47 protein-coding genes and 1 pseudogene (2 of these 48 running past the window's edge) are annotated in these 57,671 nt (G+C 72.6%); 11 read left to right on the top strand and 37 right to left on the bottom strand.

Translation table 11 applies throughout. The annotated features are described in order from the left end of the window. The 3 genes from hisD to ACNTMW_RS12555 all read right to left on the bottom strand — a co-directional run. Positions 1 to 1,243: the 5' portion of a histidinol dehydrogenase gene (hisD, locus tag ACNTMW_RS12565; RefSeq protein WP_426633644.1), read on the bottom strand. Its footprint begins 95 nt before the window's first position; only the first 1,243 of its 1,338 coding nucleotides appear in the window; it begins with the start codon at positions 1,241 to 1,243; the stop codon falls past the left edge of the window. A 115-nt stretch (positions 1,244 to 1,358) separates the two neighbouring features. Continuing rightward, positions 1,359 to 1,601: a hypothetical protein gene (locus tag ACNTMW_RS12560; RefSeq protein WP_426633643.1), complete on the bottom strand. Its 243-nt coding sequence runs from the start codon at positions 1,599 to 1,601 to the stop codon at positions 1,359 to 1,361. Positions 1,602 to 1,635: 34 nt separating this feature from the next. Continuing rightward, positions 1,636 to 1,995 carry a hypothetical protein gene (locus tag ACNTMW_RS12555; RefSeq protein ID WP_426633642.1) on the bottom strand — a complete coding sequence of 120 codons (360 nt, stop codon included), beginning with the start codon at positions 1,993 to 1,995 and terminating at the stop codon, positions 1,636 to 1,638. A 142-nt stretch (positions 1,996 to 2,137) separates the two neighbouring features. Here ACNTMW_RS12555 and ACNTMW_RS12550 point away from each other — a divergent pair, with 142 nt between their 5' ends. The 3 genes from ACNTMW_RS12550 to ACNTMW_RS12540 are packed head-to-tail and all read left to right on the top strand — an operon-like array spanning position 2,138 to position 5,522. Continuing rightward, on the top strand, positions 2,138 to 4,138 hold the full coding sequence (locus tag ACNTMW_RS12550; protein WP_426633641.1) for a sensor histidine kinase: 2,001 nt from the start codon (positions 2,138 to 2,140) through the stop codon (positions 4,136 to 4,138). After that, the gene (locus ACNTMW_RS12545; protein ID WP_426633640.1) at positions 4,126 to 4,770 is read left to right on the top strand and encodes a LuxR C-terminal-related transcriptional regulator; all 645 of its coding nucleotides are present in this window, start codon (positions 4,126 to 4,128) and stop codon (positions 4,768 to 4,770) included. The genes ACNTMW_RS12550 and ACNTMW_RS12545 overlap by 13 nt, the downstream gene beginning before the upstream one ends. A 41-nt stretch (positions 4,771 to 4,811) precedes the next feature. Then, positions 4,812 to 5,522 (top strand): LON peptidase substrate-binding domain-containing protein, encoded by a 711-nt coding sequence (locus ACNTMW_RS12540; RefSeq protein ID WP_426633639.1) that lies wholly within the window; start codon positions 4,812 to 4,814, stop codon positions 5,520 to 5,522. On the opposite strand, the gene ACNTMW_RS12535 is transcribed toward ACNTMW_RS12540, so the two are convergent. From ACNTMW_RS12535 to ACNTMW_RS12500, 8 genes and pseudogenes are all read right to left on the bottom strand, one after another. After that, positions 5,437 to 6,141 carry a DUF2567 domain-containing protein gene (locus tag ACNTMW_RS12535; RefSeq protein ID WP_426633638.1) on the bottom strand — a complete coding sequence of 235 codons (705 nt, stop codon included), beginning with the start codon at positions 6,139 to 6,141 and terminating at the stop codon, positions 5,437 to 5,439. The two genes, ACNTMW_RS12540 and ACNTMW_RS12535, sit on opposite strands and share 86 nt — an antisense overlap. A 93-nt stretch (positions 6,142 to 6,234) precedes the next feature. Next, positions 6,235 to 7,032, bottom strand: a pseudogene (locus ACNTMW_RS12530) (MinD/ParA family ATP-binding protein); the annotation flags it as partial. 322 nt (positions 7,033 to 7,354) lie between these two features. After that, positions 7,355 to 8,197 carry a hypothetical protein gene (locus ACNTMW_RS12525; protein ID WP_426633636.1) on the bottom strand — a complete coding sequence of 281 codons (843 nt, stop codon included), beginning with the start codon at positions 8,195 to 8,197 and terminating at the stop codon, positions 7,355 to 7,357. After that, the gene (locus ACNTMW_RS12520) at positions 8,194 to 9,123 is read right to left on the bottom strand and encodes an RluA family pseudouridine synthase (protein ID WP_426633635.1); all 930 of its coding nucleotides are present in this window, start codon (positions 9,121 to 9,123) and stop codon (positions 8,194 to 8,196) included. Before ACNTMW_RS12520 ends, ACNTMW_RS12525 begins: the two co-directional genes overlap by 4 nt. Beyond that, the gene (gene lspA / locus ACNTMW_RS12515; RefSeq protein ID WP_426633738.1) at positions 9,116 to 9,805 is read right to left on the bottom strand and encodes a signal peptidase II; all 690 of its coding nucleotides are present in this window, start codon (positions 9,803 to 9,805) and stop codon (positions 9,116 to 9,118) included. Before lspA ends, ACNTMW_RS12520 begins: the two co-directional genes overlap by 8 nt. Next, positions 9,769 to 10,209: a TraR/DksA family transcriptional regulator gene (locus ACNTMW_RS12510; RefSeq protein WP_426633634.1), complete on the bottom strand. Its 441-nt coding sequence runs from the start codon at positions 10,207 to 10,209 to the stop codon at positions 9,769 to 9,771. Before ACNTMW_RS12510 ends, lspA begins: the two co-directional genes overlap by 37 nt. A 519-nt stretch (positions 10,210 to 10,728) precedes the next feature. Then, the gene (locus ACNTMW_RS12505; protein ID WP_426633633.1) at positions 10,729 to 11,073 is read right to left on the bottom strand and encodes a DUF167 domain-containing protein; all 345 of its coding nucleotides are present in this window, start codon (positions 11,071 to 11,073) and stop codon (positions 10,729 to 10,731) included. 172 nt (positions 11,074 to 11,245) lie between these two features. Next, the gene (locus ACNTMW_RS12500) at positions 11,246 to 11,935 is read right to left on the bottom strand and encodes a DUF6518 family protein (protein ID WP_426633632.1); all 690 of its coding nucleotides are present in this window, start codon (positions 11,933 to 11,935) and stop codon (positions 11,246 to 11,248) included. A 668-nt stretch (positions 11,936 to 12,603) separates the two neighbouring features. Between ACNTMW_RS12500 and ACNTMW_RS12495 the strand changes: the two genes are divergently transcribed. Then, positions 12,604 to 12,906 (top strand): putative quinol monooxygenase, encoded by a 303-nt coding sequence (locus ACNTMW_RS12495; RefSeq protein ID WP_426633631.1) that lies wholly within the window; start codon positions 12,604 to 12,606, stop codon positions 12,904 to 12,906. A gap of 49 nt (positions 12,907 to 12,955) precedes the next feature. After that, positions 12,956 to 13,708, top strand: a complete 753-nt coding sequence (locus ACNTMW_RS12490; protein ID WP_426633630.1) for a helix-turn-helix domain-containing protein — start codon at positions 12,956 to 12,958, stop codon at positions 13,706 to 13,708. Between the two features lie 380 nt (positions 13,709 to 14,088). On the opposite strand, the gene ACNTMW_RS12485 is transcribed toward ACNTMW_RS12490, so the two are convergent. From ACNTMW_RS12485 to mraZ, 18 genes are all read right to left on the bottom strand, one after another. Beyond that, positions 14,089 to 14,895: a hypothetical protein gene (locus ACNTMW_RS12485; protein WP_426633629.1), complete on the bottom strand. Its 807-nt coding sequence runs from the start codon at positions 14,893 to 14,895 to the stop codon at positions 14,089 to 14,091. 116 nt (positions 14,896 to 15,011) lie between these two features. Next, positions 15,012 to 15,809 (bottom strand): DivIVA domain-containing protein, encoded by a 798-nt coding sequence (locus ACNTMW_RS12480; RefSeq protein ID WP_426633628.1) that lies wholly within the window; start codon positions 15,807 to 15,809, stop codon positions 15,012 to 15,014. 61 nt (positions 15,810 to 15,870) lie between these two features. Next, positions 15,871 to 16,152, bottom strand: a complete 282-nt coding sequence (locus ACNTMW_RS12475; protein WP_426633737.1) for a YggT family protein — start codon at positions 16,150 to 16,152, stop codon at positions 15,871 to 15,873. A gap of 33 nt (positions 16,153 to 16,185) precedes the next feature. Beyond that, positions 16,186 to 16,797, bottom strand: coding sequence for a cell division protein SepF (locus ACNTMW_RS12470; protein WP_426633626.1), 612 nt, complete (start codon positions 16,795 to 16,797; stop codon positions 16,186 to 16,188). 119 nt (positions 16,798 to 16,916) lie between these two features. Next, on the bottom strand, positions 16,917 to 17,663 hold the full coding sequence (locus ACNTMW_RS12465; protein ID WP_426633625.1) for a YggS family pyridoxal phosphate-dependent enzyme: 747 nt from the start codon (positions 17,661 to 17,663) through the stop codon (positions 16,917 to 16,919). A 13-nt stretch (positions 17,664 to 17,676) separates the two neighbouring features. Further along, the gene (gene ftsZ / locus ACNTMW_RS12460; protein ID WP_426633624.1) at positions 17,677 to 18,777 is read right to left on the bottom strand and encodes a cell division protein FtsZ; all 1,101 of its coding nucleotides are present in this window, start codon (positions 18,775 to 18,777) and stop codon (positions 17,677 to 17,679) included. 399 nt (positions 18,778 to 19,176) lie between these two features. Then, positions 19,177 to 19,932: a cell division protein FtsQ/DivIB gene (locus ACNTMW_RS12455; RefSeq protein ID WP_426633623.1), complete on the bottom strand. Its 756-nt coding sequence runs from the start codon at positions 19,930 to 19,932 to the stop codon at positions 19,177 to 19,179. A gap of 8 nt (positions 19,933 to 19,940) precedes the next feature. Further along, on the bottom strand, positions 19,941 to 21,407 hold the full coding sequence (murC, locus tag ACNTMW_RS12450) for a UDP-N-acetylmuramate--L-alanine ligase (RefSeq protein WP_426633622.1): 1,467 nt from the start codon (positions 21,405 to 21,407) through the stop codon (positions 19,941 to 19,943). Then, positions 21,404 to 22,525, bottom strand: a complete 1,122-nt coding sequence (murG, locus tag ACNTMW_RS12445; protein ID WP_426633621.1) for an undecaprenyldiphospho-muramoylpentapeptide beta-N-acetylglucosaminyltransferase — start codon at positions 22,523 to 22,525, stop codon at positions 21,404 to 21,406. The genes murC and murG overlap by 4 nt, the downstream gene beginning before the upstream one ends. A 19-nt stretch (positions 22,526 to 22,544) precedes the next feature. Continuing rightward, complete coding sequence (locus ACNTMW_RS12440; RefSeq protein WP_426633620.1) at positions 22,545 to 24,122, bottom strand: FtsW/RodA/SpoVE family cell cycle protein; 1,578 nt, start codon at positions 24,120 to 24,122, stop codon at positions 22,545 to 22,547. A gap of 23 nt (positions 24,123 to 24,145) precedes the next feature. Next, positions 24,146 to 25,558 (bottom strand): UDP-N-acetylmuramoyl-L-alanine--D-glutamate ligase, encoded by a 1,413-nt coding sequence (gene murD / locus ACNTMW_RS12435; protein ID WP_426633619.1) that lies wholly within the window; start codon positions 25,556 to 25,558, stop codon positions 24,146 to 24,148. A 2-nt stretch (positions 25,559 to 25,560) separates the two neighbouring features. Then, positions 25,561 to 26,706, bottom strand: a complete 1,146-nt coding sequence (gene mraY, locus ACNTMW_RS12430) for a phospho-N-acetylmuramoyl-pentapeptide-transferase (RefSeq protein ID WP_426633618.1) — start codon at positions 26,704 to 26,706, stop codon at positions 25,561 to 25,563. Continuing rightward, positions 26,703 to 28,103: a UDP-N-acetylmuramoyl-tripeptide--D-alanyl-D-alanine ligase gene (locus ACNTMW_RS12425; RefSeq protein ID WP_426633617.1), complete on the bottom strand. Its 1,401-nt coding sequence runs from the start codon at positions 28,101 to 28,103 to the stop codon at positions 26,703 to 26,705. Before ACNTMW_RS12425 ends, mraY begins: the two co-directional genes overlap by 4 nt. Continuing rightward, entirely contained in the window at positions 28,100 to 29,635 is a 1,536-nt protein-coding gene (locus ACNTMW_RS12420; protein ID WP_426633616.1) for a UDP-N-acetylmuramoyl-L-alanyl-D-glutamate--2,6-diaminopimelate ligase, read from the bottom strand. Before ACNTMW_RS12420 ends, ACNTMW_RS12425 begins: the two co-directional genes overlap by 4 nt. A 65-nt stretch (positions 29,636 to 29,700) precedes the next feature. Further along, the gene (locus ACNTMW_RS12415) at positions 29,701 to 31,983 is read right to left on the bottom strand and encodes a peptidoglycan D,D-transpeptidase FtsI family protein (RefSeq protein ID WP_426633615.1); all 2,283 of its coding nucleotides are present in this window, start codon (positions 31,981 to 31,983) and stop codon (positions 29,701 to 29,703) included. Positions 31,984 to 31,987: 4 nt separating this feature from the next. Further along, complete coding sequence (ftsL, locus tag ACNTMW_RS12410; RefSeq protein ID WP_426633614.1) at positions 31,988 to 32,596, bottom strand: cell division protein FtsL; 609 nt, start codon at positions 32,594 to 32,596, stop codon at positions 31,988 to 31,990. A 47-nt stretch (positions 32,597 to 32,643) separates the two neighbouring features. Further along, positions 32,644 to 33,777, bottom strand: a complete 1,134-nt coding sequence (rsmH, locus tag ACNTMW_RS12405) for a 16S rRNA (cytosine(1402)-N(4))-methyltransferase RsmH (RefSeq protein ID WP_426633613.1) — start codon at positions 33,775 to 33,777, stop codon at positions 32,644 to 32,646. Between the two features lie 213 nt (positions 33,778 to 33,990). Further along, positions 33,991 to 34,422: a division/cell wall cluster transcriptional repressor MraZ gene (gene mraZ, locus ACNTMW_RS12400; protein WP_426633736.1), complete on the bottom strand. Its 432-nt coding sequence runs from the start codon at positions 34,420 to 34,422 to the stop codon at positions 33,991 to 33,993. A 527-nt stretch (positions 34,423 to 34,949) separates the two neighbouring features. On the opposite strand from mraZ, the gene ACNTMW_RS12395 reads away from it, so the two are divergent. Together ACNTMW_RS12395 and ACNTMW_RS12390 are read left to right on the top strand one after the other, a co-directional pair. Further along, on the top strand, positions 34,950 to 36,182 hold the full coding sequence (locus ACNTMW_RS12395) for a MurT ligase domain-containing protein (RefSeq protein ID WP_426633612.1): 1,233 nt from the start codon (positions 34,950 to 34,952) through the stop codon (positions 36,180 to 36,182). Between the two features lie 18 nt (positions 36,183 to 36,200). Beyond that, positions 36,201 to 36,911, top strand: coding sequence for a type 1 glutamine amidotransferase (locus tag ACNTMW_RS12390; RefSeq protein ID WP_426633611.1), 711 nt, complete (start codon positions 36,201 to 36,203; stop codon positions 36,909 to 36,911). 105 nt (positions 36,912 to 37,016) lie between these two features. Here the strand turns inward: ACNTMW_RS12390 and ACNTMW_RS12385 are convergent, their stop codons facing one another. The 4 genes from ACNTMW_RS12385 to ACNTMW_RS12370 all read right to left on the bottom strand — a co-directional run bounded on the left by ACNTMW_RS12385 (position 37,017) and on the right by ACNTMW_RS12370 (position 45,975). After that, positions 37,017 to 38,981 (bottom strand): hypothetical protein, encoded by a 1,965-nt coding sequence (locus ACNTMW_RS12385; RefSeq protein WP_426633610.1) that lies wholly within the window; start codon positions 38,979 to 38,981, stop codon positions 37,017 to 37,019. A 239-nt stretch (positions 38,982 to 39,220) separates the two neighbouring features. Next, entirely contained in the window at positions 39,221 to 42,091 is a 2,871-nt protein-coding gene (leuS, locus tag ACNTMW_RS12380; protein WP_426633609.1) for a leucine--tRNA ligase, read from the bottom strand. A gap of 279 nt (positions 42,092 to 42,370) precedes the next feature. Then, positions 42,371 to 43,741, bottom strand: a complete 1,371-nt coding sequence (locus ACNTMW_RS12375; RefSeq protein WP_426633735.1) for a glycosyltransferase family 4 protein — start codon at positions 43,739 to 43,741, stop codon at positions 42,371 to 42,373. Positions 43,742 to 44,064: 323 nt separating this feature from the next. Then, the gene (locus ACNTMW_RS12370; protein WP_426633608.1) at positions 44,065 to 45,975 is read right to left on the bottom strand and encodes an amylo-alpha-1,6-glucosidase; all 1,911 of its coding nucleotides are present in this window, start codon (positions 45,973 to 45,975) and stop codon (positions 44,065 to 44,067) included. Between the two features lie 43 nt (positions 45,976 to 46,018). Between ACNTMW_RS12370 and ACNTMW_RS12365 the strand changes: the two genes are divergently transcribed. The 4 genes from ACNTMW_RS12365 to ACNTMW_RS12350 all read left to right on the top strand — a co-directional run bounded on the left by ACNTMW_RS12365 (position 46,019) and on the right by ACNTMW_RS12350 (position 53,797). Further along, positions 46,019 to 48,697, top strand: a complete 2,679-nt coding sequence (locus tag ACNTMW_RS12365) for an MGH1-like glycoside hydrolase domain-containing protein (RefSeq protein WP_426633607.1) — start codon at positions 46,019 to 46,021, stop codon at positions 48,695 to 48,697. Positions 48,698 to 48,980: 283 nt separating this feature from the next. Beyond that, the gene (locus ACNTMW_RS12360) at positions 48,981 to 49,976 is read left to right on the top strand and encodes an AAA family ATPase (RefSeq protein ID WP_426633734.1); all 996 of its coding nucleotides are present in this window, start codon (positions 48,981 to 48,983) and stop codon (positions 49,974 to 49,976) included. A gap of 1 nt (position 49,977) precedes the next feature. Further along, positions 49,978 to 51,276, top strand: coding sequence for a DUF58 domain-containing protein (locus tag ACNTMW_RS12355; RefSeq protein ID WP_426633606.1), 1,299 nt, complete (start codon positions 49,978 to 49,980; stop codon positions 51,274 to 51,276). Positions 51,277 to 51,328: 52 nt separating this feature from the next. Then, on the top strand, positions 51,329 to 53,797 hold the full coding sequence (locus tag ACNTMW_RS12350; protein WP_426633605.1) for a transglutaminase TgpA family protein: 2,469 nt from the start codon (positions 51,329 to 51,331) through the stop codon (positions 53,795 to 53,797). 242 nt (positions 53,798 to 54,039) lie between these two features. Here the strand turns inward: ACNTMW_RS12350 and ACNTMW_RS12345 are convergent, their stop codons facing one another. The 4 genes from ACNTMW_RS12345 to ACNTMW_RS12330 all read right to left on the bottom strand — a co-directional run. Further along, on the bottom strand, positions 54,040 to 54,423 hold the full coding sequence (locus ACNTMW_RS12345; protein ID WP_426633604.1) for a DUF3040 domain-containing protein: 384 nt from the start codon (positions 54,421 to 54,423) through the stop codon (positions 54,040 to 54,042). Positions 54,424 to 54,601: 178 nt separating this feature from the next. After that, positions 54,602 to 55,867: a DNA polymerase IV gene (locus ACNTMW_RS12340; protein WP_426633603.1), complete on the bottom strand. Its 1,266-nt coding sequence runs from the start codon at positions 55,865 to 55,867 to the stop codon at positions 54,602 to 54,604. A gap of 51 nt (positions 55,868 to 55,918) precedes the next feature. Next, entirely contained in the window at positions 55,919 to 57,145 is a 1,227-nt protein-coding gene (locus ACNTMW_RS12335) for an alkaline phosphatase family protein (RefSeq protein WP_426633602.1), read from the bottom strand. 1 nt (position 57,146) lies between these two features. Then, positions 57,147 to 57,671, bottom strand: the 3' portion of a protein-coding gene (locus ACNTMW_RS12330; protein WP_426633601.1) for a methyltransferase domain-containing protein. The gene runs 237 nt beyond the window's last position; 525 of the gene's 762 nt are visible here — the last part of the coding sequence; its start codon lies beyond the right edge, outside the window; the stop codon is at positions 57,147 to 57,149.

Below are 57,671 nucleotides of genomic sequence, written 5' to 3'. Positions count from 1 at the left end.
CCTCCTCGGAGTACTCGATGAGCTGGACCCCGCGCAGGAACGTCTGCACCGACAGCCCCGACGAGTGCCGGGCGCAGCCGCCGGTGGGCAGCACGTGGTTGGAGCCGGCGCAGTAGTCACCCAGCGACACCGGCGACCAGGCGCCGACGAAGATCGCCCCGGCGCTGTCGACCCGCTCGGCGACGGCCCGGGCGTCCGCGGTCTGGATCTCCAGGTGCTCGGCGCCGTACGCGTCGACCACCCGCAACCCCTGCTCGAGGTCGTCGACGAGGACGACGGCCGACTGCTCCCCGGTCAGCGCCTCGGTGATCCGCTCGGTGTGCTTGGTCGCGGCGACCTGCCTGGCCAGCTCCGCCTCGACGGCCGCCAGCAGGTCTTCCGACGCGGTCACCAGGACGCTCGCCGCCAGCGGGTCGTGCTCGGCCTGGCTGATCAGGTCGGCGGCGACGTGGCGGGGGTCGGCGGTGTCGTCGGCGAGGATCGCGATCTCGGTCGGGCCGGCCTCCGCGTCGATGCCGACCACGCCCTGTACGAGCCGCTTGCCTGCGGTCACCCAGATGTTGCCCGGCCCGGTGACCAGGTCGACCGGCTCGCAATGACCCGCCTCGACAGCCCCGCGCACTCCACCCGCGGGCGCGTCAGCGCCCGCCGTGCCATAGGCGAACATCGCCACGGCATGGGCGCCGCCCACCGCGTACACCTCGTCGACGCCGAGCAGTCCGCAGGCGGCCAGCACGAGCGGGTGCGGCCGACCGGTGTCGCGCTGCGGCGGGCTGGCGACCGCGAGCGAGGCCACCCCGGCGACCTGCGCCGGCACCACATTCATGATCACGCTCGACGGGTAGACCGCACGGCCACCCGGCACGTACAGCCCGACGCGCCGCACCGGCCGCCAGCGCTGGGTAACCGTGCCTCCCGGCACGACCTGGGTGGTGTGGTCGGTGCGCCGCTGGTCGGCGTGGACCGTCCGGGCCCGGACTATCGACTCGCGAAGCGCCGTGAGCAGCGCCGGATCCAGGGCGTCGACCGCCGCCTCGATCTCGGTCGCGGGTACCCGCAGCTGCTCCAGCCGGACCCCGTCGAAGCGCTCGGTCGCCTCGATCACCGCGCTCGCCCCATGCTCGCGCACCGCCTCGACGACCGGACGTATCCGCTCCATGGCGGCGGAGACGTCGAGGGCGGCCCGGGGCAGCAGTCGGCGCGGGTCGGCGATGGAGCCGCGCAGGTCGATGCGGTTCAGCACACCACGAAGTCTAGGCCGCTCTCATCAAGCGGACCTGACCCGTCCAACGGATGAGACCTACACGGCACTGCCCGGGTGCCCCGTCACCGGCGCACCCGGGCGGTGGGGGCAGGTGTCAGGTCGCCAGGGCCGGCGTGGCGGCCACCGCCTCGGACGACCGGCCCAGCAGCCGGCTGCCGGCGAGGGCGGCGGCGCCGAGGAGGGTCGGGTGTGCTGCGGCGAGGGTGAGGGCGTTCGCGCCGGTACTGTCGTCGCCGTCGCGGGTGGCCCAGGCGTACGAGGCGTTGGCGACGACGAATCCCCAGGGCGCCAGGAACAGGGCGGCCGCCAGCCCGGTGCGGCCGAGCGAGGTGCTCACGGTGGTGCTCCCCTTTCCGGGATCCGGACGGCGGTCAGGCCGCGGCGGGCTGGCGGCGCAGTTGCGGGGCGACGAGCACGACCGCGAGCAGCGTGATGACGATGCCGACAGCCGCGGCGATCTGCGCCGCGGCCGGCACGCCGTCGGCGATGAACGCCGGTACCGCGGTCACCGCCGCCAGCAGCCGGGTCACGATGACGGTCGTCACCCCGCCCCGGCGTCCACGCCAGGCGAACACGATGCCGACGACGGTCAGCAGTCCGAGGGCTGCGATGACGAGGCCGATCGCCAGCGGCGGGTGCTCCCCGTCGCTGGTGATCGGGGTGGTGATGTCTCCCAGGGCGAGCAGGCCGGCGAGGACGAGGCCGGTGACGAAGCCCTTCGAGCGGCTCATGGTGCGCTCCTTCGGTACGGGGTCGGGTGATGTACGCCGAAGTCTTCGCGCGGTGCCGGCCGCGGGCATCGAGGCTGTCGCGGGTCTGTTCTCCGTGCTGGCACGTATCCCCATCAGCGCCGATACCGCCTACCGTGAACGCATGCCGGGCACCCGAGGACTACCGCGCCTGATCGCGTACGCGACGGCGCTGCTCGCCGCGCTCCTCGCCGGGGCCGCGGTGGTACTCGCGGCCCTGTCCGGCAGCGTCTTCGCCGCCTGGTACGTGGGCGTGGGCGTCCTGCTCGGCCTGGTCTCGGTCGCGCTCGGGCTGGTGGTCGCCGCCCGCCGGCCGGACAACGCCGTCGCGCCGCTGCTCGTGCTGGTCGGCCTGGTCCCGATCTGGATGACCGGCAGCGATGTGTACGGAGACGCCGTCGCGCACCGGCCGGACCTGGTGGGAGTCTCGGCGCTGCTCGTCACCGTGCAGCCGGGTAGCTGGATGTTCCTGTACGTGCCGCCGGCGCTGCTGGCGCTGCTGTTCCCCACCGGCCGGCTGCCCGGGCGGCGCTGGCGCTGGGTGGTGGCCGGCCTCGTCGTGGTGCCGGTCGTGTTCACGGTCCTCACCGCGCTCGACCCGGCCCCGTTCCCGGCGCCGTTCGCGCACGTGCCGCACGCGTTCGGCACCGTGCACGGCATCGCGTACCAGATCGTCGGAGTCACCGCCATCGCGCTGCTGCCCGTCCTGTTGGGGCTGCTGGTCGCGACCGCCGCCGCCATGGTGGTGCGGTACCGGCGGGAGCCCGACGAGGTACGCCGCGCGCAGGTCAAGTGGTTCGCCCTCGGCGCGCTGTTCGTGCCCGGGACGCTGCTGCTGTGCTGGGGCAGCTACCTGTTCCTCGGCGGACCGGACCTGGTACTGGTCGGGCTCGCCGCCACGTTCGTCGCGATCCCGACGGCCACCGCGATCGCGATCCTGCGCCACGACCTGTACGACGTGGACCGGGCGATCAGCGCCGCCGTCACGTACGGCATCGTCACGGCAGGCCTGCTCGGCTTCTACACGGCCGCGACCTTCCTGGGCGGGCTCGCGGTCGGCCGGGAGTCGACGGTGGCCGCGGCGGCGGCCACCGCGGTGTGCGCCGCCGCGCTGGCGCCGCTGCGTACCCGGTTGCAGCGCTCGGTCGACCGACGGCTGTACCCGCGCCGGCAGGCGGCACTCGCCGCCGTGGAGGACCTGGTGCGGCGTACCCACGCCGGCACCGCCGAGCCCGAGCAGCTCGAGGCGGCCCTGCGGACGGCGCTGCGCGACCCGGGGCTTCGCGTCGGGTACCGACTGCCCGGCACGACCACGTACGTCGACGCGGACGGCGCACCACTGGAGCCGACCGGGCCGCAGCCGGTACCGGTCCGCCTCGGCGGCGCGGACATCGGCGTCCTAGTCCCCGGGCGGGTCGGCTCCCGGGAACTGCTGCGCGAGGTGGCCGGGGCGGGCGCGCTGCTGGTCGAGGTGGTCCGGCTGCGCGCCGAGTTGAGCCAGGCGCTGCGCGACGTCGAGTCCAGCCGGGCCCGGCTGCTGCACGTCGGGTACTCCGAGCGCAAGCGGCTGGAGCGCGACCTGCACGACGGCGCGCAGCAGCGGCTGGTCTCGCTCGGCATGGCGCTCCGGCTGGCCCAGCGCCACCTCGACGACGGCTCGGTCGACGTCGACGCGCTACTCGACCAGGCCGTCGCCGAACTGGGCACGGCCGTCGCGGAGCTACGCCAGATCGCGCACGGGCTGCGGCCCAGCAGCCTCGACGACGGGCTCGCGCACGCGTTGACGACGCTGGTCGGCACCGTGCCCGTACCGGTGTCGCTGGACGTGTGCGCCGACCCGGTACCCGACGACGTGGCGACCACCGCGTACTACGTGGCGAGCGAGGCCGTGGTCAACGCGGTCAAGCACGCCGACGCGGCGAGCATCGGGCTGCGGGTCGCCCGGATCGACGGCCGGCTCACCGTACAGGTCCGCGACGACGGAAAGGGGGGCGCCCGGCTGCTGCCCGGCGCCGGCCTGGCCGGGCTGGTCGACCGGGTCGCGGCGGCCGGCGGCGGGCTGCGCCTGACCAGCCCGCTCGGCCAGGGCACGCTGGTGGAGGCGCAGCTGCCATGCGGATCGTGATCGGCGAGGACTCGGCGCTCTTCCGCGAGGGGCTCGCCCGCCTGCTCGTCGACGCCGGACACGAGGTGGTCGCCAAGGCACCCGATGCGCCGTCCCTGGTCGCCGCGGTCGACGCGACCCGGCCCGACCTCGCGATCATCGACATCCGCATGCCGCCCGACCACACCGACGACGGGGCCCGCGCGGCGCGCGAGGTCCGGGCCCGCTGGCCCCAGCTCGGCATCGTGCTGCTGTCTCAGCACGTGGAGACCCGGCACTCGGTGGAGCTGGTCGCCGGCGGCCGGTTCGGTTACCTGCTCAAGGACCGGGTGTTCGACGTCGACGACTTCCTCGACGCGCTGCGCCGGGTGGCCGCGGGCGGCTCGGCCCTCGACCCGGAGGTGGTGGGGCGGCTCATCGGGGGCCTACGGGCCGACGATCCGCTCGCCTCGCTCACCGCCCGGGAGCGGGAGGTGCTGGCGCTGGTCGCGGAGGGCCGGACCAACGTGGGTATCGCCCGGCGGCTGTGGCTGACCGAACGCACCGTCGAAACCCACATCGCATCGATCATGAACAAGTTGGGGCTGGCGGCGAGCGACGAGGACCACCGGCGTGTCCTCGCGGTCCTCGTCTACCTCGGGCGGAGCCGATGACCCTCGGGGTGCCCGATGTTCCGTCAGATACGCTCAGCGGCGTGACCGCGGCGCTACCGCTGTTCCCGCTCGGCACCGTCCTGTTCCCGGGTCTGGTGCTGCCCCTGCACATCTTCGAGGAGCGATACCGCCAGCTCGTGCGCGATCTCGTCGCGCTCCCGGCCGACCAGGACCGCGAGTTCGGCGTCGTGGCGATCCGCAGCGGCTGGGAGGTCGAGCACGCCACCCCCGGCGGCGAGCCGGCCGTCGGGCTGACCACGAGCACCTCGCTGAGCCTGTACGACGTGGGGTGCAGCGCCCAGCTGCGCCAGGTGACCGAGCATCCGGACGGCCGCTTCGACATCGTGACCGTGGGCCGGCGCCGGTTCCGCATCCTCGACGTGGACACCACCACCGCCAGCTACCTCAACGCTCAGGTGGAGTGGCTGGACGAGGAGCCCGGCGAGCCGGGGCTGGCCGACGCGCTGGCACCGGGAGTGCTCGCGGTTTTCCAGCGCTACCTGCGGATGCTGCGCGGCGAGACGGCGACCGGCGAGCAGCTGCCCGACGACCCGAACGTGCTGTCGCACCTGATCGCGGCGACCGCCTCGCTGACCCTCGACGACCGGCAGAGCCTGCTCGCCCTGCCCGACACGGCCAGCCGCCTGCGGGCCGAGCGCACCCTGCTCAATCGCGAGGTGGCGCTGCTGGATCAGATCCGGGCGGTACCGGCGACCCTGGCGGAACTGTCGACGCCGTCGGCCCCGAACTGACCGCGTCGCCCGGCTGCTCCGGCCGGCGCAGGTCGGGCTCCACGTGGAAGGCCGCCAGCAGCACGTACACCATGGCCGCCGTGACCGCCTGCACCAGGACGGCGCCCTGTACCCGCGGCAGGAACCCGAACCACAGCCCGAAACTGCCCGAACGCACCGACGGCGGTCGCAGGATATGCGTACCGACCGGGGCGTGCGCGATCAGCTGCCGGTAGTGGGCGTACCCGATGTGGTGGCCCAGCCACGCGGTCAGTACCCCGCCCGCCACCGAGCCCACGACCAGGCCCAGCAGCATGAGCGGCCCGCGCCGGCGCCGGGCGAACGCCCAGACCGCGATCGCGGCGAGCAGCCCGACGGCGCAGGTGATCAGTACGTACCAGCCATCGGCGGCGACGAACCCCTCCGGCTCGGCCTGGACGGTCGTCGCTCCAGCCTCCGTCATCACGAACTCGACCTTCGGCGAGACCGCCCGCCACAGCAGGCCCAGCGGCAGCCCGAGCACGGTCAGCGCGATCGCGACGCCCGCCGCCAGGAGTCCCTCCCGCCGCAGCCCACGGTTGCGGGCCGGCGGGGGTGTCGGGTCCGGGAGCGGCTGCGGGGCGAGCAGTGGGGTCGTCACAGCGGCGATCCTGCCATGCCCGCTCCGCGTCGCCCAGCGGCGCTCCCCACCCGCCGACGGGCGGATCAGCCGACGGCCATGAGACGGCGTGGGTCAGCGGGCGAACGGCTCCACCATGGTGGCGACCGCGCGCAGCCAGGCGCGCTTCGTGGCCGGGTGCAGCATCCCGTACTCGATGTTGGAACCGGTCTCCAGCTGCGGGTCGTAGGGCACCACGGCGACCGCCCGGGTACGCCGCCCGAAGTGCTCGGTCAGGTCGTCGAGCAGCGGCGACTTGCCGGGCGTCGGGCACGACAGCAGCGTCACCGCGTTGCGGACCATGGATCCCAGACCGGCGTCCTCGAGCAGGTCGAGCATCCAGTCGGCGCTGAACGCGGCGTCCTCGCGTGGCACCGTGGTGACCACGAGCTGGTCGGACATCTGGATCACCGTGCGCCAGTTGGGGCTCTCCACGTTGTTGCCGGTGTCCACGCAGATCAGGTCGTGGGTACGGCACAGCAGCTCGAGCACCCGACGCACGGTGTACGGGTCGAGTTGCTGGGCGAAGCGCGGGTTCTCCTCGCCGGCCAGCACGTCGTAGGTGCCGTCGGAGGCGTGCCGCAGGTAGTCGTCGAGGCGGTCGGTCAGCTCGTACCCGCTGCACGCCTCGATCTCGACGAGGTCGGCGAGCAGGTGCCGGATGGTACGGGCGTGCCGGGCGCTGCCGGCGCGCAGGCCGAGCGTGCCGCGCAGCTCGTTGTCGTCCCAGGCGATCACGCCACGGCCGCGCACGCTGCCCGCGGTGGCGGCGGCGAGCACGGTCGCGGTGGTCTTGTGCACCCCGCCCTTGGGGTTGGCGAAGGCGAGCACCCGCGGGCCACCGAGGTCGGCGCGGAGCACCGTCGCCTGCCGGTCGACGTCGTCGGGGCTCGGCGCGGACTGCCACCGCAACGACGGCCGGCGGGCCGGGTCGACGCCGTCGGGTCGACGCACCGGTGCGGCGGACGGTGTGCGATCGACGTCGATGAGGACCTGCTCACCGGAGCGCCCGAGCAGCGCACGGTCGAGCAGTGACCGCCACCGCGGGGTCGGCTCGACGGACCGACCCCAGCCGGCCTCGGTGCGCTCCAACGCTCGCCCTCCTGCCACCTGCGTGTCGCCCCCATAGGCTACGGACTCGATCGATATCCGACCACACTCGAAATGTTCATACGGGCAATGTGACCCGGTGGGTTCAACGCCCCCCGACGGTCGGGGACGCTACCGGCGAGGCGGAGTTGTCCACCGGGCCGACCCGGTCGCGCTGTTCGGGCAGCGGCGGCAGGAACACCGCCCGGTCCAGCCGCCGCACCTCCGGTGCCGGATCCACCATTCGTACCTCGGCGCGGCCGGCCAGCCGGTCGAGTGCGGCCGGGGTGGCGCGCACCACGGCGGCGTACACGCAGGCGCAGTGCGCGCGGTACGCGGCGGCCTCCGTCGTGGCGATCTGCTGACCGGCCGTGTACACCGCCCGCAGGTCGTTCTCCTTCGTGCCGTTGCCGAGGCCGGTGACCAGCCGCCCGTAATCGGCCGCCTCGGACTCCTTGCGCGCGGCGACCCGGTCCATCCCGGCGACGACGTCGTCGGGTACCCGGTAGGCGTCCAGCCGCACGATCTGGGTCTGCAGCTGCGGCGCCGGTACCCGGGCGTACACCTGGGTCAGCGCGATCCCGTCGAGTACCGGGGAAAGCTGGTCGGGCGCCAGGTACCCGCGCAGGGTCACCAGCGCCACCACCTCGCCGGGCCCGCCGGGCTGGCCCGATCCGCCGGCCGCGACCAGCCGGGCCAGTTCGGCACGGCTGCGGTCGGCGTAGGCGGGCACCGAGTCGCCGTCGCCGACCCCGACGCGGACCACGTCACCACCGCCCGTGCCGCCGCCGGTGCCACCGGTCGTCCGCGACATCTGCCAGGCCGTCAGCGCGGTGACGGCGAGGGCGGCGAGCGCCGCCACCAGCACGAGGCCGCGTACCTGCCGGGCACCGCGGCGCAGCCGGGCCAGCACGCCGGCCGGCGACGGCCGCGGGTCACCAGCGCTCATGCCTGCCCGCGCAGCACCGACAGGGCGTGCGCCAGATCAGTCGGGTAGTCGCTGGTGAACTCGACGTACTCGTCGGTCGTCGGGTGCACGAACCCCAGCGACCGGGCGTGCAGCCACTGCCGGTCCAGCCCCACCCGGGCGGCGAGGGTCGGGTCGGCGCCGTACGTGAGGTCGCCGACGCACGGGTGGCGCAGCGCCGAGAAGTGCACCCGGATCTGGTGGGTACGCCCGGTCTCCAGGTGGATGTCGAGCAGGCTGGCCGCCGGGAACGCCTCGATCGTGTCGTAGTGGGTGACACTTGGGCGCCCGCCGGACACCACGGCCCACTTGTAGTCGTGGTGGGGGTGGCGGTCGATCGGCGCGTCGATGGTGCCGCGCAGCGGATCGGGGTGGCCCTGCACCACCGCGTGGTAGCGCTTGTCCACCTCGCGGGCCTTGAAGGCGCGCTTGAGCACGCTGTACGCCCGCTCGCTCTTGGCCACCGCCATCAGCCCGGTGGTGCCGACGTCGAGCCGGTGGACCACGCCCTGGCGCTCGGCGGCGCCGCTGGTCGCGATCGTGTGCCCCATCGCGGCGAGGCCGCCGATCACGGTCGGGCCGGTCCAGCCGGGGCTGGGGTGCGCGGCGACGCCGACCGGCTTGTCCACCACGACGATGTCGTTGTCGCTGTAGATCACGGAGAGGCCGGCCACCGGCGCGGGCTTGACCGGCGCGGGGGCTTCCGGCGACGGCAGGGTCACCTCCAGCCAGGCGCCGGCGGTGACCTTGTCCGACTTCGGCCGGGGCACCCCGTCGATCAGGGCGTCACCGGACTCGGCGATGGCGGCGGCCACCGTGCGGGACAACCCGAACAGCCGCGAGATCGCCTGGTCGAGCCGGAGGCCGTCGAGGCCGTCGGGCACGGGCAGGGAACGAACGTCAGCCACGGGCGGAGTCTGGCACAGTGACCTGGTCGCGTTCCCGGGCACGGGTACCGTCCATGCGCCGTCCGGTCAACTCGAGCAGCACGGCGAGCACCACGCCGACGCTCAGCGCCGAGTCCGCGACGTTGAACACCGGAAAGTACTGGGCGTTCGGGCCGAACACGCTGATCATGTCGACCACGTGCCCGACCATCGGGCCGGGTGCCCGGAAGATCCGGTCGGCCAGGTTGCCCAGCGCCCCGCCCAGGACCAGCCCGAGCGCGACCGCCCACGGCGCCGACCGCAGCCGCCGGGCCGTCCATCCGATCCAGCCCACCACGGCCAGCGTGATCATCGGGAAGACGAACGTGAACCGGGTGCCGAGGCTGAACGCGGCGCCGCTGTTGCGGATGAGGTCGAGGTAGACCACGCCGCCCAGCAGCCGCACCGGCTCCCGACCGGTCAGCGCGCTGACCGCCCACTGCTTGGTGAGCACGTCGAGCAGCAGCGCGACGGCGCCGGTCGCGGCGAGCACGGCGACCGCCCGGCGCGCGGCGACCGCCCGGCGCCCACTGGTGGTGCCGGCCACGGCCGTCTCGTCCGGCCGGTCGCCACTCGGCTCGTCCGCCCGCTGTGGGCTCCGGTCGGTGACCACCGTGTCCTCCCCGTTCAGCGCCGCTCCTCCAACTGCTTGCAGGTGACGCAGAGCGTAGCCGACGGGAACGCGGCGAGGCGCTCGACCGGGATGGTGTTGCCGCACCGCTCACAGAAGCCGTACGTACCGGCGTCCAGGCGCTCCAGCGCCCGCTCCACCTGGTTGATCCGCTCCAGGATGCTGTTGGCCAGCGAGATCTCCTGTTCGCGTTCGAACGTCTTGGTGCCGGTGTCGGCCTGGTCGTCACCGGCCGAGTCGGTCAACCGGTCGCGCTGCAACTCGGCGATCTCCGACAGGGTCTGCTCGTACTCCGTCTGCAGTTCGTCGCGGCGCTCGGACAGGGCGGCCCGGATCTTCTCGGTCTCCGCCGCCGAGCGCACACGCGGCGCCTTGCCCGTACCGGTCCTGGTCTCGCCCGTCTGGGTGGCGGTCTTGCTGTCGGCGGTCTTAGCCATAGTCGCTCCCTCGGCCGCGATGGTCGCGGCGGTTACCGGTGGCTGCGCAAGGGTTGGTGCGGATGTCCCGGCCGGCGCGGGGCGATGCCGTCGGGTCGTCGTGGTCGAGGACGCACCGGGGAGCGGCGCGACGCCCGGCGGGGAAGTCGTTTTGCTCACGCGTTCGGCCGTGGCTGTTCCGGTTCGGCGGCCGCCCGTCGTACCCTGCTCAGCAGGGCGGGTCCGCGCACCGACCCGCCGCGCCGAGTTCGCCTCAGCGGCCATGGCGTCCCCCCAGATGCAAAACGGGCGCGCGACGGGGGCCGCCGCGCACTCCAGAGAGTGGCAAGAATACGGAACGTGTGTACGTCCGACAAACGTGCCACGCGATAACGGCGGGTCGGGCTGCCACTTCCGGCAATGCCCGTGCACACCCCGCCTCAAGTTATCGGCGTTCCATACCCAACCGACCGCGCGTTCAATCCTTGACTGTCGGGAATCGGACTGCGCCGGGGGGAAACCTGGCCGTGCCGCGGCGGTTCACGGCCCACCCGCGGGTTCACGCAGCCGCCGTACCCGGTCCTCCAGGTCGGTAGGCGGCTCCGCCACGGTGAACAGCTTGTCCCGACTCGCCGCTCCGCTCCGCAGCGTCACCGCGGACGCGCGCAGGCCCAGCGCCTCGGCGAGGGCGCGCCGCGCCGCCTCGGTCGCCCGGCCGTCCACCGCGGGCGCGTGTACCGCCACGACCAACGCCGGACCGTACGGTCCGGCGTAGCCGCCGCCCACCCGGGTACGCGCGGAGCCGGGCTTGACCCGGACGGCGATCGTGACCACGTGCCTATTCTCACCCGGATCCGAAAAGTAGGGCCCTAGTCGCCTCACCATACTCAACGCGGCGCCTGGACCGTCGAGCATGCCGTCGTCGCCGGACTCGCCGCGGCGTGGATCGGCGGCCCCGCCCGCTGACGCTCGGCCTTGGCCAGGTACACGATCGGTAGTTGAGCAGTTGCCGATCGACGCGGTCGGCCTGCTCATCGTGGACGCCCGGAGCTGACGATCAGAGGCTCATCCGTACGGTCAGGAGCACATACCAGAGGATCACGGCGACGACGACGGAAGCGGCGGCGGCGAGCACGGTGAGGCGCCACATCGTCGGCCGGTCGCGTATGCGGGTCAGGACGGCGACCGTGGCGACGCCGAGGACCAGCTGTGCCAGCGACGGGACGAGCTTGGCCAGGCTGAACGGGTCCAGCGGCGCGTCCCAGACCGAGCTGTAGACGAGCGGGATGCTGATCGCCTCCCCGGACAGCAGGCCAAGGGTCGCGCCGATCGCGACCGAGCCCTGTGACGCCGGCGCGTGGCGGACGACGTGGCCCAGCCGTCCCAGCGTGCCGCCACCGATGAGCGCACCGGCGGTCCAGAATACGACCGACCGGCCGACCGATCGCAGCCCGGCCATCGTCGCCATCCCGTCCGCGCTGCTCAACGCGTCGACATACCAGCGTTGACCGGCGACGATGAGCAGGTAGTAGACGAACGTGGCGATCGTGAGCGCTGCCGCACCGGCCACGATCGAGGACCTCGGCCGCCGCGTCGTGTACCCGGCGACGAGGGCGACGAGCCCCCAGGCGAATCCTGAGCTGAACAGTGGGTTGACGTAGGGCGCCACCGAGTCGTCCAGCAGGTCGGGGAGGTACGCGGCGACGCCGAGGCCGGCACCGAGCGCCACGGGCACCCGGGCATTCACGCAGCGCTCTCCGCGTTCTCGGGGCAGTTCGGGTCGATGATCTGCCGGAAGCTTCCGGTGTCGCCGTTGCCGACGTCTGCGAGTACCTTGTCGCGCCGCTGCCGTTCGAGAGCATCACCCCGGCTAGGGCGGCGTCCCTGGACGGTGGATCGGTCGCGGCGAGATAGGTCCGTGCCCAGGTGCAGTGCCAGAACCAGGCCGCGTCCACCCGGCCCATGTTGATTTCGTACTTCATCGGGTGGCCGTCGACGGTGTCGGGGTAGCTCGGCGGCGCGGGCCAGTGCCAGCCCGGTGCGAGCTGAAGCGCCTCCGACTCCTCGCGATATTCGCTGACGGCGCGTTTGTCCGGGCCGTATCGCGGCTCCTCGGCCACGGCACATGCACTCGTCGACGCCAGCACACCGATGAGAACCGCGGCGGAACTCGGGCGGATAGCTTCTCGGCACGTCTCTCCTTACAAGTGACGAGCCTGACGAGTCAACCAACCTGGCTCCACTGAACCCGGGAAACATCAACCGCTCCGCGAAAGCGGGGGGATCTCAGTGGGAACGGGTCCGGCCGATGGAAGCGCGAACGCGTCCGTCTGACGGCGGCTGGCCAAGCAGGCGCCGCGCGAGGATCGGGGCATCCCATCCGCGGCAGTCGCCGTCCGATTCAGGAGATCTATCGTGCTTATCGCCATCGTCGACATCAGCACCGCTGCCACCGACCGCCCGGCCGCCCTCGCCCCGCTTGACCGCGAGCGCGACCGGGTGCGTGCCATGCCCGGCAACCTCGCCTTCCGGGTCTACGCCTCCCGCGAGGACGAAACCCGGATCACCATCGTCCACGAGTGGGACGACGAGGCGTCGTTCGAGGGCTATCTGAGGTCGGACTCCTTCGCGCGCTTCGGCGAGGTGCTCCGGCCGATCATGACCGGGGCGCCGGTGAGCCGGCGCTTCCGCGCCGAGTTGCTGGAGACGGCCGCCTGACCGGCATCGCAGTGGCGGACTCCTACGATCGCCTCGTGCGAGACCATCGATGACCCGCAAGGCGTACAGCTTCGTCCGCAGCTTCGCGGCGGAACCCGCTCGCGATCTCTGCGTGGACCGCCACTACCTGCTCTGCGCCTCCACCGGTGCCCTCCGGCTGGAGGCGCAGGGCCGGGCATGGTTGCTGCCACCGGCCCGGGCCGCTCTGATCGAGGCGGGCCGGCCGATCCGGGTGAGCATCCCGCAGCCGGCCACGACCGCGTCGGTGCTGTTCGACACCGGATTCGCGCCGGCACCGCCCGCACCGTTGACCGTGTTCGACCTCAGCCCTCTGGCGCGCGCCCTGGTGACCGAATGTGGCACGTGGGGCGACAGCGTCCAACCCCTCACGGCGTACGCCGAGACGCTGTTCGCCGCGCTCGCCGCGGTAACCTGGCGGCTCGCCGAGCAGCCGAGTCCGGTCGTCGTGCCGGTGGGGCGGTCACCGGAACTGCGCCGAGCCTTGGAACTGACCGAGGAGCGGCTCGGCGGTGAGGTCCACTTCGCGGACCTGGCGAACGAGGTCGGCCTCGCACCACGGTCGCTGGCCCGGCGGTTCTCGGACGAGACCGGCATGACCTGGCGGGCAGCCCTGCGCCGGATGCGGGTGCTGCGCGCGATCGAGGAACTCGCCGCGGGCGACACCCCGGTAACCACGATTGCGTTTCTGGTCGGCTACACCTCGCTGTCGGCGTTCAACGCCGCCTTCCAGGAGCTGACCGGCCGCACGCCCACCGAGTACCGGGCCAGCTTCCGGCCCTGACCGGACCAGGCCCGGCCGCCGCATAACCGCATCTGCCGCCGAGGGGGTGCCCGGTGCGGTTCAGGTCGCGTCTCCTGCAACGCGTACGTCTACGAGGCTGGTGGGTCGACCCACCTGCCGGGTCACCTCAGCCGAACCTTCAGCTGAGACCGCGGTGGGCGGCCCACAGCGCGCCGGCGCGGATGGCAACTTGGTCGACCAGAGCCACCAGCTCGGGCCTGTCGGGCACGGGGAACGAGACGTACGTGCCGCGGCCGCCGCCGGTCGGTCGGCCGTAGGACCGTAGGCCTTCGCCGCGAGGCGCCCGTCCGGGAGGAGTCGGACGTGGAGTGTGGTCAGGGTGAACTCGTCACCGCGTCGGGTGTCGGTCTGGTCCGCCCCTACTCGGCGCGGGCCCGCGCCGCGTCGGAGTCGGCGGCCTCCGCGAGCAGCGTACTGACGGGCTCGCACAGCCCACACGGGGTGAAACCCAGCTCGACCGCCTCGTGCACGGGCAGCGCCTCGCGCGGGCGGCTGAGCAGGTGCACGCACCCGGCCAGGTGGTAACGCGGCCGGCCGTCCACGACAAGTACCTCGGTGCTCATCCGGGCCAGCCGGGCCGCGTCGGCGGCCGACACCTGCTGGGCCACCGGCTCGTCCGCCGGCTCGTCGTCGTCGAGGTCGTCCGGGGCGGCCCCGTCCGGTGCCGCCCCGCCCGGCCGGGAACCGCTCGCGTCCGGCCCGCCGCCCTGCGCGGGAACGACCGACCGCGGCGTGGTTGCCGCCGGCTGCTGCGCGGCGACCAGCGGGCGGCGCGCCGCTCCGCCGTCGTCGGGGCGTCCGTCGGCGTCGGCCCGAGCGGCCGGGATCACCTGCGTGGACGGCGCATCCCGGTCCTGGCGGTGGTCGCCGGGTTCCGCGAGGTCGTCGGCCACCACGTCGTCGACGAGGTCGCGATCGTCGCCGAGGTCATCGACGAGGTCTCGATCGTCGCCGAGGTCGTCGGCCACCACGTCGTCGACGAGGTCGCGGCCGTCGTCCGGCCGCACCTGGTCCACGTTCGCCTTACGGCTACCCACCACGAGCGCGATCGCGGCGAGCAGGCTCGCCGCGATCGACCCCACGAGGTAGGCGTTGGAGCCGGCTGCCAGCCCCACCGCCAGGAGCACGATCGAACCCAGGATGAGCAGTAGACTTCCGACTATCACGGCCAGCCCTCCGGGGCAGTCGTCCCTGATCGGTCGGCTCGCCTAGCGAACGAACCTCGGATAGGCGACGGCACAGCGGCGTGCCGCGGGTGCGACGCGCCGCTGTGGGGCCTTGGTCAGCGCCCGCCGTCGATGCCGGAGTGGCCACCGTACGCACCGGCGAGCGTCGCCAGGCTACCGGAGTTGCCGCCGACCGACCGGCCGTTCTCGGCCCGGTTGAGGTCCGCCTCGAGCCCCTGGGCCCGGGCGCCCAGGTCGCGCAGCTGGCTCTCCAGGTAGGCCTTGAGGCGGGTGCGGTACTCGCGCTCGAACTGCTTGAGCTCCTCGATGTGCTTCTGCAGCGCGGTGCGCTTGGCGTCCAGCCCGGCGATCGCCTCCTGGTGACGCTGGCGGGCGTCCCGCTCCAGGGCGTCGGCCTTGGCCCGCGCCTCGCGGGTGACCTCCTCGGCCTTCGTCCGGGCGTCGGACAGCACATTGTCAGCTTCCCGGCGGGCGTCGTTGACGTGGTCGTCAGCCGTGCGCTGCGCCATCATCAGCACCCGCAGCGCCTGCTGCTCGCCGTCTCCGCCACCGACGACGGCTCCGCCCTGCGCGTGGATCTGGTCGAGCTCGGCCTGCATGCTGCGGGCCGCCTGCTCCGCCGCCACCTTCTCACGCTGGACACGGTCGAACTGGCTCTGCAGCTCCGCGAGCTCGGCGGCCAGGCGTGCGTCCGTGGCACCGCCACCGCCGACGCTGCGGCCACCGCCCCGCTCGGCCTGCGCCCGCAGTTCGTTGTTCTCCTCGATGAGACGGGCGAGTTCGCGCTCGACCTCGTCCAGGAAGGCGTCGACTTCCTCCTCGTCATACCCCCGCTTCCCTATGGGGGGCTTCTTGAATGCGACGTTGTGGACGTCGGCCGGGGTGAGCGGCATCGAAACTCCTCGGGTCAGTTGCGGCCGCGTGGCGCCGTCGTTACCGACTGTCAACGGACAGTCAGTAGATCAGGCGCCGTACCACGACGTTCATCAGCACGAACAGGATAACCAGCAGCACGAGCGAGGCTAGGTCCACACTCACCGTACCAATACGGAGCGGCGGGATCACTCGCCTCAACGCATTAAGGGGCGGATCGGTGACGCTCCAGACAACTTCGAGCGCCGCGGCCGCCCCACGTCCCGGGTGCCACCGGCGTCCGTACTGCAGCACCGCCCCCATCACGAACCTCGCCAGGAGGATCAGGAAGAAGGCGTACAGCAGCAGGTAGACGACCTGCATGGTGACCGAAAACACGATGGCCCGGACCCTCGCTCAGCTCTGGTTGAAGAACCCGCCCTCGGCGATCTTCGCCTTGTCTTCTGCCGTGACCTGGACATTGGCCGGCGAGAGCAGGAACACGCGGTTGGTGACGCGCTCGATCGTACCGCGAAGGCCGAATGCTAGCCCGGCGGCGAAATCAACCAGTCGTTTAGCGTCTGCCTCGTCCATTTCGGTGAGATTCATGATGACTGGTACGCCATCGCGAAAATGCTCACCAATGGTGCGGGCCTCGTTGTACGTGGTCGGGTGCAGCGTCGTGATCTGGTATCGACGCTCGTCCTCTTCTGCCTGAATCGCCGGACGCTCACTGACGCGCGGCGTGAGAGCCAGGTTCTCCCGGGTCGGGTAGCTTACCGTCGGCGACGCCGAGCGAGCGATGGACCGCACGGTCGACCGTTCGGCGCGGGCCTCCCGCTCGGCGGCCAGGCGCTCGCTGACCCGGGTCCGGGTCGAGGTGAGCACCTGCTCCTCCACCTCGTCCTCGTCGGCGAAGTCCTCGCCGTACCGGTAACCACGCTCGTCGTAGCCGCGCTCACCGTAGGCGCGCTCATCCTCGTCCTCCACGAGGCCGAGCCAGACCCCTGCCTTCCGCATTGCACCCACGCCGCGCCCCTTAAAGTTCATGCGGCACTGCCCCGTGCCGTACCCCCGACCCCCGCCGGCACCCGCCGGCGCCAGCGTCAAAACCACACTGGTGTAGTTTCGATGTCCCGTTGCCGAGGCTACCGCAGCGGCGGGCGTTTCCCGAGCAACGCGCTGCCGATCCGGACATGTGTCGCGCCTGCGGCGATCGCGGCTTCCAGATCGGTGCTCATCCCGGCGGAGACGACGGTGGCCGCCGGGTGTTCCCGGCGCAGCACGTGCGCCACCTCGGCGAGCCGGTCGAACGCCGACCGCGGATCCCAGCTCAACGGCGCGACTGCCATCACGCCGCGCAGGCGCAGCGCCGACGACCCGGCCACCGCCGCCACGACCCGGTCGAGGTCGCGCTCGGGTGTGGCGGCGCCGCTCACGGCCCCGCCGCGCTCCGGGTCGGAGTCCAGACTGACCTGCACGAGGACGTCCAACGGCCGCTCCCGGTACCGGGCCGCGGCCCGATCCAGCGCCGCCGCGAGCGGGACACTGTCGACCGAGTGCACCAGATCGGCGTACCCCGCGACCGACCTGGCCTTGTTGCGCTGCAACTGCCCGACGAAGTGCCAGCGCACCGGCACCCCGGCCGCGGCCAGTTCCGCGGCCTTCGGCGCGGCCTCCTGGTCCTTGTTCTCCCCGACGTCACGCACGCCGAGGTCGGCCAGGCGCCGCACGTCGCCGGCCGGGTAGGTCTTGGTGACCGCGACCAGCGTCACCTCACCCGGATCCCGACCGGCGTCCGTGCAGGCGGCCGCGATGCGGTCACGGACCTGCGACAGTCGCTGCGCCAACTCCGCGCGTCGCGGGTCGGCGTCGGAGTGCGCGGTAATGTCCATACCCCGTTTGTACTCAGGCGCCGTTCTTCAGGAAGTCGGGCACGTCCACGTCGTCGAAGAGCACCCGGCGGGGCGTGGCCGGCGGGGCCTGCCGCGCCGGGGCCGGGGTGGTCGGCTCGGTCGGCTGAGGCGCCTTGCGGGGCGGCTCGGCCGGCTTGTAGGCCGGCGCACCGCCGTCGAAGCCGGCGGCGATGACGGTGACCCGCACCTCGTCGCCGAGAGCATCGTCGATGACGGCACCGAAGATGATGTTGGCGTCGGGGTGCGCGGCGTCGGTGACCAGCTGCGCCGCGTCGTTGATCTCGAACAGGCCCAGGTCCGAACCGCCGGCGATGGACAGCAGGACACCCCGCGCGCCGTCCATGCTCTGCTCCAGCAGCGGGCTGGAGATGGCGGCCTCGGCCGCCTCCACCGCGCGGTTGTCGCCGCGGGCGCTACCGATACCCATCAGTGCGCTGCCCGCACCGCTCATGACGCTCTTGACGTCGGCGAAGTCGAGGTTGATCAGACCCGGCGTGGTGATCAGGTCGGTGATGCCCTGTACACCGGAGAGCAGCACCTGGTCGGCCTGGCGGAAGGCGTCCATCATGCTGATGCCCCGGTCGCCGAGGGCGAGCAGCCGGTCGTTCGGGATGACGATGAGCGTGTCGCACTGGTTGCGCAGCTCCTCGATACCGGCTTCGGCCTGCACCTGGCGCCGCTTGCCTTCGAAGGAGAACGGCCGGGTCACCACGCCGATCGTCAACGCACCGAGCTTGCGGGCGATGTTGGCGACCACGGGGGCACCACCGGTGCCGGTGCCGCCGCCCTCGCCACAGGTGACGAAGACCATGTCGGCGCCCTTGAGCACCTCCTCGATCTCGTCACGGTGGTCCTCGGCGGCGTTCTTGCCGACCTCGGGCTGGGCGCCGGCGCCGAGGCCCCGCGTCAGCTCACGCCCGACGTCGAGCTTGACGTCGGCGTCACTCATCAACAGGGCCTGCGCGTCCGTGTTGATCGCGATGAACTCGACGCCCTTGAGCCCGACCTCGATCATGCGGTTGACGGCGTTGACGCCGCCGCCACCGATGCCGACGACCTTGATGACCGCCAGGTAGTTGTGCGGGTGTGTCATCGGGACGTGCCTTTCCCTCGAGAATCGTCGGGTACCGGTCGGAATGAGGAGGTCCGCATCGGGTGCGGCCTTCACCGACGGCGTCCGCTTCGTGCAGACGGGGCGCGAGTCGCGAAACTCTCACCCTTTACTAGAGGCTTATAGTTATGTCAACTAATGCCTTGGGGAAAGGTATGTGCCGTCACCGCGTCATCCAAGGACCGGCGTCGGCGTGTCGCCGTCGGGTCATCCGTCAATAAACATCGGCGACGTTCCGCGATTCGCGGGCCGAACCGGTGACCACCGTCGACGACCGGCGGCGGGTCGCCGACGACCCGCCGACCGGGACCGCACGACCGGCCGGCGCCGAGGTGCCGACGGCCCGGACGACCGGCCGGCGAACCCGATCCGGCCGGTGGCTCAGCGGATCGTGACCACCGACGGCGCACTCACGTCCATCACCTTCTTGCCGGACGCCAGCAACGACAACGCCACCCGCGCCTTCGCGTCACTATCGGTCGCGTCGCCCCATACGATCTGCCGGCCGTCCCGCAACTCCAGGCGGATCCGGGCCGGTGCGTCGGCCACCAGCGCCGCCATGGGCTCCCGCAACCCCGCCGGCAACGTGGCGAGGACGGTCAGCGCGGCGCGCGTCGTCGGGTCGTTCCGGCCCGGGGCGGGCACCCGGACCACGGGCAACCCGGCCGGCGCCGCCGCGGCCCGGTCGAACACGGTCCCGGTGCGGTCGACGACCACGTAGCCGTCGCCCGCCGGTACGGCGGCGACCGGGGTGCGCTCGACGACCCGTACCACGAGGGTGCGCGGCCAGGACCGGGTCACCGTCGCCCGATCCACCGGGGCCAGCCCGCCGACCCGGCCGGAGACCGCGGCCAGGTCCACCCGCACCAGCGGTGTGCCGCGCGCCACCCCGGCAGCCGCGCGGACCTGCGCGGGCGTGACCAGCCGGGCGCCGGTCACCCGGACCTCGGCCACCCCGAGCAGCGGGGTGGCGTAGCCCACCCCGGCGGCGACCGCGAGGAGCATCAGGACGCCGGCCGCCACCAGCCACGGCCGGGCGGCGCGCAGCCGACGCTGGCGGGCCCGCTGGGAGAACCGGCGTACCGAGGGCGGAACGGCGTCCCGGCGCGCCCGGACCAGCCGCCACCTGCTGCTCAACTACTCCCCTACTCGGCGCGGGCGTGCCGCGCCACGTACCCGTTGCCAGCGGACTCGACCGACGACTCCAGCGCCGCGAGCAGCTGGTCGCCCATCAGCGAGATCGGCGGCGCGCCCATCGTCACGACCACGTCGCCCTCGCGCGCCCGGCGCACGACCTCGGCCGGCACGTCGTCCCAGTTGGGTACGAACGCCTTCCGGTCGTCGGGCAGGCCGACCGCCGCGGTCAGCGCGACGCCACCCTCACCCGGCTCGCGGACCTCGCCCGGGCCGAAGACCTCCAACACGATCGCCTCGTCGCCGATGGCCAGCGCCGCCGCGATCTCGGCCTGGTTGTCCCGGGTGCGGTAGACCCGGTAGGGCTGGAACACCACGATCAGCCGCCCGTCACCGGCGATCTCGCGCAGCGTGTTCATCGCGGCCGTCATCGACGTCGGGTGGTAGGCGTACTCGTCGTACACCCGCACGCCGGCGGCGATGCCCTTGAGCTCGAAGCGGCGGCGCACCCCGGTGAAGCTGTCGAGTGCCTCGACGATCTTCTCCGGCTCGACGCCCAGCCGCAGCGCGGTCAGCACGCCCGCCGCCGAGTTGATGCCGAGGATCCGGCCCGGTACCCGCAGCGAGAACTCCCCGAGCGACACGCCGTCCAGCGCCGCCATGTACCGCACGCCGGTGACCGACGAGACCACCTCGGTGATCCGCAGATCGGCGTCGGGGGCCTCGCCGTAGGTGTAGACGGTGATGCCCTCCGCCCGGGCCCGCTCGGCCAGCCGCCGCGCACCGGGATCGTCGGCGCAGGTGACCACGAACCCGTCCGGGTCGACCCGGCGGCAGAACTCGAGGAACCCGTCCTCCAGACCGGCGAGGTCGCCGTAGTTGTTGAGGTGGTCGGCGTCGATGTTGGTGACGATCCCGACGTGCGGCCGGTACACCAGGAACGACCGGTCGCTCTCGTCGGCCTCGGCCACGAAGTACTCACCGCTGCCGTGGTGCCCGTTGGAGCCGGTCTCGGAGATCTCACCGCCGATGAAGAACGACGGGTCCAGGCCGGCGTGCTGGAGGATCAGCGTCGTCATCGAGGTGGTCGTGGTCTTGCCGTGGGTGCCGGCGACCGCGATCGAACGCCGGCCGGCCATCGCCGCCGCGAGCGCCTCGGACCGGTGCAGGACCCGCAGCCCCCGCGCACGGGCCTCGACCAGTTCGAGATGGTCGGCGGGGATCGCCGTCGAGTAGACGACCGTGTCGACACCGTCCAGGTTGGACGATTCGTGTTGCATGTGGATGGTGCCGCCGAGGGCCCGCAGCCCGGCCAGCGACGGCCATTCCCGCAGCTCGCTGCCGGACACCGGGATGCCACGGGTCAGCAGCAGGCGGGCCAGGCCGCTCATGCCGACCCCGCCCACCCCGATGAGATGCACCTTCCCCAGGTCCTCCGCCGTCAGCTCGGCGAGCTGATCGGGCTTGGCCGCGTTCACTGACCCATCCCCCCCACCACTTCGTACATGAAGGCGCGCAGCGCCTCGTCACCGTCCCGGCGCCCATACGCCGCGGCGGCCCTGCTCATTGTCGCGAGGCGCGCCCCATCGCGGGCCAGCGGCACGATCGTCTGCTCGATCCAGTCCGGGGTCAGATCGCCGTCGTCGACGATCAGGCCACCCCCGGCGTTGACGATCGGCAGCGCGTTCCGGCGTTGCTCCCCGTTTCCGTAGGGTAGCGGCACGTAGACCGCCGGCACACCCAAGGCCGCGGTCTCCGCGCAGGTGATCGCTCCGCCCCGGCACAGGGCCAGATCGGCCACCGCGTACCCCAGCTCCATTTCGGACAGAAACTTGACGGTCACGTACGGCACCGGCAGGTCCGGCGGGATGTCGACCGGCTCGTTGCGGGCGCCGATGATGTGCAGCACCTGCACGCCCGCCGAGGTGATCGCCTTCGCCGCGCCGGCCATCGCGAGGTTGATCGACCGGGCACCCTGGGACGCGCCGAACACGAACAGCGTGGGCAGGTCCTGGCGCAGCCCGAAGTGGGCACGGGCCTCGGCGCGGCGTTCGGCGCGGTCGAGCGTGGTGATCGACCGCCGCATCGGCACGCCGGTCACCCGGGCCTGGCGCAGCGCCGGCACCTGCTCGACCTGGTGCGGGAAGCCGACGGCGACGTCGCGAGTGAACCGCATGCCCATCCGGTTGGCCACGCCCGGCGGCACGTTCACCTCGTGGATCACGATCGGCGTCTTGCGGCGCCACGCCGCGAGGTAGGCCGGGACCGAGACGTAGCCGCCGAACCCCACCACGACGTCGGCGGAGACCTCGTCGAGGACCGCCCGGGTCGCCCGCGCGGCCCGCCACATCCGGTCCGGGGTCCGCATGAGGTTCATGTTGACCGACCGCGGCAGCTGGTACGCCGGAACGATACGCAGGTCGTACCCGCGCGGCGGGATCAGCTCGTTCTCCAGGCCCTTCGAGGTGCCCAGGCACGTGATGCGCAGCCGCGGGTCGTGCTCCCGCAGGCAGTCGGCGAACGCCAGCAACGGATAGATGTGCCCACCGGTGCCTCCACCGGCAAGCACCACCGACCGCACGGGCTGACCTGCCATCTGCGCTCCTCCCCTTCGGCTAGCGGTTCCGTCCGCTGCCGTTCGCTCGTCCGCCGACATCGGCGCGCGCCCCCGCCCGGCCGGAAGCCCCGGCACGCTGCCCGCGAGAGCCCGGTGAACCGGCACTCTGCCCGCGAGAGCCCGGTGAACCGGCACCCTGCCCACGGGCGCCGGTCGAACCGGCACTCTGCCCGCGAGAGCCCGGTGAACCGGCACTCTGCCCACGGGCGCCGGTCGAGCCGGCGCGTCGCCTGTTGCCACCGCGCGGCAGCGGTGGCAACGGCGCCCAGACTAGCTGTACCCACCGGCGCGGTGGACGGGCGTGCAGGGCCCGCGCGGCGTCGGGCTCGGCGCGCGCGAACGACGTCAGGATGCCCGCCGCGGCCAGTGCCACGACCAGGGCGGTTCCGCCGGCGGAGATGAACGGCAGCGGCACCCCGGTCATCGGCATGACGCCGATCACCCCGCCGATGTTGATCACGGACTGGCCGACCAGCCAGCACGTGATGCCGGCGGCGACCAGCCGGCGGAACGGGTGCTCGACCCGGCTGGCGATCCGCAGCCCGGTGTAGGCCAGCACCCCGAACAGGGCCAGCAGCACCACGCAGCCGACGACGCCCAGCTCCTCGCCGACCACCGCGAAGATGCTGTCGTTGTGGCCGTTGGGCAGCCAGCCCCACTTGAGTTCGCTCTTGCCGAGGCCGACGCCGAACCAGCCGCCGTTGGCGATCGCGTACAGGCCCTGGAAGAACTGGTAGGCGCCCCTGGTGCGGTCGGCGTGCTCGGGGTCGAGGAACACGGTGAGCCGCTCCGCGCGGTAGGAGGCCGTCGTGATGAGCACGGTCATGCCGACGGCGGCGCCGCCGAACAGCAGCGCGAAGATCCGCTTGCGTACGCCGGCCGCCCACAGCACGCCCAGGAACAGCACGAACAGGCAGGTCATGCTCCCGAAGTCGCCGTAGCCGACCAGTCCGAACAGCAGCAGCGCGACCGGGAACAGGGGGGTGATCAGCTCCCGCCAGTTGACGATCTTCGTACCCTTGCGCGCCAGGACGTCGGCCGACCACAGCACCAGGCCGAGCTTGGACATCTCCGACGGCTGGAGCTGGAACCCGCCGATGTACAGCCACAGGTCCTCGGCGTACAGCGGGCCGACGTACACCGGCACCCATTCGCTGCCCGGCGGCGTGTTCAGCGCGGTCAGGAACGCCAGGACGTCGGTGAGGGCGACCAGGACCAGGCAGCCGATCACGGCGACCCGGCTGACCGCCCGGTAGGTGCGCATCGGCAGCCGCTGGCACACCCAGAACGCGACCAGCCCCACGACGGCCCACAGCGCCTGCTTGGACACCGACGTGTACGCGCTGCCGCTCTCCTTGTAGTTCTCCACGCTGGTGGCGCTGAAGACCATGACCAGCCCGAAGATCAGCAGCAGCCCGACACTGGCCAGCAGCAGGTAGTACGACGCCAGTGGCCGATCGAGCAGCCCCCGCAGGACGGCCAGACGCCCGGCCACCAGGCGACCCGCCGCCGGTGCGGATGCGGGTCCGGCCGTGGCGGGGACCTTCCGGTCCTCGACGGTCGTGTCGGTCTTCACGCCACCCCTTCGGTACTGCCGGTCTACCTGCGGTCCGCGACCCCGCCGGCCTGGACGTCCGGGGACTCCAGCGCGCGGACCGCCGCCGCGAACGCCGCGCCCCGCTCGGCGTAGCTGGCGAACATGTCCAGCGACGCCGCCGCCGGGGCGAGCAGGACCGTGTCCCCCGGGCGGGCCAGCGCCGCCGCGGCGGATACGACCTCGGCCATCGCCCCATCATCGGCCCTGGACACCTGGACCACCGGCACCCCGGGGGCGTGTCGCGCGAGCGCCGCGGCGACCTGGGCGCGGTCCACCCCGAGCAGGACCGCGCCGACCAGCCGGTCGGCGACGGTCGCCACCAGGTCGCTCACGTCCACGCCCTTGAGCTGGCCGCCCGCGATCCACACCACCCGCGGGTACGCCGTCAGCGAGGCGGCCGCCGCGTGCGGGTTGGTGGCCTTGCTGTCGTCGACGTACGCCACGCCGGCGACCGTGGCGACATGGGCGTTGCGGTGGGCCTGCGGCACGTACCCGGCGAGGCCGGCATGCACCGCGGCCGCGTCGACCCCGTACGCGCGGGCCAGCGCCGCGGCGGCCAGCGCGTTGGCCACGTTGTGCGCCCCCGGCGGACGGATCTGGTCGACCGAGGTCAGCTGGACACCGTCGTGCACCAGGAACCCGTCGACCACCCCGAGCTGGCCCGGCCCCGGCTCGCCCAGCGTGAAGCCGATCCGGCGGCCCTCGACCCGGGCCAGCATCGCCGCGACCCGCGGGTCGTCGAGGTTGCCCACGGCGACCCCGCCGGCCGGGGCCGACCGCCAGACGGCCGTCTTGGCCCCGGCGTACGCGTCGAAGCCGCCGTGCCAGTCGAGGTGGTCGTCGGCCAGGTTGAGCAGCGCACCGGCCTGCGGCGCGAGCGTCGACGACCAGTGCAGCTGGAAGCTGGACAGCTCGACGGCGAGCACGTCGTAGTCGGCGGCCGCCCCGGTGGCCGCGAAGACCAGCGGCTCACCGATGTTGCCCAGCGCCGCCGTGCGCCGGCCCGCCGCGGCCAGGATCGCCGCCAGCATCGTCGTCGTGGTGGTCTTGCCGTTGGTACCGGTGATCGCCAGCCACTCCGGCGACTTGGGGCCGCGCAGCCGCCAGGCCAGCTCCGGCTCGCTGTACACGTCCAGCCCGGCCGCGGTCGCCGCGGCCGCGAGCGGGTGGTGCGGGGCGAACCCGGGCGAGACCACCACGTCCGTCACGCCGTCGAGCAGGTCCAGGCCGGCGCCGACGACGCCCCGGGCGCCGTCGGCCCGCAACCGCTCGAGCGCCGGGCCGTCCGCGCGGTCCACGACCGTCACGTCCGCCCCCGCGGCCAGCAGTGCCCGTGCCGAGGCGGCGCCGGCCACCCCGGCACCGGCGACCAGCACCCGCCGACCCGCGTACTCGAACCCGCCCTCGCTCGGCACGGTCACGCTCCCTTAGTCACGACCCGCAGGAAGTCGGCGTAGAACAGGCCGATACCGATGGCCACCCCGAGCCCGGCGATGATCCAGAACCGGACGACGATGTTGACCTCGCTCCAGCCGGCCAACTCGAAGTGGTGCTGCAACGGCACCATCCGGAAGATGCGCCGGCCGGTCAGCCGGAACGAGCCGATCTGCATCACCCAGGTGATCGTGATGATGACGAACAGCAGGCCCAGGATGGGTACGAGCAGCACGGTGTTGGTGGCGTAGGCCAGGCCCGCGATCAGCGAGCCGAGCGCGAGCGCACCGGTGTCGCCCATGAAGATACGGGCCGGTGACGTGTTCCACCACAGGAAGCCGGCCAGGGCCCCGGCCGCGGCGGCGGCGATGATGGCCACCTCCAGCGGGTCGCGCACGTTGTAGGAGTACGGGGCGCCGACCGAGTACGCCACGTCGCCCTGCCAGTGGCGGTACTGCCAGAAGCCGATGATCGCGTACGCCCCGATCACCATCACCGAGGCACCGGTGGCCAGGCCGTCGAGGCCGTCGGTGAGGTTGACCGCATTGGACATCGACATGACCACGAAGATGAACAGCAGGACCGCGCCGGCCTTGCCGATCTGCAGCCAGTAGATCTCCTTGACGAACGACAGGTACGTGCTGCCCACGGTGACCGGCCGCAGCCGCTCCCCGACGCCGTCGAAGGTACGGGGGAAGTTCAGCGCGACGACGCCGAAGACCGCGCCGACGAGCGCCTGGCCGATCAGCTTGCCGCGCTTGTTGAGCCCCAGGCTGTTCTTCTTGCTGACCTTGAGGTAGTCGTCGATGAAGCCCAGCGCGCCGGTGCACAGGAACAGGCCGAGCAGCACCACGCCGGTGACGGTCGGCCCGGCCGGGATCAGCCGCTGCTGCTCGTCCGGCAGCGTGCCGAGCACCACGTGCCCGGCGATGTACGCGATGACGGTGGCCATGATGAACGCCACCCCGCCCATCGTCGGGGTGCCCTTCTTGGCCAGGTGGGGCGGGACCGGCCCGTCGGACCGGATCGGCTGGTCGGCGCGCAGCCGCGTGAAGACCTTGATCGCGATCGGGGTGAGCAGGATCGACAGGATGAACGCCGCGAACGCCGCGACGATGACAGCCCTCACGCCACGCCCTCCGCTGCGCCGGTCGCCGCGCGCAGGGCGTCGGCCACGTCCCAGGTCCGGTAGCGCGATCCCTTGACCAGCACCACGTCACCCGGTCGCAGCTCGTCACGCAGGACCGCGACGGCCGTGTCCTGGTCGGTCACGAGCACAGACTTCCCTCCCCAACTTGCGTTCGCCTCCGCGCCGGCAGCGATCGGCGCGGCCGGCTCACCCACCACCAGGAGCAGGTCGACACCCAGCTCGGCGGCCAGCCGCCCGACCTCTTCGTGGCCGGCGCGCTCGTACTCGCCCAGCTCCGCCATGTAACCCAGCACCGCGACGGTGCGCCGGTCGCGGCCCATCTCGGCCAGCGCGCGCAGGGCAGACCCGGTCGACGACGGGTTGGCGTTGTACGAGTCGTCGATGACCGTGACACCGTCGGCACGGTCGAACACGTCCATCCGCCGGCTCGACACCAGCCCCGCCTCGCTCAGCGCGGCCGCCACGTCCGGCAGCGCCATGCCCAGCGACAGTGCCACGGCAGCGGCGAGCAGCGTGTTGCCGACCTGGTGGCGGCCGGCGACGCCGAGCCTGACGTCGGCCCGTTCGGCGCCGGCGACGAGCTGGTAGCCGGCCCGGCCGCGCTCGTCGAGGACGACGTTCTCGGCGCGTACCGCGGCGTCGTCGGCCTCACCGGCGAGGACGACCCGCCCGGGCGCCCGGGCGGCCATGGCCCGTACCCGCGGGTCGTCGGCGTTGAGCACGGCGAGGCCGTCCGGTGACAGCGCGGTGACCAGCTCGGACTTGGCGACCGCGATGCGGTCGACCGAGCCGAACTCGCCCAGGTGCGCGACGCCCACGTTGAGCACGACGCCGATGTCGGGGCGGGCGATGTCGCACAGGTACCGGATGTGACCGGCTCCCCGGGCGCCCATCTCCAGCACCAGGTACCGGGTGTCGGCGGTGGCCTTGAGCACGGTGTAGGGCAGCCCCAGCTCGTTGTTGAACGAGCCGGCGGGCGCCACCACGGCACCTCGGTGCGCGAGCGTCTGGGCGATGAGGTCCTTGGTCGTGGTCTTGCCGGACGACCCGGTGATGCCGACGACGGTCAGCCGGGGCAGCCGGTCGCGCACCGCCCGGGCGAGCCGGCCCATGGCGGTCAGCGCGTCGGGCACCACGAGCATGGGCACGCCCTGGACCGGGCGGCTACCGAGCACCGCGACGGCCCCGGCGGCCAGCGCCACCCCGGCGTAGTCGTGCCCGTCGACCTTCTCGCCAGGGAAGGCCACGAACAGCCCGCCCCGCGACACCCGGCGCGAGTCGAACTCGACCGGGCCGGTCACCCGGGCCTCCGGGTCGGCGCCGGCCAGCTCAGCACCGGTGATCTCGGCGATCTCGGCGAGGGTCAGCGGGATCACCGGTCACCTCCCGGTCCGCCTCCGCCGGCCGGCGGTCCGAACCTCGCGGTCAGCGCCGCCGCCAACTCGTCCCGGTCGTCGAACGGGTACACCTCGCCGTCTACCTCCTGTCCGCGTTCGTGCCCCTTGCCCAGCAGGGCGACCACGTCCGAGTCGGCCGCGCGTCGCACCGCCTCCTCGATCGCCACCCGCCGCCCGGCGACCTCGATGACCTCCGCCGAGCCCTCGGCCCGGGCCGCGACCAGCAGCTCGGCCCGGATCGCGGCCGGGTCCTCGGTACGCGGGTTGTCGTCGGTGACGATCACGACGTCGGCATCGGCCGCCGCGCCCTTGCCCATCAGCGGGCGTTTGGCCCGGTCCCGGTCGCCACCGGCGCCGATCACACAGATGACCCGGCCACCGCGACCGGCCGCCAGCTGCCGCAGCGCGCCCAGCACCTCGACCACGGCGTCCGGCTTGTGCGCGTAGTCCACGACGCCCAGCACCGGCCCCGGCGCGGCGACCCGCTGCATCCGGCCCGGTACGCCCGGGCACGCGGCGACGCCGCGCGCGGCCAGCCCGGCGTCGACGCCGACTGCCACCAGCGACGCGATCGCCAGCAGTGCGTTGGCGACGTTGTGCCGCCCGGGCAGGGCCACCCCGGCGTCGACGGCGACGCCGTCCGGCCCGTGGGCGACGAAGCGCTGACCGAAGTCCTCCTCGGTCAGGTCGGAGGCGTACCAGTCGCCCCGGGTGAGCGAGTACGTCACGGTGCCCGGACGGATCAGGCGCTGGCCGTACGCGTCGTCAGCGTTGACGATCTCGACCGCGCACCGGCCGTCGAAGAGCCGGGCCTTGGCGGCGAAGTAGTCCTCGACGTCCGCGTGGAAGTCCAGGTGGTCCAGGCCGAGATTGGTGAAGCCGCCGACCGCGAAGCGCACCCCGCCGACCCGGCCGAGCGCCAGCGCGTGGCTGGAGACCTCCATGACCACCGCGTCGACCCCGCGCTGGTGCGCCACGGCGAGCGCGGCGTGCAGGTCGGTCGCCTCCGGTGTGGTGCGGGCACTGTCGACGACCAGGTCGCCGAGGCGGGTCTCGACGGTGCCGATCAGGCCGGTGCGCAGCCCGGCAGCGGCCAGGCCCGACTCGACGAGATAGGCGGTCGACGTCTTGCCCGCCGTACCGGTGATGCCGATGATCTTCAGCCGCCGGCTGGGGTCGCCGTAGATCCGCGAGGCGACGACGCCGAGTACCGCACGGGGGTCGTCGACCACGAGCGCCGGCAGCCCCGCCACGCGGGCGGCGTCGGCGCCGGCCGGATCGGTGAGGACCGCGACGGCGCCGGCGGCCGCGGCGGCCGCGACGAACTCGGCGCCGTGCCGGCGCGCACCGGGCAGGGCGGCGTAGAGGTCACCGGGGCGGACCGCGTCACTGGCGTGGGTGATCCCCGTGACGCTGACCTGCGCGGAAGCCTCTCCAGGTACGGCCAGCAGCGCACCCAACTCTTCCAGTCGGGTCGCCGGCACGTCGTGGGGGCGGGGGTAGCCGGGCACGGGGCTAGACCCTACCCGTACCCGTGTCGGTCGGTTGGAGAAGGCCGTCCACGTATGGGCAACCCTCAACCGGTGATCCGGAACGGCGGCGGCTGCGTCCCGGTCGGCGGAACCTGGTTGCGACCCAGGGTGAAGGCCATCATGTCGGAGAACGCCGGCGCCGAGATGTCGCCGCCCTCACCCTTCGGGGTGTGCGCGAAGACACCGATGACGTAGCGCGGCGCGTCGGCGGGTGCCATACCGATGAACGACGCTACGTCGCCGGGGGCGTACTTGCCGTCCGGCCCGACGAACTTGCCGGTGCCGGTCTTGCCCGCCACCCGGTAGCCGGGTACCGCGGCCTTGTGGCCGGTGGCCCCGTCGGCCACCACGACGGCCTCCAGCATTCCGCGCAACGCGTCGGCGGTCTGCGTGGACAGCACCCGGCGGGTCTTCGGCGCGGGCGCGGGGGTGACCTTGCCGTCGGCTGAGATCTCCGCCTTGACCAGGTGTGGCTGCACCCATTCACCGCCGTTGGCGATCGCCGCGTACGCGGCGGTCATCTGCAGCGGGGTGGTCGAGATGCCCATACCGATCGGGACCGAGCCGTAGCTGGAGCCGCTCCAGTTCTTCGGCGGCTGGATCAGGCCCGCGGACTCGCCCGACAGCCCCTCGCCGGTCGTCGTGCCGAGGCCGAACTTCTGCTGGTACTCGTACAGTTTCGCCGGCCCCAGCTGGTCAGCGATCTTGATAGTGCCCACGTTGGACGAGTACGCGAGGATGCCCGGCAGCGTGATCCGGGTACCCTCCGGCAGCGGGTGGGTGTCGGAGTACGTCGTGTCGCCCTTACGGATGGTGGGCCCGATCGGCACGGTCGTGTCCGGCTTGACGACCCCCTCCTGGAGGGCCGCGCCGAGCGTGATCGCCTTCGCCACCGACCCGGGATCGACCACCAGGTCGGTGTTGGCGTCGATGAGGTTGCGCTGGTTGGCCTTCGTCGGCTCGGCGGCGTCGTAGCCGGGGTAGCTGGCCTGGGCCAGCACCTCGCCGGTCCGGACGTCCATCACCACCGCCGAGGCGAAGGTGGCCTTGGCCTTCTTCGCCTGCTGCGACAGCGCCGACTGCACGTGGAACTGCAGGTCGCTGTCGATGGTCAGCTGCAACGACGAGCCCGGCCGGGCCGGCGTCTCCTTGTGGAGACCGCCCGGGATCTCGGTGGCGACGTCACCGCCGCCGCTCTCGAAGGTCCGCTGGCCCGGCACCCCGCGCAGCAGCTTGTCGTAGCTCTGTTCGATCCCCGCCACGCCGCTGAGGTTGTAGTTGGTGAAGCCGAGGAGGTTGGCCGCGAGGTCGTGACCTGGTACGTCGCGGCGCTCGTCGTCGTCGATGGTCACGCCGGCCAGGTTGAGCGCGTTGATCTTCTCCCCGACGCTGATGTCGACTCCGCGGGCGAGGTACTCGAACTGGACCGGCGTGCCGTCCTTGAGCGTGTGCCGGGTGAGCTTCGGCAGCAGTTCGGAGACCGGCTTGCCCAGCAGCGGGGCGAGTTGCCGCGCCGTCGCCTGGGGATCCTTCACCTGGGTGGGATCGCCGATGATCATGTTCGTCTTGACGCTGTGCACCAGGACCTTGCGGTCGCGGTCGTAGATGGCACCGCGGGGCGCCGGCAGCGACACGGTCTGGATCCGGTTGTGCAGGCCGCGCGCCGCGTACGCCTTCGCGTCCATCAGCTGCAGCTCCACCAGCCGGCCGCCGATCACCACGAACGCGACGAGCATCAGGACGCTCGCCAGCCGTAGCCGGCGGCGCGGGTCCGGCAGCCGGACCTGGCGCTTGGGCCGGCGTACCGGCCGGCGCGCCGGCGGGACGAGCCGGCCCGCTCCCGGACGGCCCCGCGTCTTCGTGGGCGTACCCGCCCCGGCGCGGCCACCGGCCGCGCCCGCGCTCCTACCGGCGGCCGGGATGCCCCGGCCGGCACCGACGCCCCGGCCCACGGCGGGCTCGGGGCGCGGCGACCGGGCGGGCGCCGGTACGGTCGCCACGGTCGCCGCACCGGCGCCCGCCCGGTCGCGGGTACGCGCCGCGGCGGCCCGGCCACCCCGGGCCGCCCGCTCGTCCGCTCCGCCCTTGACGACCTGCAGCGCCGGCCGGAACGGGTCGCCGCCCCGGCTGCGCTGCCCCCGCTCGGCGTCGGCCTCCCGGATGCTGCGCCCACGGGGGGTGTAGCGACGGGCGTCGCCGATGCCGGAGCGGCCGGTGCCGCCCCCGCGTTCGGCGCTCCCGCGCAGCGGCGCCACCGCCGGGTCCGCGGACGGGTCGGTGACGCCACCGCGGGAACCGCGACGGGGATCGGAGGGGCGGGGCGGCACGTCGCTACCGCCGGGACTGGCCGGCAGCGCCGGTACGCTGGCCGTTGTTCTGCTGCGCCGTGGTACCGGCGGCGGCCGGCCGCGCCCCGGTGCCCGACTGCGCCGAGGACGGCCGCGGAACGCTGAGCACCTTGCCGTCGGGCAGCGTGATGATCGCCGGACGCTCGGCCGGGACCATGCCCACCCGCCGCGCCGCGGCCGCCAGGCTGGTCGGGGACTCCTTCTCCGCCAGGTCCTTGGTCAGCTGCGCCTCGGTACGGTCGAGCCGGCCCTGCTGCTTCTGCAGCGTCTCCAGCCGGAACGCGTTCTCGTTGATCTTGGTGTTGAGTACCAGGATGCCGACCACGCCCGTGATCACCGTGACCAGCACGCCGGCCACGAATGGCGTCTTGGGAACGCTGACCGGAGCCGGCGGCGCCACCCGCAGCCGGGGAAGCGTCGGACGGTTCGCGGCCGGCCGATCCTGCTCCTGCGGCGCCAGCGCCGTGTTACCCGCCGTGGCAGGCACCCCGCTGCCGTACTCCCGCTCCATGGCCGCACGCCGATCCCCCGCGATCCGGCCCCCCGACCGCGGTGTAACCTGCTGCCGCCGGTACGGCAGTGCAGTTGTCATGTAGTTCACCCCTTTTCGCAACTCTCGGGTTGCGTTGTGGACGGTCCTCAGTCCTGATCCGATGCGGACCGCCCGTTCTGTTCCCCGGTCCGCCGATTCGCGGTCGGCACACCGGGCTGATGCATTGCCTTCGGTCGACGCGGCGGCCGGGGTTCCCGCCCCGGCCGCCTGCCGCCGTTTCTGTGCCCCGTCGGGGCGACACCCAATCCCTGACCTCCCGGCCGCCCGGCCGTCGGGTCCACCTTCTCCGCCGCGCGCAGCTTCACCGACGCCGCCCGCGGGTTCGCCGCCACCTCCGCCTCGGTCGGTGGCTCCGCACCCCGGGTGAGCAGCCGGAACGTCGGTGCCGTCCCGGGCAGCTCCACCGGCAGGTCCACCGGCGCCGTCGACCGCGTACGGGCCGTCAACGCCTGCTTCACCAACCGGTCCTCCAGCGAGTGGTACGACATCGCCACCACCCGGCCGCCCGGCGTGAGCGCGTCGAGAGCGGCCGGCAGCGCCCGTTCGAGCGCCGTCAACTCCTCGTTGACCTCGATGCGCAACGCCTGGAAGGTGCGCTTGGCCGGATGCCCGCCGGTACGCCTCGCCGGTGCCGGGATGGCGTCCCGGACCAGCTCGGCCAAGCGCGCCGAGGACGTGAGGGGTGCCTTCGCCCGTTCCCGGACGATCGCCGCCGCAATCCGTGACGCAAATCTCTCTTCGCCATACACCCGCAGAATCCGGGTCAGCTCGCCGGCGCCGTAGGTGTTGACCACCTCTTCGGCCGTACGACCCCGGGTCTGGTCCATCCGCATGTCCAGGGGTGCGTCCTGGGCGTACGCGAACCCCCGGGTGGCCTCGTCGAGCTGCAGCGAGGACACACCGAGGTCGAACAGGACCGTGTCGACCGCGTCGATCGACAGCCGCGCGAGGACCTCGGGCAGCTCGTCGTAGACGGCGTGCACGAGGTGGGTGCGCCCGGCGAACCGGGCCAGCCGCCGCCCCGCCAGCTCCAGCGCCTGGGGATCACGGTCCAGTCCGACCAGGGTCACCCGCGGATGGGCCTCGAGAACCGCCTCCGCGTGTCCGCCGAGGCCGAGCGTGGCATCGACGTGCACCGCTCCGGGCCGGGTGAGGGCGGGGCCGAGCAGCTCGAGACACCGCTCGAGCAGAACGGGTACGTGGGTACCACGCTCCCCCATGTCGACCCCCTCATCACCTCAGGCCTGATGGCGTTTCGCGGTCGCCATCAGGCCTGCGGTTTCCCGCCGGCCGGGCGACGTACCACCAGATCCCCATCCGCTCGTCCGCCTGGCTCTGGGGAAGTAGAGCCAGGAGCACTAGCGGCTGGAGATCTAGCGGTACGCCGTGACCGGTGTGGTGTGCGTCCCTAGTGGACTGCTGTTCACGTGAGATCACAGCCCGCCGGGCAGCACCCCCTCTTCGATGCCGGCGAAGTCCTCCTCGCTCTCGGCGAGATAGGTATCCCAGGCTTGCCGGTCCCAGATCTCCACCCGGGTGCTCGCCCCGATCACGACGAGTTCGCGGTTGAGCCCGGCATACTCCCGCAGGTGGCCCGGGATGGTGACCCGGCCCTGCTTGTCGGGCACCTCGTCGTGCGCGCTGGCGAAGAACACCCGGCTGTAGGCCCGGGCGGCCTTGTGCGTCATCGGCTGCTCGCGCAGTTGACTGGCGATGCGGGCGAACTCGGCGACGGGAAACACGTAGAGGCATCGCTCCTGCCCTTTGGTGATCACGACACCTCCCGCCAACTCGTCCCGGAACTTCGCTGGCAGGATCAGCCGGCCCTTGTCGTCCAGGCGGGGCGTGTGGGTGCCGAGAAACAAGACCCCCACTCCCCTCCCGCACTCCGCGGTTCCCCCCGGGGCCGGCCGAGCCACCGGCTCCGCCATTGGGCCCCACTCTACTCCACTTCCCTCCACCGTCAACGCGAAATCACGCGGTGTGGTCGCGCGCTCGCACCAGAAACCGCAGCTCAGGGAGGGTGATCCTGGGTGGAGCACCCCACCGGCCCCATCCCCGCTGGTCGCTATTCCGACACGATCATGCCCGGTCGGACGTACCGAAAAGTGTTTTTTGAGGTTTTTGTCGCTGGCGTGTCGCGGCCACTGTGGAGCGAAGTGGAGCGGCCGGAGCGACATCGAGCGGCCGACGTGGAGCGGCCGGAGCGACATCGAGCGGCCGACGTGGAGCGGCCGGAGCGACATCGAGCGGCCGACGTGGAGCGGAACGCAACGTCCGGCGTGGTCCGCCCGCCGGCGCTCCGCGGGGTCGGTTCCGCGCCCTCCCGGCACAGCGCGCGTGGACGCCGGACGGTAGGGTCGCCGTTATCGCCGACCCCCGTGAGAGCGAGATGACGACGAAGAAGCTGCCGCTGCGGGCCAAGCTCGCTACGTCGGCGACGCGCAGCGCCGCCGCACTCTCCCGAGCCACCGGACGAGGTGACGGTTCGGTCATCGGTGGCCGGATCGGGCTCATGATCGACCCGAACCTGCTCGCCGAGCTGGCCGCCGGCCGCCAGATCGTGCTGATCTCCGGCACCAACGGGAAGACCACGACGACCAGGCTCGCCACCGCCGCGATGAGCGTGCTGGGCAAGGTCGCCACCAACGGCCTGGGCGCCAACATGCCCACCGGGCACGCATCGGCCCTGGCCAAGGCCGGCCCGACGCCGTACGCGGTGCTGGAGGTCGACGAGCACTACCTCGACCAGGTCCTCGACGCCACCCACCCGCGGGTGGTCGCGCTGCTCAACCTCAGCCGCGACCAGCTCGACCGGGCCAAAGAGGTCGCCATGATGGCCGCGATGTGGCGGGAGTGCCTCGCCGGGCGCGACATCCAGGTGGTGGCCAACGCCGACGACCCGATGGTGACCTGGGCTGCGCAGTCGGCCGAGCACGTCACCTGGGTCGCCGCCGGACAGCGCTGGCACGACGACTCGTGGGTGTGCCCGGAGTGCGGTTCGACCATCGAGCGGATGGGCGACGCCTGGTGGTGCGGCGGCTGCCCGCTGCACCGGCCGGTTCCCTCGTGGACGGTCCAGCACGAGGGCGTGGTCGACCCGAACGGCACCTACCACGAGGTGAAGCTCCAGCTGCCGGGCCGGGTCAACCGGGCCAACGCCGCCACCGCCCTCGCCGTCGCGGCCCACTTCCGGGTCCGGGTCGAAGACGCCCTGCCGCGACTGGCCGACGTGAAGTCGATCGCCGGCCGCTACGCGACGGTGGAGCGCGACGGCCGCCTGATCCGGCTGCTGCTGTCGAAGAACCCGGCCGGCTGGCTGGAAGCGTTCGACATGGCCGAGAACGTGCCGACGCTGCTGGCCATCAACGCTCGCGACCCCGACGGCCTCGACACCTCGTGGCTGTACGACGTGGACTTCTCGCCGCTGCACGGGCGCCGGGTGCTCATCTCCGGTGACCGCGCGATGGACCTGGCGGTCCGGTTGACCGTCAACGGCATCCCGTTCGAGCACGTCCCGTCGTTCGGTCAGGCGGTGGCCGCGGTACCGCCGGGCCGCCTGGAAGTGATCGCCAACTACACGGCGTTCCAGGACATCCGGGCAGAGCTCGACCGTGTCAACTAGCCGAGCGGAGCGCGACTGATGTCAACCGAGTCCCACCTGCGACTGGTCTGGGTCTACCCGGACCTGCTGTCGACCTACGGCGACCGGGGCAATCTGCTGATCCTGGCCCACCGGGCCGGTCTGCGCGGGCTGCCGGTCGAGAGCATCGAGGTCCGCTCCGACCAGGCGCTGCCCGCCGACGGGGACATCTACCTGCTCGGCGGCGGCGAGGACGGCCCGCAGTCCCTGGCCTCCCAGCGGCTGCTCGCCGACGGCGGCCTGCACCGCGCCGTCGACCGGGGCGCGGTCGTCTTCGCCGTGTGCGCCGGGTACCAGCTGCTGGGCAGCTCCTTCTACGCCAAGGGCACCCAGTGCCAGGGCCTGGAACTGCTCGACCTGCGCTCCGACCGGGGTCCTACCCGGGCCGTCGGCGAGCTCGCCGGCGACATCGACTCCCGGCTGGGCCTGCCCCGGCTGAGCGGCTTCGAGAACCACGGCGGCCGCACCCACCTCGGCCCCGGCGTCTACCCGCTCGCGCGGGTCACCACCGGCGTCGGCAACGACGGCGAGACCGAGGGCGCCTGGCGCGGCAAGATCCTGGGTACGTACTCGCACGGTCCGGCGCTGGCGCGCAACCCGGCGCTGGCCGACCTGCTGCTGCGCTGGGCCACCGGCAGCGCGCTGCGACCGGTCGACGACACCTGGCCCGACGCGCTGCGCAGGGAGCGCCTGACCGCTGTGGCACCATGACCCCCGCAGCATCATGATCCCCACAGTTCGGGCGAGACCGCGGCATCCCACGCGTGGATGGCAGCGGTTTCACCCGAACTGCGTGGACCTCAGGGGATGTGGACCTCAGGGGATGGTGTAGACCACCACGTCGCGATCGTCCGTGCGGGTGATGCCGAGTTCGCTGACCACCGCGTCGGACGACGCGGCCCCCGCGTAGGCCGTACCGGCGATCCTGTCCTTCAGCACGATCACTGTCTTCACCCCGATCCGGCGCAGGTAGGCCACGCTCACGCGATCGGGGAACGACGTCATCGCGTCACGGGCGGTGCGCTGGCCCCGAGGACCGAACCCGCTGCCGCCGTTGACCATGGGCTGGAACGCCGTGGTGGACCAGAGCATCACCTGCTCGTCGGTGAGCTGGTCACTGGGCAGGACCAGGAGCGGCCCGGTCGCCGTGCGAAGCGCCGCTGGCTGAGGCGGCATGACCGGATGCTCCAGCCTGTTCCCGCCCTCGACGAGCACGAGCAGCAGCGGCAGCAGGGTGGCCAGCCGGACGCCGAGGTGGGGCCGGCCCGACGGCCGTCGTACGGCGAGCCGGTACGATCGGACGACCAACGCGTTGACCGCGCCCGCCGCCAGGACCGCGAGCAGCAGGGTCGTCCAGAGGACCAGCCGGCCCGGCGTCCGGATGCCGTCCCAGCCGGGTGCGTACTCGAACAGCGGCACGTACGTGAAGCGACCGCCGCCGGGGAATCGCGTTCCCATCGCCAGCACCGCACTCGCCACGGCGGCGGCGAGCAGCCAGAGCCGGGTACGCCGTGGCCACGTCGAGAAGAACAGGCCGACAACGGCCAGGCCGATCAGGATGAAGCCGGGAAGCAGCGTCGTCTCCGCCGGCGCCACCATGGCGTCCCGGACGCGGGCGTGCGCGTCGCCCCACAGCCACGACTGGGCGGGCGCGGTGACGAAGGCACGCAGCGTCGGCGAGAAGATCCGCAGGTCGTGGAGGGAGCGTCTGGCCTCCGGGTGCTGCGCGACGACCTCCAGGTACGGCCGCGCCATGAACGCGCCCACCACGCCGAAGATCGCCAGGCCGACGCCGTCGGCGACGAGGACACGCCGGCCGGGTACGGGGCGGCCCCGTCCGGCCCGGCGCAGCCAGCATCCGCCGGCGACCGCGGTGAGCGCCCCGAGCACGTATGCGAACGGCAGGCCGATGCCGAACCCGAGGCTGATCTGCCAGGCGGCCACCGACCAGCCGGCCACCACCCACCCCGGCCGGACCCGGTCGCGGGAGAAGCCGTGGGTGAACGAGAACCCGTGGCCGCGTGCCAGCATGGCGAACGCCAGCGGGATGCCGCCATGGGAAAGCACGTGCATGTGCCCGGCCTGCCCCCAGCGCCACGGCGCGTACGCGCAGGCCGCGCCCGCCACCGCGGCGGCGACGCGACCGGCACCCAACTGCCGGATCAACGCGTACGGGCCGACGAACGCCAGGGCGTGCAGCAGGACGAACATGATGTTGTACCGGACCAGCGCGGCGGCCGGGCCGGTGCCGATGAGCCCCGCCGGGAAGTAACCGAACAGCGTGTCGGAGAACGCGAAGCTCAACCGGTCGGGGAAGAACGCGTTGGCGTTCCAGAGGTTGACCGGATCGTGGGTGAGCGCGTGCCCGGCCCAGGCCATCTGCCACGCCTGCAGCGCCGGATCCCACGTGTCGGCCGGGATCGTGGTCGCCGGGTGTCGCACGGCCGGCCAGGTCATGAGAACAGCCAGGGCGAGCGCGCCCAGACAGACCAGGGTCCATTCGTGCGAGAGGAACCGTCCCGTACGGTGGACCACCCGGTCGAACCGCTCCGCCGGGCGGCGGGGCGCGGCCCGCGATCCCGTCCGGAGCCGCTCGGACTCCGGCGCCGGCGTTCCGACGCAGGCGCGCGACCCGCCCTCCGATTTCGGAGTGCCGGCGCCCTCCCGCTCGCTCGTCCCGGTCTTCGTCCGAACCGCGTCGTGGTGCCCGGTCCTGGACTCCGTCTGCTGAACCGCGTCGTGGTGCCCGGTCCTGGACTCCGTCTGCTCCCAGCCGGGCATCTACCTGCTCCTCATCGATGTCGAATGCCGGCCGCAGCCAACCAGTGCGCGTGACACGCACATGGACGGCTACGACTCAAGGGGTGGCGCGGCGTTGTCGTCCTCGTACAAGATCCGCGCAATGTCGCATGTATTGCTGCTATCCCAGCGGGGAAGCAGCAATGTTTGCGACATTGCGCGGATCTTGGGGCAGCGCGAGCGGGCCGGGCAGCGCGAGTGGCCCCGCGCCGCCCGCGACGTCAGACGACGACGCTGACCATCCGGCCCGGCACCACGATCACCTTCCGCGGCTCCTTGCCGGCCAGGTGGTCGGCGACGTCGGCCAGCGCGGCGGCCCGCACGGCGTCCTGCCCCGCGTCCGCGGGGACCTCGATCCGGCCGCGTACCTTGCCGTTGACCTGTACCGGATAGGTGACGGTCTCAGCAACCAGCAGTCGCGGGTCGGCCTCCGGGAACGGCACGTACGCCACCGTCTCGTCGTGGCCCAGCCGCTGCCACAGCTCCTCGGCGACGTGCGGCGCGAACGGTGACATCATCAGGACCAGCGGCTCCACGACCTCGCGCGACGCGCCGGCCCCGGAAACCGCGGTGGCCCGGTTGGTCAGCTCGATCAGCTTCGCGATCGCCGTGTTGAACCGCATCGCGTCCATGTCCTCGCGGACCCCGGCGATCACGCGGTGCAGCAGGCCCCGCGTCTCGGTGTCGGCCGGGTCGTCGACCACCCGGGTCGCCCCGGTCTGTTCGTCGACGACCAGCCGCCAGACCCGCTGCAGGAACCGCTGCGCACCGACCACCGCCCGGGTCTCCCACGGCCGGGACACGTCCAGCGGGCCCATCGACATCTCGTACACCCGGAACGTGTCGGCGCCGTACACCTCGCACATCTCGTCCGGGGTGACCACGTTCTTCAGGGACTTGCCCATCTTGCCGTACTCCCGCCTTACCTCCTGGTCGTTCCAGAAGTAGCGGCCGTCGGTCTCGACGACCTCCTCGGCGGGCACGTACACGCCGCGCGCGTCGGTGTAGGCGTACGCCTGGATGTAGCCCTGGTTGAACAGCTGCCGGAACGGCTCACGGCTCGAGACGTAGCCCAGGTCGTACAGCACCTTGTGCCAGAACCGGGCGTACAGCAGGTGCAGCACCGCGTGCTCGACGCCGCCGACGTACAGATCGACACCGCCGACGTCGGACGCGTCGCGCGGGCCCATCCAGTACCGCTCGTTGGCCGGGTCGACCAGCGCGGCGTCGTTGCGCGGGTCCAGGTAGCGCAGCTCGTACCAGGACGAGCCGGCCCACTGCGGCATCGTATTGGTCTCGCGCCGGTACTTTCTCGGCCCGTCGCCCAGGTCCAGGGTCACCTCGACCCAGTCGGACACCCGCGACAGCGGCGTCTCCGGGTCGGTCTCGGCGTCGTCGGGGTCGAAGGTACGCGGCGAGAAGTCGTCGACCTCGGGCAGCTCGACCGGCAGCATCGACTCCGGCAGCGCGACCGGCAGGCCGGTCTCGTCGTACACGATCGGGAACGGCTCGCCCCAGTACCGCTGGCGGGAAAACAGCCAGTCACGCAGCCGGTAGGTCACCGCGCCCCGGCCGTGGCCGTTGGCCTCCAGCCAGTCGATGATCTTCGCCTTGGCCTCGGCGACGCCCAGACCGTCCAGGCTGAGCCCACTTTCAGGATCAGCGGAATTGATCGCCAGGCCGTCACCGGTGTACGCCTTGCCGTCGAAGCCCTCGGACGGCTGCACGGTCCGGATGATCGGCAGGTCGAAGACCTCGGCGAACTCCCAGTCACGCTCGTCCTGGCCGGGCACCGCCATGATCGCGCCGGTGCCGTAGCCGGCCAGCACGTAGTCGGCGATGAAGATCGGCAGCTTGGCGCCGTTGACCGGGTTGGTCGCGTACGCGCCGGTGAAGACGCCGGTCTTCTCCTTCGCGTCGGCCTGGCGCTCGACGTCCGACTTCGACTCCGCGAAGCGCCGGTAGGCGGCGACCGCCTCGGCCGGCGTGGCGTGCCCACCGGTCCAGGCCGGCTTCGTACCCTCGGGCCAGGCGTCCGACACCATTCCGTCGACGGCGGCGTGCTCCGGGGCCAGCACCATGTACGTGGCGCCGAACAGCGTGTCGGGCCGGGTGGTGAACACCCGCAGCGAACCGCCCTGGAACGGGAAGTCGACGTGCGCGCCGACCGACCGGCCGATCCAGTTGCGCTGCATGGTCTTGACCTTCTCCGGCCAGTCCAGCCGGTCCAGGTCCGCCAGCAGCCGGTCACCGTAGGCGGTGATGCGCATCATCCACTGCCGCAGGTTGCGCTTGAAGACCGGGAAGTTGCCGCGCTCGCTGCGCCCCTCGGGAGTCACCTCGGCGTCGGCCAGCGCGGTGCCCAGCCCGGGGCACCAGTTGACCGGAGCCTCCGCGACGTACGCCAGCCGGTGGTCGTCGACCAGCTGCCGGCGCTCCACCTCGGTCAGCTCGGCCCACGGCCGACCGTCGGGCGTGGGCCGCTCACCGGAGGAGAACGCGGCGATCAGGTCGGCGATCGGGCGGGCCGTCCGCCGCTCCGGGTCGTACCACGAGTTGAAGATCTGCAGGAAGATCCACTGCGTCCAGCGGTAGAAGTCGGGCTCGGTGGTGGCGAAGCTGCGCCGGTCGTCGTAGGCCAGGCCCAGCCGGCGCAGCTGCGACCGGTACCGCTCGACGTTGGCCTCGGTCGTGGTGCGCGGGTGGGTGCCGGTCTGCACCGCGTACTGCTCGGCCGGCAGGCCGAACGCGTCGAAGCCCATCGGGTGCAGCACGTTGTACCCGGTCATCCGCTTGTAGCGGGTGTAGGAGTCGGTACCGATGTACCCCAGGGGGTGGCCGACGTGCAGCCCCGACCCGGACGGGTACGGGAACATGTCCATCACGTACAGCTTCTCGGCGCCGGCGCGGGGGTGGCTCGGGTCGGCGAGCGCGCCGGTCGGGTTGGGCGCGTGGAACGTGCCGTTCTCCGCCCAGTAGTCCTGCCAGCGGGCCTCGATCTCGTTCGCCATCGCGGCGGTGTACCGGTACGGCGGGACGTCACCGGCACCGTCCGCCGCATGTACCGCCGTCGTGTCGGCTACCTCGCTCATCGTGTCTTCGCCACCTTCTTCGGCCGGTTCCTCGCGGTCAGCATGTCAAAGCATCGGATCCGGGTTCACAGCACCCGGGATGCGGTGCGGGCATGAAAAAACCCCTCACACAGGAGGGGTCGCCGTGCTGGTCACCGTCTGGTGCGTCAGCACGGCCCGCTAAGAAGCCGGAACTGCCGGGTCATGGAGGCGAGTGTACCGCGCCGCTGCTGGGCAGGCCGCCCCGATACCCGCGCCGCCCGGGGGTACCGAGCGCCCTCCCCGACCGGCAGCGGCGCGTCAGAGGGCCAGCAGGTTCCCCTCCGGGACCACGATCCGGGGGCGCACCACCGCGCCGGCACCGGCGGCCCGGGGCACGCCGGCACCCGCCGCCCGGGCGCCGGCGGCCCCGCCGGCTCCAGCGGCACCGGCACCGTTACCCGCACCCGCACCCGCACCCGCGCCCGCGAACACCGATGCCTCCGTCGGCTCGAACGCCGGCGCGCGGCGCAGCGCGCTCCCGTACGCCTCGACGGTGCGCCGGGCCACGGTCGCCCAGCCGTACCGCTCGGCGACCATGATCCGCGCATCCTGGGCGACCCTGCCGGCGAACGACGGGTCGGCGAGCAGCGAGCCGACCGCGCCGGCGAGGCCGTCCGGGTCCTTGGGCGGGAACGTCACACCGGTGACCCCGGGCTCGACGATCTCGGTCAGGCCGCCGGTCGACGCCACCGCCAGCGGCGCGCCCGCACAGGCGGCCTCCAGCGCGACCATGCCGAACGGCTCGTAGATGCTCGGTACCACCACCGTGTCCATCGCGGCGAGCACCGCCGGCAGCTCGTCCTGGTCGAGCCGGCCGGTGAAGCTCACCGCCCGGTGCAGCCGCCGGCCGCGCACCTCCTCCTGGAGGGCCTGCCGGTACGGCCCGTCGCCGGAGATCACCACGCGCAGGCCCGGGTACGCGGCCCGCAGCCGGGGCATGGCCGCGATCAGGTCCTGCACGCCCTTCTCGTACACCAGCCGGCCGGCGAACCCGACGACCGGCCCCTCGCCGACGTAGCGCGCCCGGGCCGCGGCGACCGCCCGCGGCGTCGCGCGCCACCTGGCGCCGTTGACCCCGTTGGGGATCACCTCGATCTTGCCGGCGGGCAGGTCCAGCAGGCGGCCGACCTCCCAGCGCATGTACCCGGAGCAGACCAGCACCCGGCTGGCCTCCTGGCCCAGCCAGTACTCCACGGAGTGGATGCACTTGTTCATCTCGCCGGGCAGCCAGCCCTGGTGGCGGCCGGCCTCCGTGGCGTGGACGGTGGCGACCAGTGGCAGGCCGAGGTGCTCCTTGCACGTGACCGCGGTGTGCGTGACCAGCCAGTCGTGGGCGTGGATCAGGTCGTACCCGCCGCTCTCGGCGGCCCGCAGCGCGGCCCGGGTGAGGGCGTGGTTGAACGCCATCGTCCAGGCCAGGAGCGTCGACGTCGACAGCGGGAACAGCGGCGGGTCCTCGGGGGCGCGCACCACCCGGACACCGTCGACGTACTCCTCCAGCGGGGCGCCCGCCGCGTGCCGGGTGACCACGGTGACTTCGTGCCCGGCCGCGACCAACGCGGTGGACAGCTCGTGCACGTGGCGCCCGAGGCCGCCGACGACCACCGGTGGGAATTCCCAGGAGAGCATCAGGATCCGCAACGGCCGGGATTTCCGGAACTGGTCGATGCTGTCACCGATGGCGTGGTGCACACCGCCGCGCCTGTCGCTGCCCACGCCCGTGCCGATGCCCACGCCGTTACGCTCGTCGCCGCCTGTGCCCTTGCCGATGCCTATGTCGTCGCCCACGCCGCGGCCCCTTTTGTCGCCGGTCATCCTCCCGAGGCACGGGTCACCGGCACCGCGGGAAGTCGCATTTCCCGCCGTGTCGACGAAGGGGTGCCTGGGATTGGTTCTTATCTTGCCCGGTTTGGGTTACCGCCGATGCAGAATGCATTTCCTGGATGTAACGCTCACCTGATTCTCTGGCGAACCCGGAGAGCCTCCGCCACCGACCATGCCTGGAACGGACAGCCCGTGGCCCGGTGCGGCGCATCCGCGTCGGCGGTCTCGCTGACCGATCCGACTCCCCACTCTGACAGATGCACGTCGATACCGCACAGTAACCTGGGCGGTACTGTGCGCAAAAGCACGGCGGTGTCCGTAAAGGGGCCGATCAGCCACGGCCAGACGGTGCCCTGGTGGTAGGCACGGTCCCGGTCGGCCGGTCCGCCGCGGTGCCGGCCGCGGTATGCCGGGTCGCCGGGTGCCAGGCTGCGCAGCCCCAGCGGGGTGAGCAGCGCGGCGCTGACCGCCCGGAACGCCGCCGCGCCGCCGTCGGGGGCCGGTCCGTACGGCAGCGACCAGGCCAGTAGCTGGTTGGGGCGCAGCGCGCCGTCGTCGCCGTCGTCGCCGTCGACCACGTCGTACAGCCACCCGGCCGGGGACGGGAAGCGCCGGGCGAAGCTGGCGACGGCCCGGTCGCGCAGCGCGGTGAGGTCGGTGGCGTCCCGGCCCAGCCGGTTCCGCAGCGCCGCCAGCGCGCCGAGCCCGTTGATCCACAGCGCGTTGACCTCGACCGGCTTGCCGATCCGCGGCGTCACCGCGACCCCGTCCACTCGCGCATCCATCCAGGTCAGCGCCTCACCGGGCACGCCCTGCGTGATCAGCCCGTCGGTTGGGTCCATCCGGATGCCGTAGCGGGTGCCCGCCACGTGCGCGACGACGATGCTCATCAGCGGATCGACCAGCTCGGCGGCCAGGTCCGTGTCACCGGTACGGGCGACGTGCCGGGCCACCGCGTGCAGGAACCACAGCGTGCCGTCGACGGTGTTGTACTCGGTCGCGCCCGTGTCGGCGGTGTTGGCCAGCATTCCCCGCGACAGCGTCGCCGCGTACCCGCGCAGCAGCGCGCGGCCCTCGTCGGCGCGGCCGGTCGCCAGGAACAGGCCCTCGTAGGAGATCATGGTGTCCCGCGACCAGGCCCCGAACCAGGGGTAGCCCGCGACGACGTCGGGCGTACCGGTCTCGATCACGAACGCGTCGGCGGCCAGGGCCAGCGCGGCCTCGGTACCGTCGGCGGGCTTCGCGGCCGCGGCCACCTCCCGGGCCCGCCGCCGCGCGGCGTCGACCACGTCGGCCGGGCGCGGCGGCCGTGCGTCGAGGTCACCGGCCCAGGCCGACACCTCCAGCGCCTCGCCGGCCCCGAGGTGGGCCGAGAAGCTGCCGGCATACCAGAGGTCCTCGACGGCGTTCAGCCCCCGCGCGGCCTCCTCCCGGGCGTAGGCCCCGGTGTACCACTCCCCCGCCGGCCGCCAGTTCGGCCCGGCGAGCCGGTAGGCACCGGCGATCACGGCGCCGTCCGCGGCCGGCACGGTCGGCAGGTCGCCGCCCGCGTGCCGCTCGCCGTGCGCGTCCCGCCAGGTGCACAGCGCCTCCAGGGTCAGCGTCGCCTCGCCGGCGACCAGCCGGTGCACGACCGCCAACGACGGGCTGCCGTGGACCATGGCCAACTCCCGCTCGACCACGACGTCGCCGATCCGCCAGCGCCAGGTCGGCAATCCGTCGACGAGCGTGAACGACTCCAGGAACCGGTATCCTTGCGGCTCGACGGCGCCCGAGGCCCACTCGTGGGTACCGAGGCGGATCACGGTCCCCGACGGGAGCGTGATCACCGGGTCGAGCGCGACGAGGCCGACGTGGCGCGCGGCCGCGGTCGCCCCGGAGACCACGAGCAGCGCGTGGTATCGGCGGGTGCGCAGCCCGCAGACCGTACCCATGGCATAGCCGCCACGGCCGTCGGTGACCAGCCACTCGCGGCCGGCGCCCGCGGCGAGGTCAGCGCTGACCTGGGGGCCGAGCACGATCGGCGGGGCGTAAGCCATCGAAGACCTCCGAAGTAGCCGGTCGTAACCGGCATTGGGGACAATGCCCAGTGTGATCGAGGAGCCGACAGTGATCGAAGCGGACCCCGGCGCCGAGCGCGCCCGGCTGGCGGAGGCGAACTCCGGTGAGCGTCCGTGGCAGGCCTGGGGACCGTACCTGTCGGAACGAGCCTGGGGCACGGTCCGCGAGGACTACAGCGAGTGGGGCACCGCCTGGGACTACTTCCCGCACGACCACGCCCGGTCCCGGACGTACCGTTGGAACGAGGACGGCATGGCCGGCATCTGCGACGAGAAGCAGCTCTTCTGCTTCGCCCTCGCGCTGTGGAACGGCAAGGACCCGATCCTCAAGGAACGCATGTTCGGGATGGGCGGCGACCGGGGCAACCACGGCGAGGACGTCAAGGAGTACTGGTGGTACCTGGACTCCACGCCCACCCACTCCTGGATGCGCTGGCGCTACCACTATCCGCAGGCCGAGTTCCCGTACGGCGCCCTCGATGTGGAGAACGGCCGGCGGGGCCGGCGGGATCCGGAGTACGAGCTCGTCGACACCGGCGTGTTCGACTCCGACCGGTACTGGATGGTCGAGGTCGACTACGCCAAGGCCGGCCCGACCGACATGTGCGTCACGATCATCGCCGAGAACCGCGGGCCGGAGCCGGCGACCCTGCACGTGCTCCCCACGCTGTGGTTCCGCAACACCTGGTCGTGGGGGCTGCCCGGGCACGACTACGTGCCGACGATCCGGGCCAAGGACGCCTCGCTGGTGGCCGAGCACCGGTCCCTGGGCCGGTTGGTCCTCGCCGGTGACGGCTCACCGCAGCCGCTGTGCTGCGACAACGAGACCAACGCCGAGCGGCTGTGGGGAAGGTCCGGCCGGTCGCGGTACCCCAAGGACGGCATCAACGACCACGTCGTGAACGGCGCCGACACGGTCAACCCCGACCTGGAGGGCACCAAGGGCGCGCTGCACTACCTGCTGGCCGCCGCGCCCGGCGAGCGGGTCGAGATCCGGCTGCGCCTGACGCTGACCCCGACGGAGACCGAGGAGGCCCCCGCCCGGCTCGACGCCACCGACCTCGGCGACGGGTTCGCGCGGGTGACGGCGGCCCGCCGCGCCGAGGCCGACGCGTACTTCGCCGACCTCGTACCCGCCGGCACGCCGGCCGAGGAGGCCATGATCGTCCGGCAGGCGGCCGCCGGGCTCATGTGGGGCAAGCAGTTCTTCCACTTCGACGTGCGCCGCTGGCTCGACGGCGACCCGGCCTCCGAGCCACCGCCGCCCGGCCGCCGGTACGGGCGCAACAGCGCCTGGTGGCACATGAACTGCCAGGACGTCATCTCGATGCCCGACCCGTGGGAGTACCCCTGGTACGCGGCGTGGGACCTGGCGTTCCACTGCGTGACGATCGCCCGGTTCGACCCGGAGTTCGCCAAGGAGCAGATCCTCCTGCTGCTGCGGGAGTGGTACATGCACCCCAACGGCCAGATCCCGGCGTACGAGTGGGCGTTCGGCGACGTCAATCCGCCGGTGCACGCCTGGGCCGCGCTGCGGGTGTTCGAACTGGACGGCGGCACCGACTACGACTTCCTCGAACGGGTGATGCACAAGCTCCTGCTCAACTTCACCTGGTGGGTCAACCGCAAGGACCTGCGCGGCAACAACCTGTTCGAGGGCGGCTTCCTGGGCCTGGACAACGTCGGCCCGTTCGACCGCTCGGCGGCCCTGCCCGTCGCCGGCGTCCTCGAACAGTCCGACGGCACCGCCTGGATGGCGATGTACGCGCTCAACCTGCTCGACATGGCGCTGCTGCTGGGCACCCACGACCACGTGTACCAGGACATCGCGGTGAAGTTCTTCGAGCACTTCGCCTACATCGCCGGGGCGGCGTACTACCACGACCTGTGGCACGAGGACGACGCGTTCTTCTACGACGTGCTCCGCCTCGAAGGCGGCGAGACGGTACCGCTGAAGGTCCGCTCCGTCGTCGGCCTGCTGCCGCTGGCCGCCACCACGATCATCAGTTCGGCCACGCTGCACCGCCTGCCCGAACTGGCCGAGCGCATCCACTGGTTCCTCACCAAGCGCCCGGAGTACGGCGACGTGGTGGGCTCCAAGCGCGCCCGCGACGGCGAGGAACTGCGACTGCTGTCAATGGTCGGCCCGGACCAGTTGGTGCGGATCCTGAAGCGGATGCTGGCGCCGACGGAGTTCCTGTCGGATTTCGGACTCCGTACCCTCTCGCGCAGCCACGCCGAGCAGCCGTACACGGTGAACCTCGCCGGTACGGACTTCACCGTCGGGTACGAGCCGGGCGAGTCGACCAGTGGCCTGTTCGGCGGCAACTCCAACTGGCGCGGACCGATCTGGTTCCCGGTGAACTTCCTGCTCATCGAGGCGCTGCGCCGCTACGGCAGCTTCTTCGGCGACGACCTGCAGGTGGAGTACCCGGTCGGCAGCGGCGAGCGGCACGGCCTGACCGACGTGGCCGACGACCTGTCCCGCCGGCTCATCGCGATCTTCCGCGACGACGCGCGGGGGCACCGGCCGGTCTTCGGCGCCGAGGAGCTGTTCCAGCGCGACCCGGCCTGGCACGACCTGCTGCCGTTCTTCGAGTACTTCCACGGTGACACCGGGGCCGGGCTGGGCGCGTCGCACCAGACCGGCTGGACCGCCCTCGTGGTCGACCTGATCCTGCAGCTCCGCGCCCCGCGCTGAGCCGCCGCCGGGTCCCGCGTTCAGTCCCCCGCGTTTTTGGTACAGACGAGTGATCGTGGGCTCGTCCAATCGGAGTACTGTTAGCATCCCGCGCTGAACGGGTGTCCGGCGCCCTCGGGCGATCACGGATAGCCTGAGCACCACACACGGTCTGGGCGGGGCAGCAACGGACCGGCCTCCCGTACCGGTGGTCCGGTCGCCACAGTCGACGGTGGCTGTACCGCACACGCCTAGGAGGAGGCCCGTGACGACCCGACGTAGCCAGGATGAGCTCGGCAGGCCCATGCCGCCAATGGAGTTCCGCGCGGTGACCGAGGCGATCGTGGCGAACATCGAGCGGGTCATCGAGGGCAAGACGGCGACGATCCGGCTCGCGCTCGCCGTGATGCTCGCCGAGGGACACCTGCTCATCGAGGATGTACCCGGCGTCGGCAAGACGAAACTGGCCAAGGCCCTCGCCCGCTCCATCGACTGCTCCGTACGGCGCATCCAGTTCACACCGGACCTGCTGCCCAGCGACGTCACCGGCGTGAGCGTCTACAACCAGGAGGCGCGCGACTTCGAGTTCAAGCCGGGCGCGGTGTTCGCCAACATCGTCGTCGGTGACGAGATCAACCGGGCCTCGCCCAAGACGCAGTCCGCGCTGCTGGAGTGCATGGAGGAGCGGCAGGTCACGGTCGACAGCGTGACCTACCCGCTGCAGACGCCGTTCATGGTGGTCGCCACGCAGAACCCCATCGAGATGGAGGGCACCTACCCGCTGCCCGAGGCGCAGCGCGACCGGTTCACCGCCCGCATCGCCATGGGGTACCCGGACCCCAAGGCCGAGCTGGCCATGCTCGACGGTCACGGCGCCGAGGATCCGGTACTCGACCTGATGCCGGTCTCCGACGCGGCGACGATCCGCCGCGCGATCGCGACCGTGCGCGGCGTGCACGCCTCGGACGCCGTCCGGCAGTACGCGGTCAACCTGGTCACCGCCACCCGCGAGTCCGCCGACCTGCGACTGGGCGCCTCCCCCCGGGCCACCCTCCAGATGCTGCGGACCGCACGGGCGGTCGCCGCCCTCGAAGGGCGTGACTACGTGCTCCCCGACGACCTGCAGTCACTCGCGGTGCCGGTCCTCGCGCACCGCATCATCCCCACCGCCGAGGCCCAGCTGTCCCGGCGCACCACCGACGCCATCGTCGCCGACCTGGTACGCCGCCTGCCGATCCCCACCGACCGGCAGCGCTCCCCATACGACACCCGCAACCAGTACGACCCCGGAAGGCGATGAGGTGCGCGAGGCGCTGCGCGGACTGACCACGCGTGGCCGCTGCTTCCTGGCCGCGGCGTTCGCCTCGGCCATCGCCGCGCTGATCCTCGGCGAGAAGGACCTGCTGCGGGTCGCCGCGCTGCTGGGTGTGCTGCCGCTGCTGGCCGCCGGCTACGTCGGGCGTACCCGCTACAAGCTCTCCTGCACCCGTACGCTCGACCCGCAGCGGGTACCGGTGGGCGCGAGCGCCCAGGTGGTGCTGCGCCTGCAGAACCTGTCCCGGCTGCACACCGGCACGCTGATGCTCGAGGACCGCCTGCCGTACGCGCTGGGCAGCCGGCCGCGGCTGGTGCTGGAGCGGCTCGCCGCCCGCCAGGTCAGCTCGGTGGCCTACCGCGTCCGCGCCGACGTGCGCGGCCGGTACGAGGTGGGGCCACTGGCGGTGCGCCTGTCCGACCCGTTCGGGCTGTGCGAGCTGTCCCGGTCGTTCTCCACGGTCGACCGGCTCACCGTCACCCCGCAGGTCTTCCCGCTGCCGTCGATCCGGCTCGCCGGGGAGTTCGCCGGTACCGGCGAGAGCCGGGCCCGCTCGGTCGCCGTCCACGGTGAGGACGACGCCGCCACCCGGGAGTACCGCCACGGTGACGACCTGCGGCGGGTGCACTGGCGCTCGACCGCGCGGGTCGGCGAGATGATGGTGCGCCGCGAGGAGCAGCCGTGGGAGAGCCGCGCGACCGTCGTGCTCGACACCCGGGCGTCCGCCCACCGCGGCGAAGGCCCGACCGCCAGTTTCGAGTGGACGGTGTCGGCGGCCGCCAGCATCGCCCTGCACCTGCGCCACAGCGGGTACAAGCTGCGACTGGTCACCGGCATGGGCGTGGACCTGACGGTGAACGAGGTCGACGGCGCGGGCGCGCTGCTCGACCACCTCGCCGAGGTCACCCTGTCCGAGCAGGGCGACATCGCGACCCTGGTCGACCAGGTCCGGCGCCGCTCCGACGGCGGGCTGGTCATCGGACTGTTCGGCCTGCTGTCGCCGGCCGAGGCGGAACTGCTGGCCGGGCTGCGCGGCAACGGCACGACCTGCGTCGCGCTGTTCGTCGACAGCACCACCTGGCTGAACTCGGGTGCCGGCAGCCGGGAGACGACCGCGCGCACGCACGAGGCCGCCGCACTGGCGCTGCTGCGCGGCGGCTGGCGGGTCGTACCGGTCGGGCACGGCGCGCGGCTACCGGCACTGTGGCCGCAGGCCGCCCGTGGCAGCCAGGGCTTCGCCTACCGCGCCACGATGGCCGAGACGGTGGCCGGAAACCGACCGTGATCGTGGGTGGCCGTGATCGCAGGAAGGCTGTGAACATGAGAGGGACCTGGACGTGAACCAGCGCCGCCACCTCACTCTCGTCACCGCCGGGGCGACCGTCCTGGCGGCGCTGCCGCTGGCCACCGTGTTCACGCACTGGACCTGGTTCGTCGACGCACTGATCGTGGTCATCACGGTCAGTGGCGTCGGCCTGCTCATGCGTACCCTCCGGGTCGCCGCCTGGATCCCGACGGTCGTCATGGCCGCCGGTTTCCTGTTCGTGCTGACCTGGATGTTCCACAGTGGAGGCGAACTGGTCGGGGTGATCCCGACGCCGAAGACCTTCGCGCATTTCCACTCGCTGCTGGCGAGCGCCGGTCAGGACATGCAGGACATGGGCGTGCCGGTCGCCGACCGCGAGGGGCTGCTGTTCCTGTCGACGCTCGGGGTCGGCATCGTCGCGCTGCTGGTCGACCTGCTGGCCGTGGTGGTCCGGCGGCCGGCCCTGGCCGGCCTGCCGATGCTCGCGATCTACTCGGTCCCGGTGGCGGTCAGCGAGGAGAGCGTCAGCTTCCTGCCGTTCGCGGCCGGCGCCGGTGGCTTCATGTGGCTGCTGGCCACCGACAACGTCGACCGGATCCGGCGGTTCGGGCGGCGCTTCACCGGCGACGGCCGCGACGTCGACGCGTGGGCGCCCTCGCCACTGGCGGCGACCGGTCGCCGGCTGGCCCTGGTGGGCGTCGCGGTCGCGATCGTCGTACCGCTGGCCGTCCCCGGCAGCACGACCGGCCTGCTGGAGCGGTTCGGCCCGACCGGCGAGGGCGGTGGCTTCGGCGACGGCATCGGTCCGGGCGGCCGGTCACAGTCGGTGGACATGTTCGCGGTGCTCAGCGGCGAACTGAACAGCAACCGGACCTTCGACATGGTCAAGGTGACCACCAACGACCCGAACCCGTACTACCTGCGGTTCGGGGTGGCCGACGAGGTGTCACCGGCGGGGTTCCGCAGCCGTACCCCGGGTGGCGGCCAGCCGACGACCGCGGGGCTGCCGGCGCCGACGGTCGAGCCGGGCGTCGGGGTGGCGCTGCACCCGTACCGCGCCCAGGTGCAGATCCTGGCCCTGAAGATGAACGCCCTGCCGATCTACCTGCAGCCGACGAAGACCGACAAGCTGGACGCCTCGTGGCTGTACGACCGCGGCAACCAGATCGTCTACTCGCGCCGCAGCGACTCCCGCGACAAGAGGTACGGCTTCGAGTACGTCCGCCCGGAGTTCACCCCCGAGGCCCTGCGCACCGCCCGGCCGCTGGAGGCGAGCGACCCGCTGCAGCGGCAGTACACCACGGTGCCGCGCAACGCCGAGGTCGACCGGATCGTCACCGAGGTCACCGCCGGCAAGTCGACCCCGTACGACAAGGTCCGCGCGATCCACAGCTACTTCGCCTCCGACAACGGATTCACGTACAGCCTGCGGACCAAGAGCGGCACCAGCGGCAGCGCGATCGTCGACTTCCTCACCAACAAGCAGGGCTTCTGCGAGCAGTACTCGGCGGCCATGGCCTGGCTGGTACGGGCGGCCGGCATCCCGGCCCGGGTGGCCTTCGGGTTCAGCCGGGGCAACGCCCGCACCGGCGACACCTGGACGCTCACCAACCGCAACCTGCACGCCTGGACCGAGGTGTACTTCGAAGGGTTCGGCTGGGTACCGTTCGACGCCACCCCGGCGTCCTATGTCGGCGGCGTCGAGTCGGCCTGGGCACCGGACCCGAACCGGCCACAGAGCTCGTCCGGCGACACCCCTGCCGCCAGCGACCTGCCGATCCCGGGTGGTCCGGGCCCCTCCGGCACGACCGCGCCGGGGGACCGCCGGCTCGACGACCGCCTCGACACCGGCGGTTCGACCGGCACCACCCCCGCCGCCACGTCGTCCTGGTCGGTGTGGGGCATCCTCGGCGGGCTCCTGGTCGTCGTCCTGCTGTTCGCCCCCGCCCTGTGGCGGCTCCTGCTGCGTCGACGCCGGGCACCGCACCGCATCGGTGGCCCGGCCGCGGTGTCCGTCTTGGCGGGCTCGCCGGACCTGGTGGTCACCGGTGACCGCGACATGGACCTCGCCCGCCGCCGCGCCAACGTGGCGTGGGACGAACTGATCGACACCATGATCGACTACCGGTTGCCGGTGGACTTCGCCAGTACGCCGCGGGCGACCGCGGAGCGCCTGATCACCCTCGCGGCCCTGGACGAGTGGGCGGCCACCGGCGCCCGACTGCTCGGGCAGGCCGAGGAACGGGCCCGGTACGCGCGTCAGCCGCTGCGCAGCGACGACCTGACCGGGTCGCTGCGCACGGTACGGGAGGCGATCGCCCACCGGGTGTCCTGGCATACCCGGATCCGCGCGGTCGTCCTGCCGCCGTCGGTGGTGAGCCGGTGGCGGGTCGCGGTGACCGAGGCGTCGACCCGGGTCACCGAGGCGTTCCAGCAGCGGCGGGACGCCCTGGTCCGCGCGCTCGACGTCCGCGGCCGACTGGCGGGCGGGCGACGCTGACCCGCGCCGCCGGCTGACGGCGGCCGCTTCCCCGGCAGACGACGGCCGCCCGCCACAGCCGGGCGGCGGGGCGCACTAGCCGGGCAGCGGGGCGCACTAGCCGGGCGGCGGGGCGCACTGCGGCCATGCCGAAAGGGACCCGAGCACCGCTCAGGTCCCTGTTCAGGTGATCGGGTCTTCAGGTGGCCGGTCGATCTTCCGGCGGTGTCCTCTGGGCCGGGCTTCGGATGGGGCCCGGTGGGTCAGCCGTTGTCCTCGGGACGACGCCGCCACCGTTCTTCCAACCGGTCAACCAGTGACGAACGGCGTGGTCGGGTGCGCCGGCTCGCCGTTCCGCCGACCACCCGCAGGTCTCTGTTCTGCCCCTGCCGGTATGACTGCATCGCGAAGACCGCCGAGCCCAGCATGACCACGAACCCGGCCACGCCGACCAGGGCGACCTTGCTGAACGCACCGTAGATCAGCAGCGCGATACCGGCCAGGAACAGCACGGCAGCGATGACTATCCGACGACGCGCGTGAAAGCGCGGGTCGGTGGCGCGCACCGCCGAGGCGAACTTCGGGTCCTCGGCTAGCGACCGCTCGATCTGCTCGAACAGCCGCTGCTCGTGCTCCGAGAGCGGCACGGTACTCCTCCCCGGTCCTCGAGGGCCGATCCGCTCGGATCGACAGACCGTGACAGCCATCCGGCTGCTTAGTCGCAAGTTTACGAGCGGCCAAGCTGGTCGGAAAGCCGGACGACCGTCCAAGCGTACTGTTTTTCCCCGCCTGATGGAGGCCCCGGCCGGAAGTGGGAGGGCCAGATCACCCCGGCGGTTGACGTCCGCCCGTTGAACGCTTCGCCTCGTCGTCGAGCAGGCTCGCCGGGCGCACCAGACCACGGCCGAACCGGGCGGCCACCGCGTCGGCGGCCCGCTCGGCCTCCCGCCAGCCGCTGTCGCGCTCGCCGAGCGCGAGCTGCCGGGGCGCCGAAGCCCCCGCCGACAGCCCCTCGACCCGTACGCCGACCAACCGGATGGGCTCACCGGGGCGCAGCGCCTGGAACAGCGCCCAGGCGGTCTCGAAGATCTCCCGGGTGACGTCGGTGGCCACCGGCAGCGTACGGGACCGGTTGAGGGTACGGAAGTCGGCCAGCCGCACCTTGATCACCACCGTCCGGCCGCTCTGGCCCGCCTCGCGCAGCCGCCCGGCGGTCTTGCCGGCCAGCGCCAGCAGCGACCGGCGGATCACGTCGGGGTCGGTCACGTCGACGTCGAAGGTGGTCTCCGCCCCGATCGACTTCTCGACCCGCTCCGGCACCACCGTCCGGGGGTCGCGCCCCCACGACAGCTCGTGCAGGTGCAGCGCCGCGGCCTCACCGAGCGCGGAGCGCAGCATGCCGACCGGGGCCTCGGCGAGGTCGCGGACCCGCACCAGACCCAGCCGGCGCAGCGTCTCGGCGGTGCGCTCACCCACCCCCCACAACGCCTCGACCGGCAGCGGGTGCAGGAAGTCGAGGACCCGGTCGGCCGGCACCACGACCATGCCGTCGGGCTTGGCCCGGGTCGAGGCGAGTTTGGCGACGAACTTGCTCGGCGCCACCCCCACCGAGCAGGTCAGCCCCTGCTCGGCGAGGATCCTCCGGCGGATCGCGGCGGCGATCTCGGCGGGGCGACCGAACAGCCGCGCCGCGCCCGCGACGTCGAGGAACGCCTCGTCGGTGGAGAGCGGCTCGACCAGCGGGGTCACATCCCGGAAGATCGCCATGACGGCACGGGAGGCCGCCGAGTACGCCGCGAAGTCGGGCGGCAGGAAGACCGCGTGCGGGCACAGCCGCCTGGCCCGGCTGCCCGGCATGGCGCTGCGCACCCCGTACGCCCGGGCCTCGTAGCTGGCCGACGAGACGACCCCGCGCGGCCCCGCACCGCCCACCACGACCGGCCTGCCACGCAGCTCGGGCCGGCGCCGCACCTCCACGGAGGCGAAGAACGCGTCCATGTCGACGTGCAGGATGCAGCAGCCGGTGTCGTCGGCGTCCGCGCCGAACTCCCCGGTGCCGCCGTCTCTGGGCAGTGACTGGCTGCGCCCCACGACCGGCAGGTTACCGGCGGGCTCCGACAGATCGCCTCGACGCCGCGCTGATCAGGGCGTCTTTCCCGTCACCACGATCAGGGGTATCCGCATCTCGGCGGCGGTGTACGAACCGTGGAAGGCGATCATCCGGGCGACGAACGACGGCTCCGACCGGCTCGCCACCACCACGGTGCGGTCGTGGCAGGCGACCACGACGTCGCCGATGCGGGCGAGATGGCGTTCGGGTACCGGGCCGAACCAGCCGGCCGCGACCGCCTCCTCGCGCGGCACGATCCAGGCGCCGTCGCCGAGGACGGACCGCCACGCGGCGATCACGTCGTCGCGCGCCCCCGGCACGGTGTACAGGTACCGCACCCGGGCCTCACCGGCCACCGCCTCCACCCCCGCCCGCAGGCGGGGGTCGGTGTCGAGGTCGAGGCGCCCGTCCAGCGGGATGTCGAGCTGCCCGTGGTCGGCGGTCACGACCAGGGCCGCGTCCGGTGGCAGCCCCTCGGCCAGCCGGGTGACCAGGCGGTCCACGTCGCCGGCCGCCGCCGCCCACTCGCCCGACGCCAGCCCGTGGTGGTGACCGGCGCTGTCAAGATCAGGGTGGTACCCGTAGACCAGTCCGCCCTCGGTGTCCAGCGCGGACAGCATCTCGGCGGCGAGGGCGTCCGCCCCGGCCACGCCCCGGTACCCGGCGCCGCGGTAGGCGGCCACGGTCAGCCCGCTGCCGGCGAAGTCGGCCCGGCTGACCACCGACACCGGCACCCCGGCGGCGGCCGCCCGCTCGAACATGGTCGGCACCGGCTGCCAGGCGGCCGGGTCCGGGTCGTCCCACCAGCGGATGTGGTTGAGGACCCGGCCGGTCTCCGGTACCCGCAGGTTGAACCCGAGGACGCCGTGCCGGCCGGGCGGGGCACCGGTGCCGACGGTCACCAGGCTGGTCGGTGTCGTGGAGGGGAACCCGCTGGTGATGGTGCGCGCCGCGCCGAGCCGGCCGGTCGCCAGCTCGGCCAGGTTCGGCGCGTACGGGGCGGCGAGCGGGAGCTGTTCCTGCCCGAGCCCGTCGACGAGCAGCACCGCCACCCGGCGTACCCCGGACAGCGGTCCGGTCGCCAGGCCCAGCGGGTCGGGTGCACCGGGCAGGCCCAGCGCGCACAGGACGCCCGGCAGCACGTCGGCGAGGCTGTCCGCGCCGTACCCGGGCCGGACGACGTCCAGCCCCGCCGGCCGGGCGGTGTCCATGCCGGCCTGCCGGACGGCCTCGGTCCCGGACGGCCGGACGGCGTCCATGTCAGACGCCCGGGCGGCGGGCGAACAGGTGCAACTGGGTGGCCATCTCCCGGTACGGGGAACGCTCCGAGGCGGCCAGTTCGAAGGCGACCAGCGCCTCGGTCTGCCCCTCCAGGACGGCACCGGGCAGCAGGTCGGCGACCACCCGTACCCCGTGGATCTGCTCGACGACCAGGCCACCGGAGGCGAGCAGGGCGGCCGCGGACTCCCGGTCGAACCGGCGGCGGAGCGTGTCCCGGGCGCCGGTGCGGCCCTCCGGGTCGGTCAGCAGGCCCGCCGCGACGTCAAGGTGGCCGCCGACAGCCCGGGCGAGGACCGCCGCGACCCGGTTGGCGACCAGGACACTGGCCACACCGCCCGGGCGCAGCGTCGCGGAGAGCGCCTTGACCACGCTGGCCGGGTCGTCGACCACCTCCAGCAGGCTGTGGCACAGCACCAGGTCGGCGCTGTCCGGGGCGACCAGGTCGGCCACGGCGTCACCGTCGCCCTGCACCGCGCGTACCCGTTCGGCGACACCGGCCTCGGC

It is taken from the genome of Planosporangium spinosum, assembly GCF_049999945.1.
GTDB lineage: Bacteria > Actinomycetota > Actinomycetes > Mycobacteriales > Micromonosporaceae > Planosporangium > Planosporangium spinosum.
This window is presented reverse-complemented; position numbering and strand designations above follow the sequence as displayed.

Excerpts from the sequence above, each read along its gene's own strand:
- ftsL (WP_426633614.1), bottom strand. The coding sequence starts at position 32,596 with ATGACAACTGCACTGCCGTACCGGCGGCAGCAGGTTACACCGCGGTCG.
- ACNTMW_RS12360 (WP_426633734.1), top strand. The coding sequence starts at position 48,981 with ATGCCGCCAATGGAGTTCCGCGCGGTGACCGAGGCGATCGTGGCGAAC.
- murG (WP_426633621.1), bottom strand. The coding sequence starts at position 22,525 with ATGGCAGGTCAGCCCGTGCGGTCGGTGGTGCTTGCCGGTGGAGGCACC.
- ACNTMW_RS12525 (WP_426633636.1), bottom strand. The coding sequence starts at position 8,197 with ATGAGCGCTGGTGACCCGCGGCCGTCGCCGGCCGGCGTGCTGGCCCGG.
- ACNTMW_RS12490 (WP_426633630.1), top strand. The coding sequence starts at position 12,956 with ATGACCCGCAAGGCGTACAGCTTCGTCCGCAGCTTCGCGGCGGAACCC.
- ACNTMW_RS12510 (WP_426633634.1), bottom strand. The coding sequence starts at position 10,209 with ATGGCTAAGACCGCCGACAGCAAGACCGCCACCCAGACGGGCGAGACC.
- ftsZ (WP_426633624.1), bottom strand. The coding sequence starts at position 18,777 with ATGACACACCCGCACAACTACCTGGCGGTCATCAAGGTCGTCGGCATC.
- ACNTMW_RS12465 (WP_426633625.1), bottom strand. The coding sequence starts at position 17,663 with ATGGACATTACCGCGCACTCCGACGCCGACCCGCGACGCGCGGAGTTG.
- leuS (WP_426633609.1), bottom strand. The coding sequence starts at position 42,091 with ATGAGCGAGGTAGCCGACACGACGGCGGTACATGCGGCGGACGGTGCC.
- rsmH (WP_426633613.1), bottom strand. The coding sequence starts at position 33,777 with ATGGGGGAGCGTGGTACCCACGTACCCGTTCTGCTCGAGCGGTGTCTC.
- ACNTMW_RS12545 (WP_426633640.1), top strand. The coding sequence starts at position 4,126 with ATGCGGATCGTGATCGGCGAGGACTCGGCGCTCTTCCGCGAGGGGCTC.
- ACNTMW_RS12475 (WP_426633737.1), bottom strand. The coding sequence starts at position 16,152 with ATGCAGGTCGTCTACCTGCTGCTGTACGCCTTCTTCCTGATCCTCCTG.
- ACNTMW_RS12365 (WP_426633607.1), top strand. The coding sequence starts at position 46,019 with ATGCCCAGTGTGATCGAGGAGCCGACAGTGATCGAAGCGGACCCCGGC.
- ACNTMW_RS12480 (WP_426633628.1), bottom strand. The coding sequence starts at position 15,809 with ATGCCGCTCACCCCGGCCGACGTCCACAACGTCGCATTCAAGAAGCCC.
- ACNTMW_RS12555 (WP_426633642.1), bottom strand. The coding sequence starts at position 1,995 with ATGAGCCGCTCGAAGGGCTTCGTCACCGGCCTCGTCCTCGCCGGCCTG.
- ACNTMW_RS12370 (WP_426633608.1), bottom strand. The coding sequence starts at position 45,975 with ATGGCTTACGCCCCGCCGATCGTGCTCGGCCCCCAGGTCAGCGCTGAC.
- ACNTMW_RS12395 (WP_426633612.1), top strand. The coding sequence starts at position 34,950 with ATGACGACGAAGAAGCTGCCGCTGCGGGCCAAGCTCGCTACGTCGGCG.
- ACNTMW_RS12335 (WP_426633602.1), bottom strand. The coding sequence starts at position 57,145 with ATGGACGCCGTCCGGCCGTCCGGGACCGAGGCCGTCCGGCAGGCCGGC.
- ACNTMW_RS12390 (WP_426633611.1), top strand. The coding sequence starts at position 36,201 with ATGTCAACCGAGTCCCACCTGCGACTGGTCTGGGTCTACCCGGACCTG.
- ACNTMW_RS12505 (WP_426633633.1), bottom strand. The coding sequence starts at position 11,073 with ATGGTGAGGCGACTAGGGCCCTACTTTTCGGATCCGGGTGAGAATAGG.
- ACNTMW_RS12375 (WP_426633735.1), bottom strand. The coding sequence starts at position 43,741 with ATGCTCTCCTGGGAATTCCCACCGGTGGTCGTCGGCGGCCTCGGGCGC.
- ACNTMW_RS12385 (WP_426633610.1), bottom strand. The coding sequence starts at position 38,981 with ATGCCCGGCTGGGAGCAGACGGAGTCCAGGACCGGGCACCACGACGCG.
- ACNTMW_RS12550 (WP_426633641.1), top strand. The coding sequence starts at position 2,138 with ATGCCGGGCACCCGAGGACTACCGCGCCTGATCGCGTACGCGACGGCG.